The following is a 57,671-nucleotide window of genomic DNA, read 5'->3' as shown; positions in this document are numbered from 1 at the left end:
TTTCCGGAATTTGAGGCATTGGAACCGGAATGCCGATTCCAGGCAGACTGTGTTCATGTAGGAGAGCCGGTCTGTGGAGTAAAGGCTGCTCTGGAGCGGGGCGAGATTGCCCGGAGCCGGTATGATAATTATGTTTTGCTTTATCAGGAATTGAAAAACCGAAAAAAATATGAAAAACACAAAAAGGAGTAGGAAGATGGAATATATTTTGGCGCCGTCCATTCTGGCGGCTGATTTTGGAAATCTGAGACAGGATGTGGAGACAGTGGCAGAGGCAGGCGCTCAGTACATTCACATTGATGTGATGGACGGGATGTTTGTTCCCAGTATCTCCTTTGGAATGCCGGTAATCAAGAGCATCCGCTCCTGTACAGACAAGGTATTTGACGTTCACATGATGGTGGAAGAGCCAGGAAGATATGCAGAGGATATGAAAAAGGCAGGCGCAGATCTTTTGTGTGTTCATCAGGAGGCCTGCAGACATCTGGACAGAACCATTCATCAGATTCATGATCTGGGTATGAAGGTTGGTGTAGCTCTGAATCCGGCGACTCCTGTGGAAACACTGGAATGGATCCTGGAGGAAGTAGATATGGTTTTAATCATGTCTGTAAATCCGGGCTTTGGCGGGCAGAAATTTATTCCCTATGCTCTGGAAAAGGTGAAACGCCTTCGCGCTATGCTGGATGAGAAGGGACTGAAAACAGACATTCAGGTAGATGGAGGCATCGGGCTTGGCAATGTACGTCAGGTTCTGGAGGCAGGTGCCAATATTATCGTTGCCGGTTCTGCTGTTTATCAGGGAGATGCGGCAGTCAATACAGCGGCCTTCTGCGAGATTTTTAAGGAGATGAAAAAGTGAAATCATGTCTGATTCTGACGGGCGGGAAGCTGAATCTGGCTTTCGCCCGTTCTTTTTTGGAAAAAGAGCATTTTGACAAAGTGATTGCCGTAGACGGAGGGCTTGAATCAGCAGAGGCTCTAGGAATTACACCGGATTATATTGTGGGAGATTTTGATACCGTTTCCGGAGAGGTGGTGGAGCGGTTTAGAAACCTGCCGTTTATTGTGTGGGAACAGCATAAGCCGGAAAAGAATGAGACAGATACAGAGCTGGCCCGCAGCCGGGCTCTGACTCTGGGCTGTGAAAAGCTGGTGTTTTTAGGCGCCACAGGCGGACGGCTTGATCATATGCTGGGGAATCTTCATGCCCTGTATGCCTGCCTGGAGAAGGGGATTGATGCCAGTCTGGTGGATACACAAAACAGGATTTATCTTCTGGATCAGGGCAAGACCTTTTATCGGAAAACTCTGTGGGGAAAGTATGTCTCCTTTCTGCCGTATACGGAGGAAGTAACAGGGATTACCCTGACTGGATTTCGTTATCCTCTTCAGGATAAAACCATCCGGAGGGGGAAGGAGGTAGGACTTTGCATCAGCAATGAGCTGGCAGAGGACAGGGCCGTTCTGGAATTTCGGGAGGGAATTTTGATCTGCGTGGAGTCATCCGACTGAGATTTCAGGGTGGGAAAACAAACTGGACTGGTTAAAAAGTGAAAAACTGGATATTTGTGTCATTCCACATATGTGCTATCATAGGCCCATCGACAGGAAAACAAAAGGAGTGACGGAGTATGAAGAATATGACAGACAATAAGGTATACAGGATCGTATTGACAGCTTTGATGGCAGCCCTCTGCTATGTGGCATTTACGTTTCTGAAAATTCCGATTCCAACCTTTGGAGGCGACTATGTGGCGCTTCATATTGGCAACGCTTTCTGTGTTCTGGCAGCCCTGCTTCTGGGCGGCGTGTACGGCGGTCTGGCCGGTTCCCTGGGCATGACCATTGCAGACCTGCTGGATCCGGTTTATATTACCAGTGCGCCGAAAACCTTTCTTCTGAAGCTTTGCATTGGCCTGATTGCCGGATGGATTGCTCACAGGATTGCTCATATTACAGAAGAGCATGACAGACGTTACATTTTCAAATGGTCTCTGATTGCCTCGATTGTGTCCCTGGGCTTTAATGTGATTATGGATCCGATTGTAGGATATTTTTACAAAAATTATATTTTAGGAATTCAGTCTGACGCAGCGAAAATTATGGCGACCTGGGCTGCCGGTGTCACCCTTATTAATGCAGTTGCAGGAACCATTGTGGTGGTGGTGGTCTACATGGCAGTTCGCCCGGTTCTGAAAAAAGCAGGGCTGTTTCTGAAAATAGAATAGAAAGCGTTGTTGGAAAAGTCTTCTGGTCTGATTTTGCCGCATTTTTCTGTCTGAAATTTCGTATGGCAGAACTGGTGGCTGAAATTAGGCAAGGGGGCTTTTTTTTCTTGGAAAAGTGTAGTATGATAAGAAGGAATATATGGAAACCACAGGAAAAGCTCGGTTTTCATAAGTGAATACAGGAGGAAACCATGTTAGATTTAAAGTTTGTCCGTGAGAATCCGGACGTTGTGAAGAAGAATATTGAGAATAAATTTCAGTTCGATAAGCTGCCCCTGGTAGATGAGGTGATTGAGCTGGATGCGAAAAACCGCACGGCAAAGGCAGAAGGCGATGAGATTCGCGCACAGAGAAACAAGCTGTCTAAGCAGATTGGACAGCTGATGGGACAGGGCAAAAAAGAAGAGGCAGAGGCAGTAAAGGCGCAGGTTGCTGCCAATGCAAGCCGCCTGGCTGAACTGGAAGCTCTGGAAAGCCAGTATAATGAGCGGATCTTAAAGATTATGATGACCATTCCCAATATCATCGATCCCAGTGTACCCATTGGAAAAGATGACAGCGAGAACGTAGAGATCGAAAAGTTCGGCGAGCCGCTGGTTCCTGATTTTGAGATTCCTTATCACACCGATATTATGAAAACCTTTGACGGCATTGATCTGGATGCTGCAGGAAAGGTAGCCGGAAATGGCTTCTATTATCTCATGGGCGATATTGCAAGACTGCATTCCTCCGTAATCTCCTATGCCCGTGACTTTATGATTAACCGGGGCTTTACCTACTGTGTTCCGCCTTTTATGATTCGCAGCAATGTGGTAACCGGTGTTATGTCCTTTGCAGAGATGGATGCGATGATGTACAAAATCGAGGGAGAGGATCTGTATCTGATCGGAACCAGTGAGCACTCCATGATTGGTAAGTTTATTGATACCATTACTCCGGAGGAGCAGCTTCCCAAAACTCTGACCAGCTATTCTCCCTGCTTCCGTAAGGAAAAGGGCGCTCACGGTATTGAGGAGCGAGGCGTTTACCGAATCCATCAGTTTGAGAAGCAGGAAATGATCGTGGTATGCCGTCCGGAGGAATCTCCCATGTGGTATGATAAGCTGTGGCAGAATACAGTTGATCTGTTCCGTTCTTTGGATATTCCGGTTCGTACTCTGGAATGCTGCTCCGGCGATCTGGCAGATCTGAAGGTGAAATCCTGTGACGTTGAGGCATGGTCTCCCCGTCAGAAAAAGTACTTTGAGGTTGGTTCCTGCTCCAATCTGGGAGATGCACAGGCCCGCCGCTTAAAGATTCGTGTAGAGGATAAGGACAAAAACAAATATTTTGCCCATACTCTGAATAACACCGTTGTGGCTCCGCCTCGTATGCTGATTGCCTTCCTGGAGAATAACCTTCAGGCAGACGGCTCCGTAAAGATTCCGAAGGTGCTGCAGCCATATATGGGCGGCATGGAGGTTATGGTGCCAAAGCATAAATAAAATTAAAAGCTTCTAAAAAGGAGTACTGCTCAATCGTTCATGGATTGAGCGGTACTCCTTTACCAATTCGTAACAGTCCAGTCAGGAATTTACTTCCGGAAGCTCTAACTTCGGGGCTGCCATCAGAGAATAGTTGGTGTGGTAAATGACAAATCCAGGAGCGCCTCCGGCCGCCTTTTTCACATGTTTTCGCTGGATATAATCAATTTCTACCTTTTCATTGGAGCGTCCCTTAGAATACCAGGCAGCCAGGGAACCGGCTTCTTCAAATACCCGGTCCGGAAGCTCCTTTCCTTCCGTGCGGACAACAACATGGGAGCCGGGAATTCCTTTGGCGTGGAACCACCAGTCATTGCCGTTGGCAATTTTAAATGTGACTTCCTCATTTTGGTAGTTGTTTTTTCCAACATAGATATCAAATCCGTCAGTAGAGCGGTAGTGATAGGGGCGGCTGGTGATTTTTGGTTTTTTGGAACCAAAAGGACGTTTTTTTATAAATCCGAATTCCATCAATTCTTCTTTGATCTGAACCAGATCTTCTTCACGAACAGCAATATCCAGAGCGGCGCTGATGGATTCCAGATGATCGATTTCCTGTTTTGTTTCTGCAGTCAGAGTTTCCAGAGCTTCGCAGGTACGCTTCAGCTTGTTATACCGGGCGTAATATTTCTGGGAATTTTCCTGGGCGGACAGCTGCGGATCCAGAGGAATTTTTACTTCTTTCCCGCTGTAGTAGTCCAGACACAAAAGCTCCTTTTCTCCGCCGGAAAGCTCGTAGCCGTAGGCATTTAACAGTTCTCCATATACCCGGTACCGATCCCGCTTTTCTGTGTCCTTCAGCTGCTTTAGCTGCAGATCGTACTTTTTATAATTTCGTTCCAGGGCTGTCTGAACAATCCGGCGCAGATCCACAGATTTTTGGCGAATTCTTGTAATAACGTTTTTTTCTGCATAGTAGGTTTCCAGAAGACTGCTGATAGAGGAAGAGGGCCTTGATTCATATCCAGCTCCCTCGAAACAGGTTAAGGGTACAGATGCAAACTCTGCCGGAGCGCCGTTTTCATAAATAATATTCGGAAAAAACCGTCCTTCCTTCACATCCTCCATCATAAGGGAGAACATGCGGTACAGGTGAGTCAGCTCGTTTTCTGACAGCTCACTGGCTGGTTTTTCGCTTTCTAAAGAGGCCAGGTGGCAAAGCTCTGTGCCAATCAGGGGACTGATGCCGGTCAGCTTCTGATAAAGGGCCTTCTGAACCGGCATAGGAACGGAACGCAAAAGCGTCTGGAATTCCTCCTCGGTAACGGTCAGAGGATCTGCCTTATCTACCGTGTGGGGGATAAAATACATCCGCCCTGGAAGGACCTCACGGACAGAGCTGACCTGGGCGGAGATGTGCTTGATACTGTCTAAAATTGTGCCGTCTTCCTTACAGAAAATAATATTGCTGTGCTTGCCCATAAGCTCGACAATCAGCCGCTTTTTCTGCAGATCTCCCAGTTCGTCCAGGTGTTCAATTTCAAATTCCAGAATTCGTTCCAGACCCGGCTGGCTGACCTTGACAATCCTTCCGGTGCCGATGTGCTTGCGCAGGAGCATACAGAAATTGGGGGCAGTCAGGGGGCTGGGCTTATTGGTATCTGTAAAATAAATGAGGGGCAGACTGGCGCTGGCTGAGATAGACAGACGGTAAGTCTCCCGGTTGTTTTTTATGGTAAATAACAGCTCGTCCTTTTCCGGCTGGGCAATTTTATTGATTTTTCCGCCCTCCAGCCGTGATTTTATATCATGAGCCAGGTTTGCGATTACAATTCCATCAAATGCCATATAATAACTCCTTTTTTCAAGTCTCTCCGATGATACAAAACGGTTCAGCCATGCGAAGATTGAGCCAGGAAAACACATTGAAAACCTGTTTTCATAAGCGCTTTCCTGCCTGAAGCTTCATCGAGCAGACGTCAGGCGCTCCTGTCCGCTGTAAGGGAAAGAAGCTGCATGGCTCAACTGATACGATTATACAGGATTAGGAGCGGATTTTCAAGTTGACTTGTTTTTCTATTTGACTTATAATAATACCAACTATGGCAAAGGAGCGGAATGTCAGATGATAAAGAGTATGACAGGGTTTGGTCGATGCGAGATCGTCACCACCGAATATAAAATTACTGTGGAGATGAAAGCCGTAAACCACCGGTATCTTGATTTAAGTATCAGAATGCCTAAAAAATTCAACTATTTTGAGGCGGCCATTCGAAACCTGCTGAAAACCTATATTCAGAGGGGCAAGGTAGATGTCTTTATCAATTATGAGGATTATACAGAGGAGAAGCTTTGCCTGAAATATAACGGAGCCCTTGCGGCGGAATATGTCAGGTACTGCCGGCAGTTGAGCGAGCAGTTTGGAATACCGGATGATTTGACAGCCACCAGGCTGGCAAGGATGCCGGAGGTTCTGACTATGGAGGAGGAGCCGGAGGACGAGGATCAGATGTGGAAGATTCTGTCCCAGGCTATGGAAGAAGCAGCAAAGCAGTTTGTGGAATCGAGAAAGCAGGAGGGAGAAAGACTGAAGGAGGATCTGCTGGGCAAGCTGGATTATATGGCTGAGCTGGTAGATTTTATCGTAGAGCGGGCTCCCTCGATTGTAGCAGAGTACCGTCAGCGTCTGGAGGATCGGGTTCAGGAATTTTTAAAGAACGCCTCTATTGACGAGAACAGAATTGCGGCAGAGGTAACAATATTTGCAGATAAAATCTGTGTAGACGAGGAGATGGTTCGTCTGCGCAGTCATATTGACGCCACCAGGAAAGAGCTGGAGCAGGGAGGCAGCGTGGGAAGAAAGCTGGATTTCATTGCTCAGGAGATGAACCGTGAGGCCAATACAACTCTTTCCAAGTCCACTAACCTGGAGATTTCTGACCGGGCGATTGCGCTGAAGACGGAGATTGAAAAGGTAAGAGAACAGATTCAGAATATTGAATAAGGCAGTGGTACTGCCGGACAGGAGTGGAGATACCATGAGTAAAAAAGGAATTTTGGCAGTGGTTTCCGGCTTTTCCGGAGCGGGAAAGGGTACGCTGATGAAGGCTCTTCTAAAGCAGTATCAGGAACAGTACGCTCTTTCTATTTCAGCCACTACAAGGAAGCCCCGGGAAGGGGAGGAGCACGGCAGAGAGTACTTTTTTCTGACTGTGGAGGAATTTCAGAACATGATTGCAGAGGATTCTCTGATTGAGCATGCCTGTTATGTAGGCAATTATTACGGCACCCCCAGATCCTATGTGGAGGAGCAGATGGCTGCAGGCCGTGATGTGATTCTGGAAATCGAGATCCAGGGAGCGCTGGAGGTGAAAAAGAAATTCCCGGACACACTGCTTTTATTTGTAACGCCGCCTTCAGCAACAGTTCTGGAGGAACGTCTGCGGGGCCGGGGAACGGAAACCGAAGAGGTGATTCAGGATCGTTTGAAGCGAGCTTCAGAGGAGGCCATGTATATGGAACAGTATGATTATATTCTGGTCAATGACACTCTGGAAACCTGTGTGGAGCAGATGCATCAGCTGATTCAGTCTCAGCATGAGAAGGTCAGCGAGAACCTGGAATTTATTGAAAAGATGAAAACAGAGCTGAAACAGCTTTGAGAATAAAATTAACCCTGAAAGGAGATTCATATGTTACGTCCATCCTATACGGATTTAATTAATGTAGTAAACAGCGAGGTAGAACCGGGAGAGCAGCCGGTAGTACAGAGCCGGTATTCTATCGTTCTGGCAACTGCTAAGAGAGCAAGACAGATTATTGCCGGTGAGGATCCCATGGTTCCGGCAGGCCCGGGCAAAAAGCCGCTTTCTGTTGCAGTTCAGGAGCTTTATATGGGCAAGGTGAAAATTGTAGGCGATGACGGCGAAGAGGATGAGGAGGAAAACAAAAACGCTGCTGAGGCGGCAGAGCTTTCTTCTGAAACCGCAGAAGCAGAGGAAAACGCATAGGAGCATATATTACAGCAAGAAGAGAACAGAGCCGGCAGTGAACGGCTCTTTTCCATAACAGCGGGAGATTTCTATGAAAATATTGTGTGTGTCACTGGGATGTGACAAGAATCTGGTAGATACAGAGATGATGCTGGGGCTTTTGAACCGGGACGGATATACCTTTACAGATGATGAGCAGGAAGCAGATATTATTGTGATCAATACCTGCTGCTTCATTAATGATGCAAAGGAAGAGAGTGTCAATACCATTCTGGAGATGGCGGAGCTGAAAAAGACAGGAACCTGTAAGGCTTTGATTGTGACCGGCTGTATGGCTCAGCGGTATCAGCAGGAGATTCTGGAGGAGATTCCGGAGGTAGATGGGATTTTAGGAACCTCCACCTATGATGAGATCTCCAATGTTTTAAAGCGGGTGCTGGGAGGAGAGGAAAGAGTTTCCTGCTTCCATGATCTGAATTGTCTTCCTCAGACAGAGACAGGGCGAATGATTACGACAGGAGGCCATTTTGCATTCCTGAAGATTGCGGAGGGCTGTGATAAGCATTGTACCTACTGTATTATTCCCAGTCTGCGGGGCAGCTACCGGAGTGTACCCATGGAAAGACTGGTAAAGGAAGCAGAGCAGCTGGCAGAGCAGGGGGTTCGGGAGCTGATTTTAGTTGCCCAGGAAACAACCCTTTACGGAGTGGATCTTTACGGGAAAAAGATGCTTCCGGAGCTGCTGCACCGTCTGGCCCAGATCCCGGGCATTTACTGGATCCGGATTCAGTACTGCTATCCGGAGGAGATTACGGACGAGCTGATTGAGGCAATCCGGTCAGAAGAAAAGGTTTGCCATTATCTGGATATTCCGATTCAGCATGCCAGTGATCGGATTTTAAAGCGGATGGGGCGCAGAACCAGCCAGGCACAGCTTCGCGAGATGATTGGACGGCTACGCAGGGAAATTCCAGACATTGCGCTGCGTACAACCATGATTGCCGGTTTCCCGGGCGAGACCGAGGAGGATCACCAGGAGGTGCTGGCTTTTGTGGATGAGATGGAATTTGAACGGCTGGGCGTATTTGCCTACTCGGCAGAGGAAGACACTCCGGCAGCCGGATTTGCGGATCAGATTCCGGAGGAGATAAAGGAAGAACGCCGGGATGAGATTATGGAGCTGCAGCAGGAGATTGCCTTTGAAAAATCAGAGTCCATGGTGGGACGTGTTCTGGATGTGATGATTGAAGGCAAGGTAGCTGATGAGGCAGCCTATGTGGGACGTACTTATATGGATGCGCCCAATGTGGACGGATATATTTTTGTAAACAGCGGTGAACTCTTTATGTCAGGAGATTTTGTCCGGGTAAAAGTAACCGGTGCTTCTGAATACGACCTGATTGGGGAGGTGTACGATGAATTTACCAAATAAGCTGACGGTTCTCCGTGTAATTCTGATTCCGTTTTTTGTAGTAAGCATGATGATAGAAAACGGAGCAAACCAGACCTTTCGCTATGTGGCTGCAGCGATTTTTATTATTGCCAGCCTGACAGACATGCTGGACGGCAAGATTGCCCGCAAATATAATCTGGTAACAAACTTTGGAAAATTTATGGATCCTCTGGCAGACAAGCTTTTAGTCTGTTCTGCACTGATCTGCCTGATTCAGCTGGGACAGCTTCCGGCCTGGATGGTGATTATCATTGTAAGCCGCGAGTTTATTATCAGTGGTTTCCGTCTGGTAGCGGCAGAGCAGGGGATTGTGATTGCAGCCAGTTACTGGGGCAAATTTAAAACCACTTTCCAGATGATTGCGGTTGTTTTAATGATTCTGAATTTCGAGGCCCTGTCTGCGGTTACTCTGATTTGTACCTGGGCAGCCCTCATTCTCACCATTATTTCACTGGTGGATTATATTGCAAAAAATCACAAAGTTCTTACAGAAGGGAAGATGTAACATGGTCGTAGAGCTGGTATCCGTAGGCACAGAGCTGCTTCTGGGAAACATTGTCAATACCAATACACAATATCTGGCGGAGCAGTGCGCCCTTCTGGGGCTTTCCCTGTACCATCAGTCTGTAGTGGGAGATAACCATGACCGTCTGGCTGAGGTTGTAAAGACAGCTCTTGGCAGATCCGATGTGGTGATTCTGACCGGGGGACTGGGCCCCACAGAGGATGATCTGACAAAGGAAGTCTGCGCAGAGGTTATGGGATATAAACTGGTGGAGGATCCTCATACAAGAGAGCATCTGGAGCAGTTTTTCAAGAACAATATCTATAAAGAAATTCCGGACAACAACTGGAAGCAGGCCATGGTGCCGGAGGGAGCTTTGATTCTGGATAATCACAATGGCATGGCGCCGGGATTGATTCTGGAAAAAGACGGGAAGACAGCTATCCTCCTTCCGGGACCGCCGGCAGAGCTGTATCCTATGTTTAAGGAGCAGGTATATCCCTATCTGCAGAAACAGCAGCCGGAGATGATTCGTTCCGCGGTGGTTAAGATTTGCGGTATGGGTGAGAGTCAGGTGGAGGATAAGCTTCTGGATCTCATCAGCAGTCAGACCAATCCCACCATTGCTACCTATGCGAAAACAGGCGAGGTTTCTGTGCGTGTGACTGCTCGTGCAAAGACAGAAGAAGAGGCAAAGACACTGGTAAAGCCTGTGGTGAAGGAAATCAAGAACCGGCTGGGAGACTGTGTTTATTCTGTAAAGGAAAGAGAAACTCTGGAGGAGGCAGTGGTAAAGCTTCTGCATAAATATGAGCTGACTGTCACAACTGCAGAGTCCTGCACCGGCGGACTTCTTGCGGGACGTCTGGTGAATGTGCCGGGAGCCTCAGAGGTATTCCGGGAGGGATTTATTACCTACTCAAACAAGTCAAAACGAAAATATCTGGAGGTCAGCAAAAGTACTTTGAAAAAGTATGGGGCTGTAAGTCCCCAGACAGCCAGGGAAATGGCAACCGGCGGCGTATTTGCCACAGACAGCGATGCCTGCGTGGCAGTGACGGGAATTGCCGGACCGGATGGAGGCACAGAGGATAAGCCGGTAGGCCTTGTCTATATTGCTGCCTATATGAAGGATAAGGTGAAGGTAGAAGAATACCGGTTTAAAGGAAACCGGGCGAAAATCAGAGAGCAGGCAGTGGTGAAGGCGCTGGATCTTCTCCGCCGCTCGATTCTGGAGAATTACCGATAAAACGGGAGGAACAGGGTATTATGGCATATACATGGAAAAAACAGGCATCTTCGGCCTATGGTCTTTCTCTGACACAGCTGGTGCTGAATGCAGTTATGTTTGCAGAGGAGCTTCCGGAGCAGTATGAGGACTGGATGGATTATCAGAAGCAGACGGACAGGCGGGTGATTCTGCTCATAAAAGAGTTTCTGGACGGACAGGATATTTTGGACGAGGTAAAGGCTCTGCGCCGTCAGGCGGAAAAGGAAATGAATACAGTAATCTCCTATACAGATGCTTTTCTGGTGTATGAATATGCATTAAACCGGCTGGAACGCCGCTTTTGCCCGGATATGCCGGATGTCACCGTAAAAGAGCAGGAGTTGGTTTCGCAGCTGACTGCCTATATTTTTGGCGGAGAGGACAGCAATGCTGTCAATATGCGGATTCAGGAGGTGGTATCACAGCTTCCTGTGCGTTTCACACGGCAGAAATATTACAGCATGGTCAAGGATTCCCTTCAGGCTTACGCAGGCGCGTACAGGGATACCCTGGATCATATGATGTATATGCTTTCCACTGGCAGTATGACGGAAAGGGATTGTGAGGACGACAGTTTTCAGTTCCTGAATCAGCTGCTGAAGAATTTGCAGGAGATTTCTTTTAAAACCATGGATGCCGACACCTATCACATGGCGTGCGGCAAAACACAGGAAGCAGGCGTCATGCTGCGCGCTTTGGCAGATTACTGTCAGAGTGAAGCGGAAATTTTGAACAGCCTTTATGTGCTTTGCCTGACTCGAGAGGATGCCATGCGCAACGTAGGAGAGGAGAAGCAGGCGTTCCGGATCCTGGCAGAATTCTGCAGAATCTGTGAAGGCCGGGAACAGAGGGAACCTGAGGAATGGGAGGATCAGCTTTCCGGTCTGGAGGAAATGCTGGAGTCGGTAGAAGGACTTCAGGAAGAATATTATGACCGCTATCTCCGGCTGGAGCAGCCGCCTTTTTCTGAGACAGATGAAAGCGATGAGGCAAAACGAAGCAGATGGGTCGATATGCTTTTGGCAGGAAGTACTTTTGTTATGCCAGAGAAGCAGGCAGATCAGAGTATTGTAAAGGAAGAGGATATCGAGGAGGCCATGAAGGCATACATAGCTGTTATGGATCCGGTTTTGACCTCTGTTCAGAAGCCGGTAGCCCGGGCGATTATGGCAACCAGCCTTTCCATCCTTCCTGTATTTTTCAACTCTGCGGAGGAAATTCACAATTATATTGAAAACAGCCTTGGCAGCTGTACAGATCCTTTTGAAAAGGCAACCTGTATGGAACTGCTTCAGCAAATTATGGAGAATTAATCTATGCGCTGGTATAGCCATCTGTATGTTGGTGAGAAAGCCGGAAAAAGGCGGTTTTCCATTATCCAGGGAATCCGGGAGGGAAAACTGCAGCCGGAGGTTTATGTGATTACACCGCCGCAGAACGGGAATAATATTCTTGATATTTATCCTGCTCCCATGCTTCTTCTCCCGCCCTACCGGGACGAGGATATGGAGATTCTGGGAATTGCAGTTACTTACTGGGAAGCCCTGGAGGTAGTGCGGCAGATGGTTGAGGACATGTACCGCTGCTGTGGGGAAAGGCTGAATCTGCAGGAATTCCTGCATTGCAGTGCGGACGGAGACGAAAATAGAAACAGTTGGGAATGATTGCATGTTAGGGATTTTTTTAGGAATCTTAAAATGGCTGGGGATTTTGCTCCTGGTGCTCCTGGGACTGGTTCTGACTGTCCTTCTGGCAGTTCTCTTCGTTCCTGTCCGCTACGAAGCAGAGGGAAGCTTCAGAGGAGAGCTGCTGGCAAAGGGACAGATCAGCTGGCTGTGGCGTTTATTTTCTATCCAGGCAGTTTATGATGGAGATACAGAGGTGTCTCTGCGGATTTTCGGAGTAAAGCCGGGCAGAAAAAAAGAGACAGCAGAGAGAACGGAAAAAACGGAGACTCCAGATCCTGTGGTGACAGGAAGCGGGAAGCGCCCGGAGGAAGAAGTGCCGGTATACGAAAGTCGCCCCAAGGCAGAGGCACCGGCGAGTGAGAAACACCAAGGGACAGAGGAAGGGATAAAGGAGAAAGTACCGGCGGCAGGAACAAAAAATGCGAAGAACGGACAGAAGAAAAAACGCGTCCGTCAGAGTCTGTTTCAAAAAATAAAAGTTACATTTCAGAGGAACTGTGGTAAACTGAAGACAGCAGAAGAGAGATGGCAGAAGCTTATGGAGTTTCTGGAAAAAGAAGAAAATAAAAATACCTTCCGTCTTCTGAAAAGACAGGTGATCCGCTTTTTTAAGCACGTTCTTCCAGGAAAGGTTTCCGGAACCGTTCGGTTTGGATTTGAGGATCCCTATACTACAGGAAGAATTCTGACTTATATCAGTCCATTTTACGGATGGTACGGGAGAACGATTCAGGTGATTCCTGTATTTGACGAACAGGTTCTGGACGGAGAGCTTTCTCTGAAAGGCCGTATTCGGATTGCCACCCTGCTTTTTATTGGATTTCAGGTGTGGCGGGACAAAAATTTCAGAACACTGCTGAAGCGATGGCAGGCAGCATATTAAGGAGGCAGTACTATGGCAGACAATCATTTTGCGTCAACGGTAGAATCCCTGTTTCGGGGAATGGATCAGTTTGTTACAACGAAAACCGTAGTGGGAGAGGCGGTAAAGATTGATGATGCAATTATTCTTCCGCTGGTAGATGTAACCTGCGGTATGGCAGCGGGTTCTTTTGCAGACAATGCCAAGCAGAACGGCGGCGGCGGTATGAGCGCCAAAATGAGCCCCAGCGCTGTGCTTGTGATTCAGAACGGCGTTACCAGACTGGTTAATATTAAGCAGCAGGACGCAGTGACAAAGGTACTGGATATGGTTCCTGATCTTGTGAATAAGTTTACGGGAAAGAAAAGAGAAGAGATTTCTCCGGAAGTAATGGAAGCGGCAGAGGAAATGGCAGCCGGCGACGGAGAAAAATAATCCTTTCCAAAAAGGAAGATTTTTGGAAAGGTGCAGAAGAGCACATACAGAGAAGAAGCGCATCTATCTGGGACAGCGGCATAGAATGAAATATAGCTGGTTTTGAGGAGTGAGCCTGTGAAACGAGTATTCGGACTTATGCTGTTTTGTTTCGGAATGGGGATGACGCTTCTTTTATTTATTCCTGAGACCCTGACTACTCTGATTTTTATTATCGGATGCCTGGCTCTGGGATATCATCTGTTTTGCTGTTAGCATAAAAAACCCATAAACGCAAAGAAACGCGTCGAAAAGACGCGTTTTCTGCAATGTTCATTATTATGCTCTCTCAACTAAGCCGGAACGTAAGCAAGAAGTACATACATACATCTTTTTAGCGCCGCCGTTAACCTTAACCTTAACAGATTTAACGTTTGCTTTCCAGATCGCATTGGATCTTCTATGAGAGTGGCTCACATTATTACCGAAGTGAGCAGCCTTTTCACAGATTGCACATTTAGCCATGATTGCACCTCCTTAACCGGTACTTGATTTCCCAGCGGGAAACCACAACAAATGTATGATACCAGATACTTATGGATTTTGCAAGCAGAATTTGTGAATTTCTTAAAAATAAACCTATTGAGATGGAAAAAGGCAGGAAGGAGCCGTGCTGATGGAAAGTCAGAATAGACACAGGTGCAGTCATGTGATATACTAAAGACGGTTCGCAGAAAATTTATTATTATTTTCCTATGGATTTTGGAAATGTTTTCATGAATAAAAATGGAGGGGTTCATATGAAAGGACGCATCAACAATAAGCTTGGTGAAATCCAGATCAGTTCTGATGTGATTGCCATGTATGCAGGTATGACGGCAGTAGAATGCTTTGGTATCGTAGGTATGGCGGCAGTCAGCATGAAGGATGGTCTGGTGAAGCTGCTGAAAAGAGAGAGTCTCGCCCATGGAATCAATGTAGAGGTAGAGGATAACCGGCTTACGATAGATTTTCATGTTATTGTGGCCTATGGCGTCAGTATCTGTGCTGTTTCAGACAACCTGATGGCTACTGTAAAATACAAAGTTGAAGAATTCACCGGCATGAGCGTTGAGAAGATCAATGTTTTTGTAGAAGGTGTACGAGTGATTGATTAAGGAGGACCTACCGGTGAGTTTACAGGTGATTGATGCCGGATTGATGCAGCGGGCATTTCTGGCAGGAGCCAAGGGATTAGAGGCAAAAAAAGAGTGGATTAATGAACTGAACGTATTTCCTGTTCCGGACGGAGATACAGGAACCAATATGACAATGACCATTATGGCGGCAGCCAAGGAGGTTGCTTCCATGGAGGAACCGACCATTGACGGTCTGGCAAAGGCGATTTCTTCCGGTTCTCTGCGTGGAGCGAGAGGAAACTCAGGTGTAATTCTTTCCCAGCTTTTCCGCGGATTTGCCAAGGAGATCAAGGGTCATGAGACCATTGATGTGGATGTTTTGGCTGCTTCATTTAACCGGGCTGCAGAGACAGCTTACAAGGCAGTGATGAAGCCTAAGGAGGGCACAATTCTGACAGTTGCCAGAGGAATGGCGGACAAGGCTCTTGAGGTGGCAGAGCAGACCGAGGATATTCTGGTGTTTGCAGAAAAGGTGATTGAGCATGGAGATTACGTGCTCAGCCAGACCCCGGAGATGCTTCCGGTGCTGAAGCAGGCAGGTGTGGTGGATTCTGGCGGCCAGGGGCTGATGCAGGTCTTAAAAGGCGTTTTAGACGGCTTAAAGGGCAAAGAAGTGGATATGACAGTTCCGGGCGCAGGGGCAGCAGCTTCCTCTGGGGCAGCAGCCGGAGCTTCTGAGATTGACACAGCTGACATTAAATTCGGATACTGCACAGAGTTTATTATTAATGTGGAAAAAAACTATGACGAGGCGGAGGAGCAGCATCTTAAGGCCTATCTGGAATCCATCGGTGATTCTATTGTAGTAGTGTCCGACGATGATGTAGTGAAGGTTCATGTTCACACCAACGATCCAGGTCTTGCCATTCAGAAGGCTCTGACTTACGGTTCCCTTTCCCGGATGAAGATTGACAACATGCGGGAGGAGCACCAGGAACGCCTGATTCAGAATGCGGAGCAGGAGGCTCTTCGTCAGAAGGAAAAAGAGCAGGAGGAAAAGCAGGAACCCCGCAAGGCCAACGGCTTTATTGCTGTATCAGTCGGAGAGGGGCTTGGCGAGATTTTCCGCGGAATCGGTGTAGACTATCTGATTGAAGGCGGTCAGACCATGAATCCCAGCACAGAGGATATGCTCAATGCCATTGATCATGTGAATGCAGATACGGTTTACATTCTGCCAAATAATAAAAACATTATTCTGGCAGCAGAACAGGCTAAGTATCTGGTAGAGGACAAAGAAATTGTAGTTGTTCCGTCTAAAACGGTTCCCCAGGGAATTGCAGCTATGATTAATTTTATTCCGGATCATTCCAAAGAGGAAAATTTGGAGTCCATGACAGAGGAGATGAGCCGAATTAAAACCGGACAGGTAACCTATGCAGTCCGCAATACAGTGATTGACGATAAGGAGATCCATGAAGGCGATATTATGGGTATCGGCGATCATGGCATTCTTGCAGTCAGCCAGAGTATTGAGGAAACAGTGATCGAGACTCTTGCGGCAATGATTGACGAGGACTGCGAGCTGGTAAGCATCTACTACGGAAGCGATGTTGAGGAAGCTGACGCTGAGGCTGTTCTGGAAAAGGCTCAGGAAACATGGCCCCAGCTGGAGTTCGAACTGCAAAGCGGAGGACAGCCCATTTACTATTATCTGCTGTCTGCAGAGTAGGCGGCCTATGAACCAGGAACCAGTTACAAGTTTAAAGGGAATCGGAGAAAAGACAGCAGGACTTTTTGCGCGGCTTGGGGTTTGTACAGTGGAGGATCTGCTTCACGATTATCCCAGAGCCTATGATGCCTATGAAGAGCCGGTGCCTGTGGGAAAGCTTCAGGAAAACACCACGGCGGCGGTTGCGGGCCAGCTGTTAAAGACGCCTTCTGTCCGCCGGTTCAAAAATATACAGGTAATTGTTGCTACAGTAAAAGATATGACGGGCAGCCTGCAGCTGACCTGGTATAACATGCCCTATCTGCGGAATACTCTGCAGATGGGGCAGTTTCTGGTATTCCGGGGAAGAGCAGTGAAAAAAGGCGGACGTCTGACCATGGAGCAGCCGGAGATTTTTACGCCGGAAGCCTATGAGGCAGTCAGGGATTCCATGCAGCCCATATACGGACAGACGAAGGGACTGGGAAATAAGGCCATTGTCCGGGCTGTGGCTCAGGCGCTGGAGCAAAGGCAGCTGGAGCGGGAATATCTGCCTCCCTCTCTCCGGGAAAAATATGAGCTGGCGGAATATAATTATGCAATAGAGCATATCCACTTTCCTTCCAGCCGTCAGGAGCTCCTTTTTGCAAGAAAACGTCTTGTATTTGACGAATTTTTCTTTTTTCTTCTGGCAGTGCGGAGGCTGAAGGAAAAACGCCAGGACTGCAGGAGTTCTTTTGTTATGAGCCACGCTTCCCAGGTGGATCAGCTGATAGAAGCTCTGCCCTACAGCCTGACAGAAGCCCAGAATAAGGTTTTGAAGGAGGTCAGCCGGGATCTGGAAAGCGGTCTGGTGATGAACCGTCTGATTCAGGGAGATGTGGGCTCCGGAAAAACCATTATCGCAGTGCTGGCCCTGCTCCAGACGGCCTGTAATGGTTTTCAGGGCGCTTTGATGGCTCCTACGGAGGTTTTGGCAAGACAGCATTTTGAATCCATTACCGGGCTTTTTAAAACCTATAACATTGAAAAAACAGCAGTCCTTGTGACTGGCTCCATGACAGCAAAGGAAAAACGGACTGCCTATGAAAAAATTGCTTCTCACGAGGCAGATATTATTGTGGGAACCCATGCGCTGATTCAGGAAAAGGTTCATTATCACCGACTGGGGCTGGTGATTACAGATGAGCAGCACCGTTTCGGAGTCGGACAGAGGGAGGCTTTGGGCAGCAAGGGCCAGGAAAATGGCTCGCTTCCCCATGTGCTGGTTATGAGCGCCACACCGATTCCGCGGACTCTGGCAATTATCCTTTATGGAGATCTGGATATTTCTGTAATTGATCAGATGCCGGCCAACCGTCTGCCCATTAAAAACTGCGTGGTGAATACCGGATATCGGGAGAGGGCCTATCAGTTTATTGCAAGAGAGGTGGCGGCAGGACGGCAGGCGTATGTGATCTGTCCCATGGTGGAGGCAAGCGAAATGATTGAGGCGGAGAATGTGCTGGATTACACCAAGCTTTTACGTCAGAAGCTGCCGGAAACCATTACTGTGGAATATCTTCACGGAAAGATGAAGGGAAAAGAGAAAAATCAGATTATGGAGCGTTTTGCTGCCGGGGAAATCCAGGTGCTGGTTTCTACAACTGTAGTGGAAGTCGGCGTCAACGTGCCCAATGCCACAGTAATGATGATTGAAAATGCCGAGCGCTTCGGCCTGGCCCAGCTTCATCAGCTGCGGGGGCGGGTTGGCCGGGGAAGCCATCAGTCCTACTGCATTATGGTCAACTGCTCGGATCAGGAGGGAACTCAGGAGCGGCTGGATATATTAAACCGATCCAACGACGGCTTTTATATTGCCTCTGAGGATTTGAAGCTGCGGGGACCGGGAGACTTTTTCGGTATTCGCCAGAGCGGAGACATGGAATTCAAGCTGGCAGATATTTACACAGATGCCGGTCTGTTAAAGACTGTTTCAGAGGAAGTAAACCGGATTCTGGACGAGGATCCTACCCTGGAGGGAGAGGAATATGCGGCTTTGAAGGAGCGGCTGGAAGCCAGTCTTTCCCAGAGCTATGAGCGGCTGAATCTATAGCCAGGGAGAATTGACCGGAAGCGGGGAGACAAAAATAAAAATGTCAGACAAATTTTTTTCAAAAAAACAGTTGACAAACAGCAGACAGCGGCGTATGATAAGACCAATACAAAAAACCGATGAGAAAGAGGAGTAGGCTTAATACCGAAAATCACAGAGAGCTGCAGGCGGTGGGATTGCAGTATGGACGGATTTGCTGAATGGACTTTCGAGGGCAGCTTTGAAGCCGGAAGCGGGGCGGGATTTCCAGATAGAATTTACAGTCAGTATGGAAGCCTTTTCGTGAACGGACAGTAGGAGCTGACGGAGACCACAACCGTTATCTGGTGGCGTATATGTTTGTATACGGAGTAAGTGGGCAAAGGCCAATTTGAGTGGTACCGCGGATTTGTTAATTCGTCTCAGATACAGGAAACTGTATCTGGGACTTTTTTTATGTTCTATGATATAAAAACGCTCCGCGAGGATCAATTCTTTGTTCCCTCCCTATACCTGCATGAATCTGTTTCATTTCCCTTCGCTGACGGCAAAGCCGCAGCGGAGAAAAAACAAGAAGCGTTCAGGAGGAAAAAATGATGAGAAAACATGTTATGGCAGTAATGATGGCAGCAGCGGCAATGGTAATGGCAGGATGTTCCGGAAATAACTCAGAAGCATCAAAAGGCGCTGAGACAGCAAAAACAGAGGCAGCCGGTACACAAGAGGCTGGAACAGCCCCGGAGGCAGAGGCTTATACCATTGGCATTGGACAGTTTGCAGAGCACGGCTCTTTAGACAACTGCCGCACCGGTTTTTTACAGGGACTGGAAAAAGAGGGCTTTAAAGAAGGGGAAAATCTGACGGTGCTTTATGAAAATGCCCAGACAGACGGAGGAACCTCCAGCCAGATTATGGATAATTTCCTGGCCAAGAAGGTGGATCTCATTTGCGCCATCGCAACTCCGATTGCCCAGAGTGCATACAGCGCGGCAAAGGATACCGGCGTGCCGGTTATTTATACAGCAGTTACGGATCCGGTTCTTGCAGAGCTGGCAGCAGAAGATGGAACTCCGGTGGGAAATATTACCGGTACCAGCGATAAGCTTCCTGTAGAGAATCAGCTGGAAATGATTCGCACCATGCTTCCTGATGCAAAAACCATTGGAATCATGTACAGCACCAGTGAGGTAAACTCAATTTCCGCGATTGAAGAATACAAGGAGGCAGCTTCGGAATATGGATTTGAGATTGTGGAAAGCGGCGTATCCTCTCCGGCAGATATTCCGCTGGCAGCAGATTCTCTTCTGGAAAAGGTAGACTGCATGACGAACCTGACAGATAATACGGTGGTAAGTTCTCTGCCGCTGATTCTTGATAAGGCAGGAAAGAAGGGAATTCCTGTATTTGGAAGTGAGGTAGAACAGGTAAAAATCGGATGTCTGGCAGCTATGGGACTGGATTACATCAGCCTGGGTGAGCAGACGGGACGGATGGCAGCTCAGGTGCTTCGGGGAGAGAAAAAGGCGGAGGAAATGAAGTTTGAGGTAATCGAACAGGCAGCCTTCTATGGAAACAGCGCCGTTGCAGAAAACCTGGGAATTACGATTCCAGAAGAGTTATCCGGCTCTGCAGCAGAGATGTTTGATCAGATTGCAGCAGAATAACTGGAGACGGTCTGGTTATCAAAAAGCAGCGGTGGAAAATAAAATGTTAGGGAGAAATGCTTCATGTCTATTGTAATCGGCGTTATTGAGGAAGGTCTGATTTATGCCATTATGGCTCTGGGCCTGTATATTACCTACAAAATTCTTGATTTTCCGGATCTGTCCGTAGACGGAACCTTTCCCATGGGAGCGGCAGTGACGGCCATGGTGATTTTAAAGGGAGTGCATCCGGCAGCTGCGCTGTTTATAAGCTTTTTTGCGGGAATGGCGGCAGGGTGCATTACCGGTCTGATTCATGTAAAGCTGAAGGTGCGGGATCTGCTGTCCGGAATTATTGTAATGACGGCTCTCTACTCAGTCAATCTGAGGATTGCAGGCAAATCCAATCTGCCGATTTTCAGCAAGGAGACGATTTTTGGCAACAGCTTTTTGAACACGGCGGTACCGGAAGCCTTAAAGCCCTGGACTGTAAGTATCCTTCTTCTGGTGATTGTGGGAATTTGCAAGGTGCTTTTGGATCTGTTTTTAAAGACCAGAGCCGGATATCTTCTGCGGGCTGCAGGAGATAATGAGGTTTTGGTAACCTCTCTGGCAAAAAACAAGGGAACAGTTAAAATTATTGGTCTGGCTCTGGCCAATGGCTTTGTGGCTTTGTCCGGCAGTGTTTACTGTCAGCAGAAGGGATTTTTTGAAATCAGCACTGGAACGGGAACCATGGTCATCGGTCTTGCCAGCGTGATTATCGGAACGAAGCTTCTGAAACGGTTTGGCGCAGTGAAGACCACCACCGCTGTTGTTTTCGGTTCCATCGTTTATAAGGGCTGCGTATCTGCGGCTATTGCTCTGGGCATGGCTGCTTCGGATTTAAAACTGATTACAGCAGTACTGTTTCTGGTTATCCTGGTTGCCAGCAATCAGAAGGAGAGGAGAAAAGCCCATGCTTGAGTTAAATCATATTCAAAAATATTATAATACCGGTACAGTCAATGAAATGCGTCTGTTTGATGATTTTTCCCTGACAATCGGTGACGGAGAATTTGTGTCTGTAGTAGGATCCAATGGTTCTGGTAAAACCTCTCTCCTGAATCTGATTTGCGGAAGCATTCCTCTGGATGCCGGCTCTATCCGTATCGGAGAAAAGGATATTACCCATATGCCGGAATATAAGCGGCAGAGGCGGATTGGCCGGGTTTATCAGAATCCGGCTATGGGAACCTGTCCGTCCATGACCATTCTGGAGAATATGGCACTGGCAGACAACAAGGGAAAGCCCTTTAATCTGCTGCCAGGAACCAACCGGCAGAGGATTGACTTTTATCGCGAACAGCTAAAAAGCCTGGGACTGGGCCTGGAGGATAAGCTTCATGTGAAGGTCGGTGTGCTCTCCGGCGGACAGCGGCAGGCCATGGCGCTTTTGATGTCCACCATGACGCCGATTGAGTTTTTGATTCTGGATGAGCACACGGCAGCACTGGATCCGAAGACGGCTGAAATTATTATGGAATTGACGGATCAGGTGGTAAAAGAAAAGCATTTGACAACCATCATGGTAACTCATAACCTCCGCTATGCGGTAGAATACGGCAGCCGTCTCATTATGATGCATCAGGGAGAAGCAATTATGGATAAGGGCGGAGAAGAGAAAAAAGTTCTGCGGATTGAAGAGATCCTGGATAAATTCAATGAAATCAGCGTAGAATGCGGCAATTAGCGAAAATTTAGAATAGTTTTATACTCTTTATGCACTTCTTATGGTATACTTATTAAGTGAGGCAGTTTTCTCACTGAGGAGTCTGCCTGAAAGGGGTGCATTTTTTATGAAATTAAAAACACGCCTCGCCATTGCATTTCTCACCTTCAGCCTGCTCCCCATTGTGTTTGTAGGCATGGTGATTTCCATGGGACAGCTGTTTGTGCTTCACCAGTTTAACCGGTTTGGTCCGGAGGTCCGGGCCGTGATGATACAGATGTTGGTAACTGGTGTGATGATTCTGATTTTTGTATGCGCAGCGCTGACGCTCTGGGTGTACCGTTCTGTTTTGCGGCCCTTAAGCAAGCTGCAGGAGGCTACGAGAAAGATTCGGGACGGCAATCTGGACTTTACCCTGGAAGTGGAGGAGGATGACGAGATTGGAGAGCTTTGTCAGGATTTTGAGGAGATGCGTATTCGCCTGAAGGAGAATGCGGAGGAAAAAATTCAGTATGATATCGAAAATAAGGAACTGATCAGCAACATCTCCCACGATTTAAAAACGCCGATTACAGCAATCAAGGGTTATGTGGAGGGCATCATGGATGGCGTGGCCTCTTCCCCGGAAAAGCTGGACAAGTATATCCGAACGATCTACAACAAGGCCAATGACATGGATCGGCTGATTGATGAGCTGACCTTTTACTCCAAGATTGATACCAACAAGATTCCCTATGAGTTCAATAAGATCAATGTAAACAGCTATTTCGGAGACTGTGTGGAGGAAGTAGGACTGGACATGGACTCCAGGAACATTGAGCTGGGGTATTTTAACTATGTCAGTGATGATGTAGTTGTGATTGCCGATGCGGAACAGATGAAGCGGGTGATCAACAATATTATCAGCAATTCTGTAAAATATATGGACAAGCCCAAGGGGATTATCAATATTCGGATCAAGGATGTAGGAGATTTTATCCAGATCGAGATTGAGGATAACGGGCGAGGCATTGCAGCTAAGGATCTGCCGTGTATTTTTGACCGGTTTTACCGCACAGATTCTTCCCGGAATTCGTCACAGGGAGGAAGCGGAATCGGACTTTCCATTGTCCGCAAAATTGTGGAGGATCATGGAGGCCGGATATGGGCCACCAGCAAGGAAGGCATGGGCACAGAGATGCACATTGTGCTGAGAAAATATCAGGAGGTATTACAAAGTGAGTAGGATCTTGATCATTGAGGATGAGAGCAGCATTGCAGAGCTGGAAAAAGATTATCTGGAGCTGAGCGGTTTTGAGGTGGCTTTGGAGGAGGAAGGAAACCAGGGGCTGAAGCGGGCTCTGGAAGAGGATTTCGATCTTCTGATTCTGGATCTGATGCTTCCGGGATTGGATGGATTTGAGATCTGTCGGAGATTTCGGGAGGTAAAGAATACCCCTATTATTATGATTTCTGCCAAAAAAGAAGACATTGACAAAATCCGCGGCCTGGGTCTGGGCGCAGATGATTATATGACAAAGCCCTTCAGTCCCAGTGAGATGGTGGCCCGTGTAAAGGCTCATCTGGCCCGGTATGAGAGATTGATTGGCAGTGGAAGTCCGGAAAATGAGATTATTGAAATCCGTGGCCTGAAGATTGACAAGACGGCCAGAAGGGTGTGGATCAACGGGGAAGAGAAGAATTTTACCACCAAGGAGTTTGACCTTTTAACCTTCCTGGCCCAGAATCCCAACCATGTTTTTACCAAGGAGGAGCTGTTTTCGAAAATCTGGGATATGGAATCCATTGGTGATATTGCAACCGTGACAGTGCATATTAAGAAAATTCGGGAAAAGATCGAGTTCAACACAGCAAAGCCCCAGTATATTGAAACTATCTGGGGAGTGGGGTATCGGTTTAAGGTATAAAAGCGCCGGAGCTTTCTATTTCAAACAGAATAAAGAATACAAAAGCCGCATCACCAGAGGAATAGCTGATGATGCGGCTTTTTGACTGCCTGCAGGCAGAACTTTGCGAATTGGGGATTATCTTAAAATTACGCAGTAATCCTCGCCAGCGGTTCCATCCAGCACATAATAGGCAGCCGCTTCCTCCATATTCACATAAATCTGGATTTCTCTGGCTGTATAGCCCTTCTGTTCCATATCTTTTTTAACAGCATCCTCCACATCCTTTGGACTTAGCTGAAAACCATTGCACTGAAAGCACAGAGACAGAGCCGCCGGCTTTTTTTGAGCTTCCATCGCCTTCTCTGCCTTTTCTTCCTGTTTTAATCCTTCTCTTGCCAGAGCCTCTGCTGTCTTTACAGAAGCCTTGTTTCCTGTATATTTTCTTACCATGATGTCTGTTTCTCCTTTTTGTCAGTATTTAAACGCGCAGGTATAAATATATCTCATTACAGAGAAAAGATCAACCGGCTTCTGGCGGTTTTGTTTAATTCTGGAAGTTTATCATCTGTTCTTTTGTAAGAGGATAGGAATACAGTGTATTTCCATCCAGATTACAGCGGTGCATATCCACGGCGCTGATGCACTGATTTTCATAGGTTGTATAATAATAAATTCCCCGGTCGGTGTTGATACAGGAGGTATAACCAGTAATTTCGTAGGAGCCGTCATCTAGGCGGACACAGCCCCTCTGCTGCTCTACAGAGCCAAGAATATGGAAAAACTGGCTGATGCTTTCTAATTCACTGTCTCCGGATACGGAATTAAGCTTTACATAGGCGGCCCGGACAAATCTAGAGGCAGAGGATAAATCGCCGGGAAGTCCGATGGCCCCCATGCCTTTGCAGTAAGGGCGCAGTTCTACCTGGCCAAATCGGTTTTCCGGAGAATAACAGGTCAGATTGATAAATTCTGTCAAGTGAATCATGTGGTAGTCAAAGCAGGGGTTATTGGTAAGAACTCCTACCGGGTTTTCGTAGATTTTTAACCCGCTTTTTACACACTCTACTGTAATAGAAGCGTCTTTGTCAGAAATCATCCAGTGCAGAGGAGAGAGAGGAAGCTGGTCTGCAAAGTTTTCCTTCCATAGATTTATCTCCGACAGGCAGCGGCGAACCTCAGACAGAGTCTTGCACTGACCAAGAAGCCAGGGAATCAGTTCAAAGGGAGCAATGTTGATTTTTTCCGGATCTGCCGGGAAGTAATGTGCATTTCCCGGGAAATTTAATCCGGCTACAGCCAGTCCCCATTCATTGGCTGCCTCGTAATACAGAGGGTAACCATCCATAACAGTAGCCATTCCGATGATTGCTCCGTGGCTGGACAGAGTTTTCCCGTTTCGGAAGTGGAAGGGGAAATTCCTTGGGGTAACGGTAACGGTTTCCTGATAGGAGTATTCTAAATCCAGAGTTCTTCCAAAATAATGATCTTTTGTTTGATAAGTGACTGCTGTACACATAAGCATTTCCTCCATTCATCCTTGTTAGAATAGAACATGATAGAATTATATCATAAATGGCTTATAAAAAAACAGAAAAATCCATACAGTCTGTTTGACATTCCCATTTATTTATGATAGTATTATTCTTCGTATACTATGAGAGGATTCAGGGGATTCACTTGAACCCTCTCAATTTAGTTTTGAGATTGGAAACCTCTGCCTGGGGCAGAGATCGTTAAAGGAGAAAATATAGAATGGAATCAGTGAGATTTGAAGATTTACAGTTAGACGACCGGATTTTGCGGGCAGTTGCAGATATGGGTTTTGAAGAGGCATCCCCGATTCAGGCAAAGTCTATTCCTGTACAGCTGGAGGGCGTGGATATGATTGGTCAGGCGCAGACTGGTACAGGAAAAACAGCAGCCTTTGGAATTCCCCTTCTGCAGAAAATTGATCCGAAAAACAAAAAGCTGCAGGCGGTAGCTCTGTGTCCCACCAGAGAGCTGGCCATCCAGGTGGCAGAGGAGATCCGCAGTCTGGCAAAGTATATGCATGGCATCAAGGTCCTTCCGATTTACGGAGGACAGGATATTGTACGTCAGATTAAGGGTTTGAAGGACGGCACCCAGATTATTATCGGAACTCCGGGCCGGGTGATGGATCATATGCGCCGGAAAACGGTAAAGTTTGATCAGGTACATACAGTGATTATGGATGAGGCAGATGAGATGCTGAACATGGGCTTTCTGGAAGACATGGAAACTATTTTAAGTCAGCTGCCGACAGAGCGTCAGACGATTATGTTTTCTGCAACCATGCCGCCGGAAATCCAGAAAATTGCAGAAAGCTTCCAGAAGGATCCTCAGGTGATCCGGGTGGTAAAAAAAGAGCTGACGGTACCGAAGGTGACGCAGTATTATTATGAAGTAAAGCCCAGAACCAAGGTGGAGGTTATGTGCCGTCTGCTGGATCTGTATGCGCCCAAGCTGTCTGTGGCATTCTGCAACACAAAAAAGCAGGTAGATGAGCTGGTAGACGAGCTTCAGGGACGGGGCTATTTTGCAGAAGGACTCCACGGAGATCTGAAGCAGATCCAGAGAGACCGGGTTATGAACAGCTTCCGGAACGGACGCACGGAGATTCTGGTGGCTACGGATGTGGCAGCCCGTGGAATTGATGTAGATGATGTTGAGGCAGTGTTTAACTACGATATTCCTCAGGATGATGAGTATTATGTACACCGGATTGGACGAACCGGCCGGGCCGGACGAACCGGAATTGCGTTCAGCTTTGTTGTAGGGCGGGAGGTCTATAAACTGCGGGACATTCAGCGGTACTGCAAGACAAAGATTATTCCTCAGGCAGTGCCGTCTCTGGATGATATTACAGAGATTAAGGCAGAGAAGATTCTGGAACAGGCAGGCTGTGTGATGAATGAGATGGATTTAAGCCCGATCGTTCACATTCTGGAAAAGAAGCTGCTGGAGGAGGATTATACCTCGTTAGAGCTGGCGGCAGCGCTTTTACGGATGCATATGGGCGAAAGTAATGAGGATATTATCATTGACAGCCGGCCGGCACGCTCCCTGGATGATCTGGATTCCTGGGGCGGAAAAGATCAAAGAGGACGCCGGGACGGACGTTATGGCCGTGGACGGGACGCAAGAGGCCAGCGGAGCGGCCGTGGCGGACGGGGACGGAGCCAGGACAATGGAATGGCAAGGCTTTTCCTGAATGTAGGACGGGATCAGAACATTAAGCCGGGAGACGTGCTGGGAGCCATTGCCGGAGAATCCGGTATTTCCGGACGGATGATTGGAAGCATTGATATGTACGATAAATACACTTTTGTAGAGGTTCCGGAGGACTGTGCCGGAGAAGTGCTGGAGTGTATGAAGCGAGTGAAAATCCGCGGAAAAAATGTGCGGATGGAGCTGGCAAACGAGAAATAAAATACCTGTTGTGGATTTTTTTATGAACCTGCGTTATAATAACGGCAGGTTCATTTTTTATGCCATAGGAAAGTGTGTCCTATGACATAAAAACGCTCCGCGAGGATCGCCATGCGGTGGAAGAGAATTTTGTTGCAGAAGCGACCCGCCGCAGGCGGAGAAGCTCGCGAGCTTCTTTTTAATATAAACGCAGGAGGTATTTCTATGATTATTCAAAGCACCAGAGTCTGGATCTGCGGGCAGTTTATGCCTGCGCAGCTGGAGGTACAGGGGGAAAAAATTGCGGGAGTTCATGCTTATCAGTCACATCCGGCGGATGTAGATTATGGCAGTAAACGGATTCTGCCGGGATTTATTGATGTTCATACACATGGGGCTTATGGATTTGATACGAATGATGCTGAGCCGGAGGGACTTCGGGACTGGATGGCTCGGATTCCAGAGGAGGGAGTTACCTCTATTCTTCCTACGACAGTAACTCAGATGCCGGAGGTTCTGACAAAGGCAGTTGCCAATGTAGCAAAGGTTGCAGAAGAGGGCTATGAGGGGGCCGAGATCCTTGGCATCCATTTTGAGGGACCATATCTTGACATGGATTACAAGGGCGCTCAGCCGCCGGAAGCAATTGCTGTTCCTACGGTAGAGCAGTTTTCCATGTATCAGGAAGCAGCGAAGGGTATGATTCGGTATATTACCATGGCTCCAGAGCATGATCCGGACTTTGCTCTGACCAAATACTGTCATGATACAGGCGTTGTTGTCAGCATGGGCCATTCTTCTGCAACCTATGAGGAGGCTTTGCTGGGGATCGCCAACGGCGCTACTTCCATGACTCATGTATACAACGGAATGACACCCTATCATCACAGAAAGCCGGGACTTGTGGGAACGGCTATGCGGGTGCGTGACATTTACGGTGAGATTATCGGAGACGGACAGCACAGCCATCTGGCTGCTTTGAATAATTACATGACAGCTAAGGGACGCGATTACGGAATTCTCGTTACAGACTCTCTTCGGGCAAAACACTGTCCTCCGGGAGGCGATTACGAGCTGGGCGGCCATTCCATAGAGATTCGTGAGAACGGACTGGCTTATCTGAAAGGAACAGAAACCATTGCCGGAAGCACCCTTTATATGAACCGCGGACTGCGGATTATGGTTGAGGACGCTCTGATTCCTGTAGATGCGGCAATCAATGCCTGCACCATTAACCCGGCCAGATGCCTGGGCGTAGATGACAGAAAGGGCAAGCTGGTAGCCGGTTACGATGCGGATATTGTGGTTCTGGAGGATGATTATCAGGTGCTTCAGACATACTGCCGCGGAAAGGCAATGCTGTAAGGCAGGGGGAAAAGAGAATGGCAGACAGAATGTATCAATTTGGTTTCATCGGCATGGGCAATATGGGCTATGCCATTTTAAAGGGACTTCTGGGGGTATACAGTCCAGAGAAGATCACCTTTTCTGCAAGAAATCAGGAAAAGATTCAGGATATTGCAGCCAGGACAGATGTAAAGCCTTCTGAGAATAACCGGGCCTGCGCTTCCTCCTGTAAATATCTGGTGCTGGCAGTGAAGCCGCAGCAGCTGGATGCAGTGATGGAAGAAATTCGTGATGCGGTGGATGAAAGTCAGATTGTGATTTCCATTGCGCCTGGGATTACGATGGAAAATCTCCGCAAGAGATTTGGAAAGCCTTGCCGGATTGTTCGGGCTATGCCCAATACTCCTGCGCTGGTAGGTGAGGGAATGACCGGGGTTTCTTATGATTCCGAAGAGCTTTCTCAGGAGGAAATTCAGGTAATTCATCAATTTTTCCAGTCCTTCGGCCGGATAACTGTGGTGGAGGAAAAACTGATGGATGCTGTGGTCTGTGCCAGCGGAAGCTCTCCTGCTTATGTATACATGTTTATGGAAGCGCTGGCAGACAGTGTGGTAAAATACGGAATTCCCAGAGCTGCAGCCTATGAGCTGGTTGCTCAGACCGTGCTTGGTAGTGCCAAAATGGTGCTGGAGACAGGAGAACATCCAGGACTTTTGAAGGATAAGGTCTGCTCACCGGGAGGAACTACCATTGCCGGGGTGGCTGCTTTAGAAGAGAACGGACTGCGGGGAGCGGTATTCCATGCTACAGATGCCTGCTACGAGAAGTGTACGAAGATCAAATAAACAAAAGTAGAGTAGATGTTTCAGAAAAGAGGATGGGATGATGGAAGAAAAAAACAAAGAAGGGCAAAACCAGATTCCGGCGGTGATTCGTCTGGATCGTCAGTTAAAATATACAGGAACGATTTTAAAGATTTATGAAGATACGGTAATGGCCAATGGTCACGAGGCTCACTGGGATTTTATACATCATGACGGAGCTGCTGCTGTAGTTGCTGTGGATGATGAGGGATACCTTCTGATGGTTCGCCAGTACCGCAATGCTCTGGATCGGGAGACTCTGGAGATTCCGGCAGGAAAGCTGGATGCGCCTGGAGAACCGAAAATTGAGTGTGCTTACCGGGAACTGGAGGAGGAGACTGGTTATCGCTGCGAGCATCTGGAATACCTGATGAGCATGAATACAACTGTGGCCTTCTGTGACGAATTTATTGATATTTTTGTTGCAAGAAATTTGATTCCTTCCAAACAGAATCTGGACGAGGACGAGGTGATTCACGTAGAGCGCTGGAAACTGGAGGATTTGCTGGAACTGATTTATTCAGGAAAAATGACAGATGCAAAAACAACGGCGGCGATTCTCGCTTATGCCAGAAAATACGGAAAATAAGTCTTCCTCTGTCATAGACCGGCGTTTTTCTGCGTACATATAGAAAAAAACGGCGGTGAGAGAGACGAAACGCAGATATGCTCTGTTTTTCTGGCTGGCAGCCGGCTGGCTCCTGGGAGCAGTGGGAGTCAACCGGCTGTTTGCTTCTGGGCTGATTAACGGTCAGGCTCTTTATGGTTTTGTGACAGACGGATGGATTGGAGCCATAGAAGGACAGAAGGCGGCAGTCTATCGGATTGCGGCAGTCCGAGTGGCGCAGACAGTGGCAGCTGCAGGAATCTGCAGGAGCAGAATGCAGAATTTTGGAATACCATTTCTTCTTGTCTTAACAGGCTTTGCAGGCAGTACTGCGCTGGTAGTTTTTACCTGGTGCAGAGGACTGGAGGGAATGTGGTGCTTTCTGGTATCCGGCTTTCCCCATCAGCTGTTTTATCTGGCAGCCTGGGGACTGTTGGCTTATCGATACGGGTATGGTCTTTCCGCACGCAGAGGAAGGTTCTGGAGTGCGGTAATCAGTCTTACTGCCGGGGGTATACTGGCAGAAATCCGCCTGAATCCTCTGTTTTTGAAACTGCTGTAATAATCCAAATACTCCTATGAAAAAACTTTTTTTGTTTTTTTACAACATATTGAAGCCGGAAACAACGGCGCTCCATATGTTGTATTTTTTTATGTTAAGCATCAAAAAAGCAGAGGAAAAGTGGGAAAAATGTGTTTGATTTTATGATAAAATGCGGATATAATGGTACACACATGAGAAAAATACGGTAATTTTGGACGAAAGAGAGTTTGAGGAAGATTGGAATGACAGAAGAAATAGATGCTTTTATTGACTATTTGCAGCAGGTGAAAAAATCATCGGTCAATACGACCATGTCTTATCGAAGGGATTTGACTCAGTTATGGGAGTATCTGAAACAGCAGGGGATTGACGAACCTTCCCGGGTGACAAAGACCAGTCTGAATTCTTATATTTTATATCTGGAGGGGCAGGGGAAAGCTTCTACAACGATTTCCCGTGTCGTTGCATCGATGAAATCTTTTTTTCATTATGAGATGATTCAGGGAAACATCAGAAAGGATCCGGCCGAGTTTTTAAAAACCCCGAAGATCGAAAAGAAAGCGCCGGTTTTTTTGACCGTAGAGGAGGTAGACCGCTTTTTACAGCAGCCCAGCGGAGATTCTCCCAAGGAGGTTCGGGACAAAGCTATGCTGGAGCTTTTATATGCTACCGGTATTCGGGTTTCTGAGCTGATTGGGCTGACTATGGAGGATGTGAATCTGGGAGTAGGCTTTATTATCTGCCGGGACGGACAGAGAGAGCGGATGATTCCCTTTGGCAAAGCGGCAGGAGAATCCTTGAAGCATTACCTGGATACAGCTCGGGTACGGCTGCTGAAGGGAAAGGGATCTCCCTGGCTGTTTACCAACTGTAGCGGCAGTCCCATGTCACGTCAGGGCTTTTGGAAGATTGTAAAGTACTACGGCGAGAAGGCCGGGATTGAGACAGATATTACTCCCCACACTCTGCGCCATTCCTTTGCAGCCCATCTAATCAGCGGAGGCGCGGATCTCCAGGCAGTGCAGACTATGCTGGGCCATGCGGATCTTGCTACCACCCAGGCTTATATTACTTATTTGCAAAAAGATCCTCTGAGAAAAGCCTACACAGGCGCTCATCCGAGAAAATAGCAGTTTTGGTGAATATAATATACGGAAACAGAAAATGCCTGCAGAAGGAAGGAATGAAACTATAATGGGAGAAGAACGGGAAAACAGAAAACGAAGCAGAAGACAGCGAAAGAATAAAAACCGCCGGATGACGCTCAGACAGAAGACCCTTGCGCTTCTGACCCTGGATACCATCCTTTTGATTGCCGTTTTGATTACCGGAGGTATGCTGATGGCCCGCTGGTATCGGGAAAAAAATCGCCCCCGCCTGTCAGAGCTGACTGCACCGGAGTGGTATACCCAGGACTTTCTCCAAATCAATCCCTATTCCAGACCGGGAACCAAGCGCAGGGAGATCAATCACATTGTGGTTCATTACGTTGCCAATCCGGGAACTACGGCGGCGCAGAACCGTTCTTATTTCAACAATCTGGCCAATCAGACCGGAGAAAAGGCAACCTCAGCCAGCAGCCATTATATTATCGGAATTGACGGAGAGATCCTTCAGTGCATTCCTTTAGATGAGGTGGCCTATGCCAATTATCCCCGGAATGAGGATACGGTTTCCATTGAGTGCTGCCATCCAGATGCATCGGGAGAATTTTCTTCTGAAACAATAGAAGCCTTAAAAAGGCTGACGGGATGGCTCTGCGCGGAGCTGAATCTGACAGAGAGGGATATTATCCGCCATTATGATGTGGTGGGAAAAAACTGTCCCAAGTATTATGTAGAGCATGAGGATGCCTGGAAGTCCCTGAAAAAAGAAATGGGAGAAGCAGTGAAGCAGGCAAAGCAGGAGAAACGGGACAGAGAATAGAAAGGAATCCTGAATTTATGGGAAAAGCATTATACATAGCCGAGAAGCCCAGCGTGGCTCAGGAGTTTGCCAATGCGCTGAAAATTTCGGCACGGAGATCGGACGGCTATCTGGAGTCAGATACGGCTGTTGTAACCTGGTGTGTGGGACATCTTGTTACAATGAGCTATCCGGAAGCCTATGATCCCAAATATAAACGGTGGAGTCTGCAGACCCTGCCGTTTTTGCCTAAGGAATTTAAGTATCAGGTGATTGACGGAGTGTCAAAGCAATTTCAGATTGTCAGCCGCCTGTTAAACCGAAGCGATATTGATATGATTTACATCTGCACAGACTCCGGGCGGGAGGGAGAGTACATTTACCGCCTGGTGGACCAGATGGCAGGAGTTCATGGAAAAGAGCGAAGACGGGTTTGGATTGATTCCCAGACAGAGGAGGAGATTCTTAGAGGAATCAGAGAGGCCAGAGACTGGAAAGAATATGACAATCTGGCGGCATCTGCGTACCTGCGGGCAAAAGAGGATTATCTGATGGGAATTAATTTTTCCCGTCTTCTTACATTAAAATACGGCCCTGCGATTTCTTCCTATATGAAGACAGACTGGACAGTTCTCTCGGTTGGAAGGGTGATGACCTGTGTTCTTGGCATGGTGGTTCGGAGAGAGCGGGAGATTCGTGATTTTGTAAAGACGCCCTTTTACCGGGTGATCGGAAACTTTGATATGCAGGGCATGAGCTTTGACGGAGAGTGGCGAAGTGTGGAGGGATCCCGCTATTTCCAGTCTCCCCTGCTTTATAAGGAAAATGGATTTCAAAAGCGGGAGGACGCAGAGGCGCTGATTTGTGCTCTGCAGCAGGAGACGCAGCTTCTTGCCCGCCTGATTAAGGCGGAAAAGAAGAAGGAAACAAAGAATCCGCCCCTGCTGTATAACCTGGCAGAGCTGCAGAATGACTGTTCAAAGATGTTTAAGATCAGTCCCGATGAAACGCTGAAGGTGGTGCAGGAGCTGTACGAGAAAAAGCTGGTCACTTACCCTCGTACAGATGCCAGAGTGCTTTCTACGGCTGTTGCGAAGGAGATTCACAGGAATATTGAGGGCCTTCAGCGGTTTGAGCCGGTAGGCGGCTTTGCCAGTGAGGTTCTGGCAGGGAAGGCTTTCCAGGGCATTGAAAAAACAAGGTATGTTAATGACAAACAGATCACGGATCATTATGCCATTGTTCCTACGGGACAGGGCTTCGGGGCTTTGCGCAGCTTAAATTCTCTGGGAATGAAGGTATATGAGGTGATTGCCAGAAGGTTTTTAAGTATTTTCTATCCGGCAGCAGTGTATCAGAAATATTCCCTGGAGCTGGAGGCGGATCGGGAGCATTTCTTTGCCAGCTTTAAGGTACTGACAGAACCAGGATATCTGAAGGTTGCCGCTGTTCCCAAAAGCGGAAGAAAAACGGAAGAAAATGAAAAAAAAGGCAGCAGAACCGGAGAAAATGGAAAAGAAGGCCTGGAGAGAGAGGATAAGGAGGATTCAGAGATCAATCAGAAGGATCTGGAGAATCCGGAGTTTATAGCCCGCCTGGCAGGACTGAAAAAGGGAATGGAATTCCCAGTAAACAGTCTTTCTGTTAAGGAGGGAGAAACCTCTCCGCCGAAGCGTTATTCTTCCGGTTCCATGATTCTTGCTATGGAAAATGCCGGACAGCTGATTGAGGACGAGGATCTTCGGGCTCAGATTAAGGGAAGCGGAATCGGAACCAGTGCGACCAGGGCGGAGATTCTGAAAAAGCTGGTAAATATCAAATACCTGGCCCTGAATGGAAAGACGCAGATAATTACGCCAACCCTTCTGGGGGAACTGATTTTTGATGTGGTAAACGCATCCATCCGCCAGCTTCTGAATCCGGAGCTTACTGCAAGCTGGGAAAAGGGACTGACCTATGTGGCTGAGGGAACCATTACGCCGGAGGAATATATGGAAAAGCTGGAGCGGTTTGTGGCGGGTCGGACCTATAATGTGCTGAAGCTGAACAACCAGTATCAGCTGCGGGAATTTTTTGAGGCAGCAGGGAAAAACTATCCCTAAATGCGCTCTGGAAAAAGCAGGAGCGCAGATAGTAAATGAATATAAAATATCAGGAGGAGTAGAATCACATGAAGAAATCAGAAATGAAAATCAAGGATCTTTACAGTCTGGATCACACCATGGCCAAATCTTTGTTGGAGCAGTTTGAGTATCCCTGGGAAGCTCTGGCCCATATTGGGGAGTATGTGGAAAAGCTGGGAGAATCCCTGTCGAAAAATGAGTATATGAATCCGGCAAAGGGAATCTGGATTCACAAAAGCGCTAAGGTTGCGCCGACAGCAGGAATTATCGGACCAGTAATCATCGGACCGGAGGCGGAAGTTCGCCACTGCGCATTTATTCGCGGAAAGGTAATCATTGGAGCCAATGCAGTAGTAGGCAATTCTTCTGAGCTGAAGAACGTGATTCTTTTTGATAATGTTCAGGTTCCTCATTACAATTATGTGGGAGATTCCATTCTTGGTTACAAGGCGCACATGGGAGCTGGTTCCATTACTTCTAATGTAAAGTCTGACAAGGCGTTGGTAAAGGTACATGCAGAAGACGGAGATATTGAAACAGGCTTAAAGAAATTCGGCGCTATGATTGGCGACGAGGTAGAGGTGGGCTGCGGCTCTGTGCTGAATCCTGGAACTGTCATTGGAAAGAACAGCAATATTTACCCGCTGTCCAGTGTGAGAACTTGTGTGGATGCAGGATCTATTTACAAAAAGCAGGGTGAGGTTGCAAAAAAACAGTAATAAAAAACAGTAATAAAAAACAGCCAGCGGGAACATTCTCACTGGCTGTTTGCGTTTTCTTATTTGGTACCGAAAATACGGTCGCCTGCATCGCCCAGTCCGGGGCAGATATAAGCTTCGTCATTGAGACAGCGATCCAGGTGTCCTACATAAATCTGGATATCGGGATGAGCCTTTCTCAGGCGCTCCAGGCCTTCCGGAGCGGCAATAATAGCCATAAACTTGATATGCTTGCCGCCATGCTGCTTAATAAAATCAACAGCTTCTACAGCAGAACCGCCAGTAGCAAGCATGGGATCCGTCACTACGATAGTGCGCTGGTCAATGGGGGTAGGAAGCTTGCAGTAATATTCATGAGGTTCATGAGTTACCTCATCCCGGTAGAGACCAATATGTCCAACCTTAGCGCTGGGAACCAGGGCAAGGATTCCGTTTACCATGCCAAGACCGGCGCGGAGAATCGGAACAATCGCCAGCTTCTTTCCGGCAATCATGGGAGTCATACAGGTTTCAAGTGGGGTTTCTACCTCCTGATCCTCCAGAGGAAGATCCCGGAGAGCTTCATAGCCCATTAACATGGCAATCTCTTCTACCAGAGAGCGGAACTCATTGGTACCGGTCCGCTTGTCACGAAGAATCGAAATTTTGTGCTGAATTAAAGGATGATTAAAAATTACTACATTTTCCATAAATAAAATGTCCTTTCCGTTTTGTAGGTAAACTCTGTTTATCATTTTACCAGATGAAATAACAAATAGCAAATTATTTATTCTCCGGAGTGAAAATGGCAATCACATAGTCTCCCGCTGCGTGAGAAACGGGAATGGAAACATAAATATCTCCCTCATACTCATAGCTGAAGGACTCAGGGAAGCTGCCGTCATAGGGGAAGTCCGCTTTGCTGAAGAGATCCGTATAGTAAGCCTTGCTCCGACCGGCATTGATCTGGGCCATGGCAGATTTCAGCTCGGGAGAAGTGTTCTGGTAAATACAATCTGCAGAAAGCACATAGTCTGCCAGAACTGCCGGATCTGTCAAATAGGGAAGATCCAGACTGGATGCACTGCGGACATCAATGGTATTGGTGTAAAACAGATTTGAGGGATGGGCGCCCCCGGATACGGTAAGGGAACCAGTATAGGTCAGGATAATGCGGCTTCTGTCTGCAGATATCACCTTACACTGGATATTCAGAGTGTCCTTTGCCTCATCAATATCATAGGCATCTACAATGGACAGGGCATTCTTTTTGATCAGAGCATTGATATCAGAAGCATTGTCCAGATTCTCTACAACCGGATATTGAATGGAAACTTTGCCGGAGGTGTAGGTGGTCAGGCTTGTCTTTACCTGGTTTTTCGTAACAGCAGCTCCAGAGCCGTTTCCGGAAGCGGAGGTTCCAGAATTGGAGTTTACTGCATTGTCAATGCCTGGTTCCAAGGTGATTCCGGCAGAAGATTCCGTTTCCTTTGGAGAAAAAGATGGGGCCATGGTTTCTGCGGCAGTTGTATGGGTGCTGGATAAATCAATCTTTTCATTTTTCTTGCCGCAGCCGGAAATCAGGCAGACAGCAGTCAGAGCCATCAGGCAGGCGGCAGCAGGACGGAGCAGTCTGCGGCGGCTGCGGTTACTTTTACGGGACTCCGGGTTCTTTCGCTTTATCATAAAAGGTCCTCCTTTGTGATACGTGACACAATCGTATTTGTACTTATTATAACGGATATTTCCAGAAAAATCAGCAGAAAAAGTCTTACGGTAGTTTTAATTTTTCACAAATACAAGCAAAAGAAAGCGACCCTGTCGTGTCGGATACTAGGAAATATCCGCGGGAGAAACCTTCATAAAAGAGCCTGAAAAATTCGAGTTGTCAAAATTTTTTAAATTGCTTGCAAAAATCTTTTATTTGTGATACAATGACTTTGTTGCAAAAGTGTGCCGGCGTGGCGGAATGGCAGACGCATCAGACTCAAAATCTGACGGGGGCGACCTCGTGCCGGTTCGAGTCCGGCTGCCGGCATTCCTTGGCAGGGGCAAAACCCAAAACACTGTCAAGTTTTCTAGTAAATAGAAGGATTGACGGTGTTTTTTTTATTTCATAGGATTTTGCATTTTCGAAGAGAAAAGGTGATTTCTGCACAAAATCATGAAGTCAGTATGATAAAATCTATTCTACAGGGCAGAAACTATCATTAATATCGAGAATATCTGGAATTCTGATGTTCCGGAAGTATATAATGTAGATACAGAAAAAAGAATGATACTAGAAAAAGGATCTTGCAGAAATGCGGATCCTTTTTTTTGCTTCTGATAATGTTAATTATAGGCAGTTCAAATTAAATTCCAGCGGAAAGATTGTGAAAAACAAGACCGTAAAGGACGGCAATGACGATGAGTGGAAGACAGCGGCAAACGGCGAGATTGTCCAGTTCGGAAACAGCCATGTAGCAGAGGTGGTGGAGCCGGATGCGGAGACCGAGTAAATAGAAACTGCTTTTATATATGCTGGGGGGACTTAAAAACACAGTCGGAGGAAGTGACTTTATATGAAAGATTTAGAGCGGAAAAAATATCTGGGCTGGCTGAGAAAACAGAAAAATCAGCCGTTGGTTAAGGTGATAACCGGCGTTCGCGGATGCGGAAAGACGGCTCTGCTTCGCCGGTTTCAGGAAGAGCTGGCCGAGGAAAATGCCGGAAAAGCCAGAGTGCTTGCGGTTGACTTGGAAAGCCCGGAGTTTGAGGATTTAACAGACTGTGAAGCCCTGAACCGGTATCTGGAAACGCAGATAGAGGAGGGACAGAGCTGCTTTGTATTTCTGGATGAGATTCAGCATGTAGAAAACTGGGAGGCAACAGCGGCCTGGCTTCTGTCCCCGGGAACCTGTGATCTTTATGTCAGCAGCTCCTGCTTCTGGGAACCCGGGAAAAAAGCTTTCGGCCTTCTGGAAGAAAAGTGGGCAGTTCTGGAAATGCAGCCCCTTTCTTTTCGTGAGTATCAGGATGCCCGGGGAAAAGCGGAAAAAGAGGAAGCGAAGAAAGCTCTGCAGCAGTATACAGAGTCTGGTTCCTTTCCGTATCTGTCAGGACGCAGCCTTGACAGGGAAGAAACGCGGGAGTATCTGCGGGGACTTTACCATACGATTCTGTTAAATGATGTGGTGAAACGCCAGAAAATAGCAGATGCTGTTGTTTTGGAAGCAATTTCCCGGTTTCTCATGTATGAGATCGGAATACGGACTTCACCTGCAGCGATTGCCAATGCGATGGCTGCCTCAGGAAGAAAAGTGGATCAGAAAACCGTAGACCGGTACCTTCAGGGATTGACAGAGAGCCAGCTGTTTTATGAAGTGCGCCGGTATCATATTAAAACGCGAAAGCTTTTGACTACGATGAATAAATTTTATCTGTGTGACCCGGTTTTTGGAAGGATGATGGTAAGACAGGAAGAAAAAGATCAGGAACGCGTACTGGAAAATCTGGTATTTCTTGAACTGAAACGCAGATATTCGGAGGTTTACAATGGCCAGCTGGGAGCCAGTACCGAAATTGATTTTGTGGCAATTCGGGATGGCAGACCTGTCTATTTTCAGGTGGCGGAAAGCACAAAGGATCCGGCGGCGCTTTCAGAAAAGCTGACCCCTCTTCAGCAGATTCGTGACAATTATCCAAAATACCTTTTGACAATGGATGAGCAGGAAGCGGATTATGAGGGAATTTTACAATTGAATCTTGTGCAGTGGATGAAAGAAACAGTCTGAAGCTGCAGGATGGAAACAGGTACAACAATGAGCCGGTTTTTTCTAATCTGCGATTGACGCAGGCTGGGGAAAGCCGGCTTTTTGCGTCTTATGAAATAAAAACGCTCCGCAAGGATCGCCATGTGATGGGGCGCTTCTGCGTATTTTGGAGCGCTGTCTTGCTATTCATTCTTGGAAATGGTAGAATCGGAGTAAGAAAAAGGGAATGATGAACCGGAAAAGTACGGAGGAAAATACATTGGAGAAAAAGCAATGGTATTTTTTCAGGCAGAGGCTGACACAGTTTCGTGTGGTATGCATTCTGGCAGCAGTGGCTGTGCTTTGTGGTCTTGCTGTTTTGGGGCAGGGAGTGGGAAAGAAAGCGGAACGTTTGGAGGAAGAAATTCCGGAGGAGAAAAAGCTGGTTCTTTTTACCTCACACAAGCCGGAGGTATATGATCCCATTGTCCGGGAATTTGAATCAAGAACGGGAATCTGGGTAGATGTGAGGGCCGGAGGAACGACGGAGCTTTTGGAGAAGATTGAAGAAAGCAGAAAAAAGGGAGATTTTTCCTGTGATCTGATGTTTGGCGGCGGAATTGAGAGCTACGAGGCAGCAAAGGAAAATTTTGAAGGATATCGGACTAAGAGGAAGGAGCAGATCATCCGTCGATACCAGTCTCAGGAGGATCTGTGGACCCCATTTACAAGGCTTCCCATTGTCTTTATTTATAACAACAAGCTGGTAGGAAAGGAGGATGCGCCTTGCAGCTGGAAAGAACTTTTTACAGAGACGTGGAGAGGGAGGATTGCATTTGCGGATCCTGCTAATTCAGGAAGCAGCTGTACCATGCTGGAAACGATGCTTCAGGTCCTGGACGGAGATGAGGATCAGATTCTGGAGGCATTTGCCAGGGCTCTGGATGGCAGCATTCTGGAAAGCTCTGGCGCAGTGTTGGAGGATGTGGCGGCTGGAAGAAAGATGGTGGGAGTCACTCTGGAGGAGACAGCCAGAAAATGGATTGACAGGGGCGCTGACCTGACGATTGTTTATCCGGAGGAGGGAACCAGTGCTCTGCCGGATGGATGCGCGGTGGTGAAGGGAGCCCGTCATCGAAAAAATGCAGAGCTTTTCCTGGAATTTATTGTCAGTGATGATACCCAGCGGTTTGCAGAGGAATATCTCTGCCGCAGAACGATTCGGGAGGACTTAGAATTGGAGGCCCGGGAACCGGAAAGAAAGCTGGTGCGGTTTGATCTGGAGCTGGCGGTGGGCCGTCAGAAACGGATTTTAGAGAAATGGGCGGTGCTGACAGATGAAGGAAAAAATTAAAATATCATTTAAGCGGGAGCTTCTTGCGGGATTTCTTACGGTTGCCGTTCTGCCTCTGGTGGTTTCCTGTCTGTTTCTGATTCAGATGTTCCAGGTTAAGGCAGACAGGGATTACAGGAAAGTAAATATGGAGCAGGTTCACATCGTGAATTCTGCGTTTTTGGAGTTTTGGAAGAAGATTGAGGACGCGGAAAACAGTCTTGCTTCCTCCTGGATGGTACAGATGGCTATGGCAGGAAAGGCAGAAGGAAGAAAAAGTGAGGTTTATCATATTTTATATGAGAAAACCTCTGAGTTAAGAGAACTGGCTCGTTTTGATCTGTATTCGAGGGATGGAGCTTGCCTGTATTCTACCGGGACTGGCATGTATCAGAAAAAACTTCCTGTGTACTGGGGAATTCTGAAGGTTTCCGGAGCTCATGGGGATGATTTGATTGTTCAGAAGGATCATGAGGATATGAGCCTGATGGCGGCCAGGGGGATTCCAGGGGAGGACGGAGTACCGATTGGCTTTGTTGTGGCAAGTCTGACAGAGGAAAACCTGAATCAGGTGTTCCAGGGGCTTTTGGGAAGCCAGGACGGGCTTTGTATTCTGAATGAATTTTATGAGCCGGTATACAGTGCAGGAACATCTTCCGGAGGAGAAATCGCACAGACTTTGAGGGCTGGAAGAATGGAGGGAAAAGAAGCGCTTTCCTCCTGGAAGGACAGTGAGGTTTTTGTGGCGTCGCTGGGAGATACAGGGCTGACCAGTGTTCTTCTCCGCCCGGAGATATTTACGGGAGGGCTGACAGGCTCCATGTATTCGGTTCTCTTTCTTATGACGGCATTCAGCTTTCTCCTTTGTCTGTTTGTGGCTTCCCGGCTGAGCAGTCACCTGTCCCAGCCGATCCTTTTGCTGAACAGAGCCATGGAAAAGGTGAAAAAAGGAAATCTGGATACCCGTGTGCAAATGGAACGGGCCGATGAATTCGGACAGCTGGCAGCCAGCTTTGATGCTATGACTGCACAGCTGGATCAGTATATGAAGGAACAGGTGGCTCAGCAGAAAAAGCTGAATGAGGTGCAGATTGCCATGATGCAGGCTCAGCTGAATCCTCATTTTCTATATAATACTTTAGATACTATGAAGTGGGTGGCCAAGGCAAACCATATTCCGGAAATAGCCACGCTGTCGGCAAAGCTGGCAAAAATTCTCAGAACCAGTATTTCCAGTCCTCAGATGATTACTTTAAAGGAGGAAATGGAACTGGTGGACAGCTACGCAGAGATTCAGAAAATTCGCTTTGGAGGCCGATTTACCTTTATCTCTGAACTTCCGCAGGAGCTTTCCGGGACTTTCGTTCCCAAGCTGATGATTCAACCTATTGTAGAAAATGCCATGATTCATGGGCTGGCAGACTGTGATAACGGAACCATTCATGTGAAGGTCCATCAGCTGGAGACGCATGGATTTTTGTGCATTGAGGTGACAGACAACGGCTGCGGCATCAGCGATGAGGTGTTAAAATGCCTGAACAGCCGGGAACGGGAAAAGCTGTCCGGCCATATTGGATTTTACAATGTAGACATGGTGATACGGCTTCATTATGGAGACGGATATGGCCTTCAGGCAGAACGGAGGCAGGAGGGCGGCACCTGTGTGCGGATTCTTCTGCCGGACGGGGAGCAGAACCGTGAGGGTTTGGAAAATAACAAAGAAACGAAAAAGGAATCAGGAACAGGCAGCGGAGAAGAAGTGGAGGGAGTGAACAGGAATGTATAAGCTTTTGGTGGCAGATGATGAGATGTTTGTGCGAAAAGGCATTGTTTGTGAGACAGACTGGAAGTCCCTGGGTTTCGGGGAAATTCTGGAGGCTTCAAATGGCAGGGAGGCTCTGGAAATGATTCGGTCAGAGAAGCCGGATCTGATTATCAGCGATATTCGAATGCCGAAAATGAGCGGAATCGAGATGCTGAAGGCGATGCGGGAGGAAAAAAACGATACGCCTGTTATTTTTCTTACGGCCTACAGTGAATTTGAATATGCCAGGGAAGCGCTGAAGCTGTACGCCTCTGACTATATTTTAAAGCCCTTTGAAGATGGCGAGCTGGAGGCGGCAGTTCTTCGGGCCAGGGAAAAAATTCTTCGGTCCCATGACAAAAATGAAGAGAGAGAGCATCCTGCTTCCCTTTGACGAAAACTCTCCCGGCTTGTCCGGTTATGTAAGAGCGGCTGTCCGGTATATGGCAGTTCACTACGGAGAAAGTGAGATTACGGTAGCTCAGATAGCAGATGCTGTCGGAATCAGCGAGGGCCATTTAAGCCACTGTTTTAAAAAAGAAACCGGATATACGGTTATGGCCTGGCTGACCAGATATCGGATTCAGTCGGCTATGAAGCTGCTTTCTGACTGCCGGAACAGGGTATATGAGGCAGCGGAGCAGGTTGGATATCGGGATATTGCCTATTTTTCCAGCACCTTTAAAAAGGTGACAGGAATCACTCCGTCAGAATACCAGAACCGGTGACGGGAACGGTTAATCCTCCTTAATATCATCAGTAAAAATGCAAGATAACAGAAAAACGAAAAGAATCGCAGTCCTGTCATCTGGCTGAGGCTGTCCCTCCACAGTATAATAGAACTATAGTTAAGGACGGCAATTCAAAAAAGGAGGAGATTCATATGAAAAAACGTTTCTTATCAGTAGTTCTTGCGTGTTCTCTGACGGCAGTGTCACTGGCAGGCTGCGGCGGAGGCGGCAATAAGGAAACCCAGCCGGCAGCAGCTCCCACAACAGCAGCAGAAGCTGGAGAAAAGGAAACAGCGGCGCCGGAAGCAAAGCCAGAGGCATCTGGAGATCTTTCTGAGGTAGAGAAGATTATCCAGGAGGCAGAGGGAATGTCCATGGAGGAGCTGGCTAAAAAAGCCATTGAAGAGTCCAATGGAAAGACCTTTTATGGCGTAGGAAATTCCAGCCGCGGAAAGAGCGCCCTGCCCTTATTTATTGAATATCTCCAGACTATTGATCCTTCCTATACAATGGAGTATGAGTGGCAGCAGCCAAAGAACAATAAGATTTTTGAGCAGCTGTCAGCGGATTCCCTGAAATCTACAGGAACCTTTGCCATGACGCTGATTCAGGACGGCAACCAGATTGAGTCGAAAATGGTACAGACCGGTATTCTGAAAACCTATATTCCCAAGGAGTGGGCAGAGGCCAATAACACAACACCGGATGCTTATGAAGGTTTCCTTCCTCTTCAGACACTGAATAAGGTCTTTATGTACAATTCCACAGGAGATGCAGTGTATGACAACTGCTGGGACTTTGTAGCAGAGGGAAGCCATCCGCTGTTTATGGATATTGACTCTGAAATTGTAGGAAAGAACTTTCTGTATATGCTGACAGAGGATCAGTACGCAGGCTGGTTAAAGGATGCCTTTGATGCTCTTGATGACAGCGATAAGGCCTATTTCCAGTCGGTGATTGATGAGGTTTCTGCAGATGCAGAGGATTTGGGACTGGGTGAAAACGGTGCTTATGCACTGGCATGGATTAAGCTTTGGGTAGAAAATTATAACGCGCAGACCGATGACGGTCCTATCTGTAATACTCTGGTAACAGATTCTGCTACGGATCAGAGTGGCCTTCTGGTTTATTCCAAGCTGCGTTCTGTTGAGGAATCTGCTGGTGTATCCTTAAACAACATTAAGGTTGCAGCTTATGAGGACGGCTATCAGGGAATCGGCGGATATGGATACTGCCATTATCTGTTTTTGACCAACAACAGTCCTCTTCCCTGGACAGCCTGTGCATTTATCCAGTATATGACCTGTACAGAGGACGGCTTCTCAGCATGGGGCAAGGATATGGGCGGTTATTCTGCTAACCCGCAGGTTGCAGAGGCCATTGAGACAACCTATCAGCACAGCAAGGGCGGCTACAATGAGGCCGGTGAAAATGTGTATGAATGTAAGAATGATCGCGGCTATGACTGGTGGACAACAGACGGAGAACTGGTTCTTGAGGATCCGGAATACTGTGCTTCTGTTTCCTTTACTGTAGGAAGCTGGATCGAGATGCTGAGCAAGTATGCGGACAGCGCCCAGTAGGGTGTGAAACCATCCGTCTCTTGCAGCAGGCAGAGAGGTTTCATCACTGATTGATAGAATCGAAGGTGCTGTAAGTGATTCGCATATCTGTTTGCGGACCATCTGCGGCACCTTTTCCGATTACAGGAAAGGAGCGGACACAGTTGAAAGAGAATCAGAATACAGCAATTTACAAAAACCGGGTCCGGACGTACTTTTCCAAGCCGCAGAATGTGATCCTGCTGTTGTTTGGTATTATTTTGACCTTTACAACCATTGCGCCGATTGTTGCCATTGTAAAGGATACGCTGACCATTCATCCAGGCACCATTGATGCTCATTTGACGGGAAAGGCATCCGGCTATACGCTGATAAACTATGTGGATCTTTTCACAAGCAGACTGGCTAAGACGAATTTGTGGAAGCCGTTATGGAATACGCTTCTTCTGGCAGTCTTTACCTGTGTGATTTCCATTGTTTACGGCGGTACGTTCGCATTTTTGGTTACCAGAACCAATTTAAAATTCAGAAAATATTTAAGCTCGATTTTTATTTTTCCCTATATCATGCCTCAGTGGACACTGGCTGTGGTGTGGCAGAATGTGTTTAACAGCAATGCGGTTATGGGAACTGCCAATGGCCTTCTGGCTTCTCTGACCGGGTTTGAGGCAGCGAAATGGTGGTGTCAGGGGCTGGTTCCCAGCTCCATTGTTCTGGGACTCCATTACGCGCCTTTTGCCTATATCCTGATTGGAGGAATTTTCCGGAACATGGATGCAAATCTGGAGGAGGCAGCGACAATTCTTGATACACCCAGATGGAAGATTATGTGCCGGATTACCCTGCCAATAATTAAACCGGCGATTTTGTCTACCGTTCTTCTTGTATTTGGAAGTGCAATGGGAAGCTATCCGGTTCCTCATTATCTGGGGCTGACAACGCTTTCCACCAAGTATATTTCCCTGAACTCCAAATATACAGGTGAGGCCAGTATTCTGGCTATTATTATGATGATTTTTGGCGTTCTGATTCTGACGATGAATCAGGTAAGCTTAAAGAGCCGGAAGAATTATACCACAGTAACAGGAAAATCAGGACAGCTGTCCAAAATTAATCTGGGCAGAATCGGAAAATATGGAATTGCCATTGTCATGATTATCTTGACCTTTTTTACCAGTATTTTCCCGATTTTTTCCTTTGCACTGGAAACCTTCCTGCCGAACCCCGGAGATTACAGCTTCCTGTATACAGGCGATTTTTCCAATCTGACTACCAAGTGGTGGCTGACCAGTGAGAATGTGACGGAAAATGGCCTGTACGGTCAGCACGGCATTCTTTACAACAGCACCATCTGGCATGCCTTTGCAGGAACCCTTTTCGTAGCTGTCAGCTGTGCGCTGATAGCAGGAACCATAGGAACTCTGATTGGGTATGCGGTTGCGAAAAACAGGAGAAGCAAGTGGGCCAGCTATGTGAATGCTATGGCATTTCTTCCTTATTTAATGCCGTCCATTGCAGTAGGAGCAGCATTTTTTATCCTGTTTTCCAATGAAAAGATTAATCTTTTTAATACATATACCCTGTTGATTATTACAGGAACCATAAAATATATCCCCTTTGCCAGCAGAAGTGCTCTAAACTCCATGCTGCAGCTGAGCAATGAGATAGAGGAAGCGGCCATGATTCAGAATATTCCCTGGCACAAGCGGATGTTCCGGATTATTATTCCGATTCAGAAATCAGCGATTATCAGCGGATATATGCTTCCGTTTATGACGTGCCTGCGTGAGCTGTCACTGTTTTTGCTGCTTTGCACCCAGGGCTTTATTCTTTCCACAACCCTGGATTACTTTGATGAAATGGGACTGTATGCATTTTCCAGTGCCATTAACCTGATTCTGATTGTAACGATTCTGATTTTCAACACTCTGGTCAACAAGCTGACCGGAGCCAGCTTAGATGAGGGAATCGGCGGCTGATCAAAACAGAAAGGAAGGGAACTCTTATGCCGGAAATTGTTTTAAAAAACGTTACAAAGCGGTGGGGAAAATTTTATGCGGTGGATCACCTGAATCTTCATATTGATGATAATTCCTTTATCACCCTTCTGGGCCCCTCCGGCTGTGGAAAGACTACAATTCTGCGAATGATTGCAGGTCTGGAAACGCCGACAGAAGGGCAGATAACCATTGGTGATCGAGTTGTATTTGACAGTGCAGCAGGAATTAATGTGCCGGCTAATAAAAGAAAGGTAGGTTTTCTGTTCCAGAACTATGCTCTTTGGCCCAATATGACGGTTTATCAGAATATTGCATTTGGACTGAGCAATATTAAGGAGCAGCTGCCCAAATATGACTTTGAAGCCATGAAGGCCGGGGAACTGAAGAAGGCGCTTCAAAGCGGAAAGCGGATTCGTGACCTGGTGGAGGAGTGCCGGGACAAACGGGGAAAGCTGGATGAAGACAAAATCTATTTGAAATTTATGGATTCCTTTACCCTGTCCATTTATACAGCAAAGGAGCTTTACGGATTGAAGATTCATGAGGCGGCGGATCCGGATGCAGCGGCATCAAAAAAGTCTGAAGAATATTCGAAAAAGCTGGAGGAAATCCGGGCGTCTTATGAGGCAAAGGGACAGAGCCTCAGTGAACAATATGCAGTAACGGCAGACGGAAAGACATTGATAGAAGAGCGCAAGCTGACAAAGGAAGAGATTGATAAGGCAGTGCGCCGTGTGTCCCGGATTGTTAAAATCGGAATGTTTATGAATCGTTATCCGGCAGAGCTTTCTGGAGGACAGCAGCAGCGTGTGGCGATTGCCAGAACTCTGGCTCCGGAGCCAGATGTGCTTTTCATGGATGAGCCTCTTTCCAATCTGGATGCCAAGCTGAGGCTGGAAATGCGCTATGAGCTTCAGCGGCTTCACGTAGAGACAGGCAGCACCTTTGTATACGTTACCCACGATCAGATGGAGGCCATGACTCTGGCAACAAAAATCTGTCTGGTCAATAATGGAGTTCTCCAGCAGTACGATGCGCCGCTTGATGTTTACAGACGTCCGGCCAACCTGTTTGCTGCAGATTTTGTTGGAAATCCATCGATCAACTTCATTGAGGCTCATGGATGCCAGAAGGCGGACGGCAGCCTGGAACTGTCTCTGCTGGAAAACCAGAAAGCAGTTTTTCAGCCGGATGAGCCCCTCAATCTGGACGGCTGGTTCCAGGAGCGCGATCGGCTGGAGCAGGAAAAGGAAGCAGCCCGGGCAGAGCTTTTAAAAGATAAGCGGGCAGTAGAAAAAAGCAACAAGGACGAGGCATTCCGGTATCACATTGCAAAGGTAGATGAGTCTGACTATGCCATAGAGGATGAGCCGGTAATTACCAACGAAGATTTTGTCCTGGGCGTTCGTCCGGAGTGTATCCGGCTGGAGGAAACCGGGGCGGTTCCGGCTGTCATTTACGGCGCCATGCCTACAGGCATGGAATCTACCCTGAAGCTGCGGATTGGAAAATTCTTGCTGACCGGGGTAGTATTTGGAAGTGTAACCTTCCGCCTGGGAGAAGAAACGGGGATTTCCATTACAGGCTCAGATATCCTTCTCTTTGACCGGAAATCAGGAAAGCTGATTTCATCGGGAAGACTGAGTTTTTGTTAGAATTTCGTCGGATGTAGTCTGGTATTTGAAGAAGCCTGAAAAATCAGGAGACAGCTGATTTTCCGGGCTTTTTCTTGTCCGATTTTTTAAAACATGATAAACTGATGTGGAACGATTTTATACGGCTACAAAAAGGAAAGGACAAAATACTGCATGGCTGTTGAAGAAAAAAGAATTTTGAAAATGATTTATCTGCTTTCTCGAACAGACAGTTATTTGAAAGCAGGAGAATTGGCGAGAGAATTGAATATATCGGAAAGAACGGTTAAAAATGATATTGATCATTTGCGGGAAGCCTGCAGAAACTGCGGATGTAACTTGAAATCAGTACGCGGAAAAGGATATATTCTGGAAATCAGAGATACAGAACGTTTTGCACAGACAAGGGAATGGATTAACATTCTCTTTAATAATGTGGAAAAAGATGTGAAACAAAATCAGTCCTATCAGTTAGCTAGGGCAATAATGTGCGGTCAGACAGCAGATGATGACGGCTTTTTTCAGCTGGAGGAGTTGGCAGTATCTTTATATGCTTCTTTAAGCACCATTAAAAAGAAAATGCCCTGGGTTCGGAATTTTCTTGAATCCTATGGGGTAGAATTGATTTCCCGTCCGGGTAGAGGGCTGCGGCTGCAGGGGGACGAATTAAGTCAGAGACTGTGCATGTTGGAATTGTACGAAAATCATTTTCGCACCCGTGTTGTCTCATTTGATAATTATACCTATGAAAGAGCGTTTGCAGATCTGAATGATAAGGATCAGATTAGAAAACTCGTTTTAAATGTGATCAGAAAGTCTGAAAACGAACTTTTTGATACGTACACAAACCGGTTTGTAGATTATATACTTCTGCAAAGAAATCGAGTAAAAGCCGGTTTGGTCATTGATGAAAAAGCGGAATGCTGGAGTCGATGGATTCCGGAGATAAAGCGGTTTCCTGAATGGAACACTGCATCAGAGATGCTGGAACAGCTTCAGTTTATGACAGGATTTTTCCCGTCAACAGAAGGAGAAATTGCTGCTGTTGTAGTACTTTTATTAATCTGGGGAGATTGGGAGCAATATCCAGGTTTGGAACAGCGTTTTCCTGAAATATATAAAAAAGCACAAGTTCTATCAGATAGAATTGCAAAAAAGACAGAGCATCTGTGGATGCTGCCTTCTTATTTCGAAGAAAATAATCTTGCCGGTATATTGATTCCTGAACTTGTCCGGTTAATGATTCAGCATAGTTTTGGATATGAATGTTGTCAGATGCTGGGAAATATGATATCGGAAAATCCAATAAAAAAGTCACCGCTCACTATGGCGCTGGCAGATACCATGACGGTTCTGTTAAAGGAAGAGGGGATGCATGTCAGTGAGTTTAATAGACAGTTTCTTGCCCTTACCATTTTTGGCATTATTGATGGAATTCCTTATTCTTATAAGAAGAGGCGTCTGCTTATCTGCGCAAGAAATGGAAAGAGGAGCGGGCAAATCATTGCCGAAAATATAAAAAGGCAACTGGGCACATGGTGGATAGAAACGATCGACATCAAACCGCTTTATGAAGCAAGAAAATATGAGCAGAGTCAGTTCGATTGCGTTATTGGAAGTTATGACTGCTATGCTTACCGTTATATATGGCCATACATAGTGGTACAGCCTCTCATGGAAAAAGCGGATTTTGAACGGGTCCGTACAGAAGTATTAACGGCCGGATATGATTTAGATGATCTGATGTCATCTCTTCGGTGGGATGTTATAGAAATTCATCGAAACTTTCCGGCATCAGGGCTGGACGGTTATGTTCAGCTTTTGGCATATCAGTGGGGGAAGGATACTCACGCAAAAGAACGTCTGGCGCTGTTTTATGCAGATTCAAAGCATTTTCATATTTTAAATCAGCTGATGGTTGTAACGGCTCCTTTTGCGGAAACAGGAAGGAATATTTTTGAGGTATATTATTTTGCAAAGCCGCTGATTATGGGAGAGGAAACGGTTCGGGCTGTATTGTTTTTCTCTGCAGATTTCAGTGGAAATCCAGCGCTTATTCGCTTTTGGGAACATGCAGTACGTATTTATTATGAAGAATTCGAATCGATAGATTGCGAAATGAAATTGGAAGAGCAGTTTCACTGGCTGTCGGAAAAAGTGCGAAAAGAATTATAATAAGAAGAAATTGCACGACAGCAAAGGCAATATGCGGTGTTTCCGCAGATATCATGAAAACATAGACGTGGAAGTTTCTTCTTTGTATATTATAATGTAATTATCATAAATACGGGATATTTAACAAAAGGAGGAATTTGTATGTTGCAAAGTGCTTTGTTGTGTGCAGCCGTTTGGGTTTTCACACAAGGTGTAGATCGACTGATGGGGTGGCAGACACTTCAGCGCCCGATTATTACAGCTACCCTGACTGGATTACTTTTGGGGGATCTTCAAACGGGCTTGCTGATGGCTGCATCACTGGAGGCAATTTTCATGGGAATTTCTGCTATTGGCGGTTCCGTTCCAGCAGATGCCTGTGCAAGCAGTATTATTGCTGTCGCTTATGCAATCCTGACAGGTGCTGATGTGGAGACCGGGTTGGCGCTTGCAATGCCGATTGGTACATTAATGGGAGCAGTGAATGAGATGTGGAAACCGGTTCTGGCAGCTCTTGCTCCTTATTGGGAACGTTTGGCTACCAGCGGAAAAGAGAAGTCCTTCCGGGCTCAGGTAATCGGATGTGGAATGTTTGTAGATCGGCTTCCTCAGACAATTATTTTGTTTGCGGCTATTGCTTTTGGTGTAACAGGTTTGGAGCAGGTGATGAGTGCTATGCCTCCATTTATTATGTCAGGTCTTTCTGCTGCAAGCTCAATGATGACAGGAATCGGATTTGCTATTCTTATTTCCATGATATGGAATCGTGAGATTGGATGTTTTTTCTTTGTCGGCTATGTATTTTCCAAATATATGGCACTTCCTACTATGGCAATTGCAATTCTTGCAGCTGCTATGGCACTGGTTTACTTCTTTGTGGAAAAGAAAATTAATGATGTAAAAAAACTGGTTGAGAATGGCGGTGCTGGCTCCGCAGAAGAGGAGGATTTATTTTAATGGCTAAGACAACATATACTCCGGAAGAAAAGAAAACTTTGAGAAGAATGTTTTGGAATTCAGGGCTGACCTTTTCAAGCTTCAACATGGTAAAAATGGAGGGAAATGCATTTGCTCTGACTATGGAACCGGCTCTAGATGAGTTATATAAAGATAAAGCAGAAAAAGCGGAAGCAATGCGCCGTCACAATGGATTTTTCAATACTCATGCAGTTTTTCTTGCATTGATTGCAGGTATTACCTATGCTTTGGAACGTCAGAAAAAGGAAACAGGCGGTGTAGATGAGAATGTAATCGAAAATATCAAAGTGGCGTTAATGGGACCTACAGCAGGTATTGGCGATGCATTTTTCTTTAACTGTCTGCGGGTTATTGCAGCAGGTATTGCAATGGGACTTTGTAGTCAGGGAAACATTTTGGGAGTTTTCCTGTTCCTGCTGATTTATGGAGGTTCTCAAGTGGCTGCCCGTTGGTATTTGCTCCATGCCGGTTACAAATATGGAACAACTTTCATTGATACGGTATTCAGTTCTGGTTTGATGGAGTCAGTCACAAAGGCTGCTGGTGTGATGGGTATTACGATGGTTGGAGCAATGGTTGCTTCTTCTGTTAATGTGAAGTTGGCCTGGACATTGAATATCGGAGAGACTTCCGTGGTTCTTCTTGATATTTTCAATTCTATTATGCCAGGAATCCTGTCGGTTGCTTTAGTGTTTGGAATGGTTCGGCTTATCAAAAAAGGATATAAGCCAATTACACTTGTGTTCGGAATTTTGATTATTTCTATTGTGCTTGCATTTTTCGGAATTTTCTAGTGAGGATAGGAATATGAATAGAAGAACGTGGAAATCAGAAAAAATTTTAACAGAAGCGGGCTTTATCAATGGATATATTACTGTAAAAGATGGACTAATAGAAGATATTGCGGAGGATTTTGATGGACCATATGAGGATGCAGGCAGCCTGATGATTGTTCCCGGAATCATTGATGTACATAATCATGGGTTTGGCGGATGGTCCATGACAGATCCCTGCACAGAACAGGATATTCTCGGATATGCAAAAGCATTAACATCTATCGGGGTAACAGGTGTTCTTCCTACAGCAAAGGAAGATGCGTTTGAAGCAATTGCATCGGTAATGGATCAAGATTATGAAGGTGCAGTAATCTATGGGATTCACAGTGAGGGACCTTTTTGGGCAAGAGGCGGTGAAAATACGGTAGGTGCATCCTGGCCATCTCCCAATGTGGAGGAAACAGAACGCCTGATTGAAAAAGCAGGGGGCAAAATGAAGGTCATGGCTATTGCACCGGAGCTGCCAAATGCTTACGATGTGATTCGTTGCCTGCACAGACATGGAATTAAAGTTGCCTGCTGTCATACAGCAGGACACGCACAGGATATCTATGATGCAGCAAAAAAGGTTGGATTTGATATTGCTACACATCTTGGAAACGGAATGCGGGGAATTCATCACAGAGACGTAGGCGTTTTGGGTGCACTGCTTCTTTTGGATAATATATATTATGAGATTATAACGGATCTGAATCATTTATGCCCGGATATGATTCGTTTGATATTCCGTATTCAGCCATATAGTAAGTTTTGCCTGATTTCAGATTCCAACTATATTTCCGGACTTCCGGCAGGTACTTATCTACGATATGGAAGAGAAAATTACGCGGATGAAAAAGGATTGATTTTAAATTCAGATGGCAGAATCTGCGGCAGCGGCAGCTGGGTATTGCGAAATATCCGTCAGCTAGTTCAGGTTGTAGGCATTCCGGTGGAGCAGGCTTTTTACATGGCCTCACTGTATCCAGCAAGGTATCTGGGGATTGATCAGGAAACCGGTTCTCTTCGAAATGGAAAAAGGGCAGATATGATTTTTGTAGATGAAGACTTTATCTGTCAGAGAACATTTGTGGGTGGGAAGCAGGTGTTTGACAGAAAAGAAGATATGACGGAAAAAATATTGAATGCAGAAGCAATGAAATTGAAAGTGAAATAACAGATAAGATTAAGGGAGAAAAAATTTATGATTAAATTGTTCCGTATTGATGAACGGTTAATTCATGGACAGATTGCGATTAAGTGGTCTCGTCATACAGGAGTGGACAGTATTGTAGTAGCAAACAACAATGCGGCTGCCAATGTGATGATTCAGAAGTCACTGAAAATGGCAGCACCACCAGGAATTAAGACTGTGATTAAGTCAATTGACGATGCAGTAAAGACGCTCAATGATCCTCGCTGTGAACCTTTAAAGGTATTGGTTCTGGTTAATAATCCAGATGATGCCATTGAGATGGCAAAACGCGTAAAGGGGATTCCCTTTGTAAATGTGGGTAACTATGGTCGTGTTGCGCCGAAAAAGCCGGGAAAAGAGAGAATGCGTCTGGATAACAATCTGTATTGCGATGAGGATGAGGTTGTATCATTTAAGAATTTAATGGCAGAGGGATTGGAGTGTATTTACCAGACAACACCGGAGGAATCAGCAATTCCATTAAAAAAATTGATTCCATAAAAAATGGGAGGAATAAGGCGATGAAGCTTATCATCCAGTCAGACGATTTGGGAATCACGGAGGCGGTCAGCTGTGGAATTGCCCGGGCTGCCCGGGAAGGCGCCATTACTTGTACAGGCCTTTTTTCTAATATGCCTGCTGCGCCATTTGCAGTAGAACTGATGCAGCAGTATCCGGAAATCTGCCTGGGCCAGGATATTAATCTGGTTGCAGGACGTCCCTGTGCAGATCCTGAAAAGATTCCGACACTGGTTCAGGAGGACGGTTCCTTTTTGACCTCAGGAATGCATCGAGCCATTGATCAAAAAGACGGCAATCAGGATCATATGCACTTGGAAGACTGTATAACAGAAATGGAGGCACAGGTTATTCGATTTTGTGAATTAACTGGGAAGCTTCCCGAATATCTTCACGGACATTCCTACAGCTCACCTGCATTCCGGGAAGCAATGGCACAGATTGGGAACAAATACGGGATTCCGTTGGTGCAGGATATGCTGAAAGAATTTGGAGCAGTTAAACTGAGAAAAAACTGGAATAAAAAGCCATTTTCTTTGGAAGAACAGATGTGTTCGGATCCGGCTTCCTATATTACAGAAGATCTGGAATTTTTAACGCATTCTCTTGGATTTATCGGAACCCACTGCGGATATGTCGATCGTGAATTATTTGAAGTATCTTCCTACACGTTAATCAGAAATCAGGATTTGGCTGCCGTTACAGGAGAGCGGATAAAAACCTGGATCAGAAAAAATAAAATTGAATTAATAAGTTATCGTGATTTATTGAACAGAAAATAACAAAGGAAAGACGGGGAATAGTTGAATGACAAAATTTTTTCTGTCCTCACATGGACGTTTGGCAAGTGGAATTGGAAGTTCACTGGATATTTTGCTGGGAGGACACGACCGGTTGACTTGCTTTGATTCTTATATAGATGAGCATTCATTAAATGATGCGCTGGATCAGTTCTTTCAATCAGTAGAGCCGGAGGAACAGGTGATTTTGCTGTCTGATATGTATGGCGGAAGTGTAAACAGCACCATGTATACATATCTGAATCATCCAAATACAACATTGGTTACAGGTGTTAATCTGGCGCTTGTTATCGGACTGATTATTCTGGAAACGCCTATTACTCGTGATGTTCTGGACCAGATAGTGACTCAGTCCCGTGAGGCAATCCGTATTGTGGAGTTAGAGGAAACGGATATACTCGAAGAAAATGAAGAATTGTTTTAAATTCAGCTGTTCAGCAGATTGGCAGCTTCACAGAATTCTATCCTTTGAAGGCGGATTTCTTGGCGCTTATGCTGTTGCTCCGCGCGCAGGGATTTTTGCATCGGCACAGACGGGGAATCTGATGAGTGCAATGGAGTGTCTTTATAAAGGAGAGGGAGAGGCGCTGCTTTTCCGGATTGGATTTGCAGTAGTATTTTCCGGGGCACTTGTTTTGTCATATATTTTAAAAGTATATGCAGGAAAAGATTTAAAAAGCTACTGTATGTTCATAGATGCAGCAGCTCTTTTTATCATGTCTTTGCTCCCTGAGACGTTAAATACCATTGTGGCTGTTTATCCTCTGGCTTTTGCAGCCAGCTTTCAATGGGGAACATTTTCTGGTTCTGATGGATACAACAGCTCTACTATTTTTATAACGAACAACTTGAAGCAGTGTGTTTGGGGCTTCACTGAATATATTCATTCAGGTAATGGGGCTGCCAGAGAAAAGGGGGTTTATTATGGAATAACACTTATTCTATTTTTAGCAGGCGCATGTCTGGGATATGTATCTGTTGGATTGGCCGGGATAAAAGGAGGTCTGATTGGATTAATACCATTAGGAGCAGCAGGGTATATATTGAAACGATAGAAAAAAGAATATGGATCTGCTCTATAATTTATTTAAAATTAAATGTCTGCAGATTTGAAGTATATAACGCTGTATAGGGGAAATCTTGTACAGCGTTTTTGCTGTTCTGCCATAAAACAAAGTCAAAGATTGCTCTGTGTTTCTTCTCCTCCGGATATAGACTTTGCATCTGGAATATGATACAATTTTTTCTTGATAGATAGAATCGCAGTATAATACCGGACGGCAGGGGGGAGAGTGATAACATGCGGATGCTTACCTGTAAGCAAGCAGAAAAAATGGTAATGCCCTATATAGACGGAAGATTGGATGAAGAGGAGCTGGAGGATTTTCTTTCCCATGTCAATGAATGTCCGGCATGCCGGGAAGAACTGGAAATTTACTTTACTGTGTATGTAGGTCTGAGACAGCTGGATACAGGGACAGGGGTTTATGACATTACCGGAGCCCTGGGGGAAAGCATGGATCTTTCCTGGATGAAGGTGCGGGCAGTCCGTCTCCGGAAGGTAGTCTGTTATGCAGTCAATACTCTGGTGACAGTTAGTATTCTGGTGATGCTGGCCATGCAGCTTCGAATCTGGATAGGATAGGAGAAAATATGGAAAAACTGGTGTTAATAGACGGTCACAGCATTTTGAACCGGGCCTTTTACGGGGTTCCGGAGCTGACAAATTCTGAGGGACTTCATACCAATGCAGTGTATGGGTTCCTCAATATTATGTTTAAGATTCTGGAAGAAGAAAAGGCAGATTATCTTGCAGTTGCCTTTGATTTGAAAGAGCCAACCTTCCGCCACAAAATGTTTGCGGATTATAAAGGAACGAGAAAGCCTATGCCGGAGGAGCTTAGGGAACAGGTTCCTCTTATGAAGGAGGTTCTGACCTCTATGGGGATTCCTATTCTGACAATGGCAGGTTATGAGGCAGACGATATTCTTGGAACGGTGGCAAAGCGCAGTCAGGCTAAGGGGCTGGAGGTTTCTGTTGTGTCCGGCGACAGAGATTTGCTGCAGCTGGCAGATGTGCATATTAAAATCAGAATTCCCAAGACAAACCGGAAAGGAACCGAGATTTACGATTATTATCCGGAGGATGTAAAGCGGGAATACCAGGTGACCCCTCAGGAATTTATCGATGTGAAGGCTCTGATGGGAGACTCCTCAGACAATATTCCAGGAGTGCCTTCCATTGGGGAAAAGACGGCAACCAGCCTGATCACAGCCTATGGTTCCATTGAAAATGTAAAGGCTCATCTGGAGGAGGTTAAGCCACCCAGAGCGAAAAAGGCCCTGGAGGAGCATTATGATATGGCAGTGATGAGCAAGGAGCTGGCAGCTATCTGTCTGGAATGCCCGATTGATTTTTCCTGGGATAAGGCAAGGCTTGATAATCTTTACACACCGGAGGCTTACCAGTATATGAAGCGTCTGGAGTTTAAATCCATCCTGACACGTTTTGATGTACAGAGCATGGGCGGAGCTTCTATTGAGGAAAAGTTCTGGACGGTTGAAGAACTGGCTGGGGCGGAAGAGGTGTTTGAACGGGCAGAAGCGGCGGAGAATGTTGGGTTTCAGCTGATTAAAGGAAAGGATGGAGCAGCAGGTCTGGCGATTTGCTTCGGAGAAGAAGAAATTTACGGGATTCCGGTATCTGGCTTTATGACAGCAGCCTATTTGTGTGATAAAATCCGCAGTCTGGCTGAAAAACGAAAAGGCACGGATTCTATGAATACCCTGAATTTAAAGGCGCAGCTTTCCGAGCTGGAGCTGGATTACGGCAGCCCGGTTATGGACGGGGCAGTTGCCGGATATCTGCTGA

General features: G+C 46.6%; 58 protein-coding genes, 1 tRNA gene and 1 other annotated feature (2 of these 60 only partly in view). Of the genes, 53 read left to right on the top strand and 6 right to left on the bottom strand.

Annotated elements, in window-relative coordinates:
- From rsgA to serS, 5 genes are all read left to right on the top strand, one after another.
- Positions 1–192 carry the end of a ribosome small subunit-dependent GTPase A gene (gene rsgA, locus ACESON_RS03175; RefSeq protein WP_177958392.1) on the top strand. The gene continues 708 nt to the left of window position 1, outside the view, so only the last 192 of its 900 coding nucleotides appear in the window; the start codon falls outside the window, past its left edge; its stop codon occupies positions 190–192.
- A gap of 4 nt (positions 193–196) precedes the next feature.
- Positions 197–862 (top strand): ribulose-phosphate 3-epimerase, encoded by a 666-nt coding sequence (rpe, locus tag ACESON_RS03170; protein WP_373108462.1) that lies wholly within the window; start codon positions 197–199, stop codon positions 860–862.
- Entirely contained in the window at positions 859–1,515 is a 657-nt protein-coding gene (locus ACESON_RS03165; protein ID WP_373108461.1) for a thiamine diphosphokinase, read from the top strand. The genes rpe and ACESON_RS03165 overlap by 4 nt, the downstream gene beginning before the upstream one ends.
- 119 nt (positions 1,516–1,634) lie before the next feature.
- Entirely contained in the window at positions 1,635–2,231 is a 597-nt protein-coding gene (locus ACESON_RS03160) for an ECF transporter S component (RefSeq protein ID WP_373108460.1), read from the top strand.
- A 191-nt stretch (positions 2,232–2,422) separates the two neighbouring features.
- Entirely contained in the window at positions 2,423–3,715 is a 1,293-nt protein-coding gene (serS, locus tag ACESON_RS03155; RefSeq protein ID WP_373108459.1) for a serine--tRNA ligase, read from the top strand.
- Positions 3,716–3,796: 81 nt separating this feature from the next.
- On the opposite strand, the gene ACESON_RS03150 is transcribed toward serS, so the two are convergent.
- Positions 3,797–5,542, bottom strand: coding sequence for an NFACT family protein (locus tag ACESON_RS03150; protein WP_373108458.1), 1,746 nt, complete (start codon positions 5,540–5,542; stop codon positions 3,797–3,799).
- A gap of 277 nt (positions 5,543–5,819) precedes the next feature.
- On the opposite strand from ACESON_RS03150, the gene ACESON_RS03145 reads away from it, so the two are divergent.
- The 11 genes from ACESON_RS03145 to ACESON_RS03095 all read left to right on the top strand — a co-directional run bounded on the left by ACESON_RS03145 (position 5,820) and on the right by ACESON_RS03095 (position 14,154).
- Complete coding sequence (locus ACESON_RS03145) at positions 5,820–6,698, top strand: YicC/YloC family endoribonuclease (protein WP_177958398.1); 879 nt, start codon at positions 5,820–5,822, stop codon at positions 6,696–6,698.
- Between the two features lie 34 nt (positions 6,699–6,732).
- On the top strand, positions 6,733–7,356 hold the full coding sequence (gene gmk, locus ACESON_RS03140; RefSeq protein WP_373108457.1) for a guanylate kinase: 624 nt from the start codon (positions 6,733–6,735) through the stop codon (positions 7,354–7,356).
- 30 nt (positions 7,357–7,386) lie between these two features.
- Positions 7,387–7,704, top strand: coding sequence for a DNA-directed RNA polymerase subunit omega (rpoZ, locus tag ACESON_RS03135; protein ID WP_373108456.1), 318 nt, complete (start codon positions 7,387–7,389; stop codon positions 7,702–7,704).
- Positions 7,705–7,777: 73 nt separating this feature from the next.
- Positions 7,778–9,118 (top strand): 30S ribosomal protein S12 methylthiotransferase RimO, encoded by a 1,341-nt coding sequence (rimO, locus tag ACESON_RS03130; protein ID WP_177958401.1) that lies wholly within the window; start codon positions 7,778–7,780, stop codon positions 9,116–9,118.
- Positions 9,102–9,644, top strand: a complete 543-nt coding sequence (pgsA, locus tag ACESON_RS03125) for a CDP-diacylglycerol--glycerol-3-phosphate 3-phosphatidyltransferase (protein WP_177958402.1) — start codon at positions 9,102–9,104, stop codon at positions 9,642–9,644. The genes rimO and pgsA overlap by 17 nt, the downstream gene beginning before the upstream one ends.
- A 1-nt stretch (position 9,645) precedes the next feature.
- Positions 9,646–10,893: a competence/damage-inducible protein A gene (locus tag ACESON_RS03120; RefSeq protein WP_177958403.1), complete on the top strand. Its 1,248-nt coding sequence runs from the start codon at positions 9,646–9,648 to the stop codon at positions 10,891–10,893.
- 20 nt (positions 10,894–10,913) lie between these two features.
- On the top strand, positions 10,914–12,227 hold the full coding sequence (locus ACESON_RS03115; RefSeq protein ID WP_373108454.1) for a hypothetical protein: 1,314 nt from the start codon (positions 10,914–10,916) through the stop codon (positions 12,225–12,227).
- 3 nt (positions 12,228–12,230) lie between these two features.
- Positions 12,231–12,578, top strand: coding sequence for a hypothetical protein (locus ACESON_RS03110; RefSeq protein ID WP_177958405.1), 348 nt, complete (start codon positions 12,231–12,233; stop codon positions 12,576–12,578).
- Between the two features lie 4 nt (positions 12,579–12,582).
- On the top strand, positions 12,583–13,485 hold the full coding sequence (locus tag ACESON_RS03105) for a DUF2953 domain-containing protein (protein WP_373108452.1): 903 nt from the start codon (positions 12,583–12,585) through the stop codon (positions 13,483–13,485).
- 12 nt (positions 13,486–13,497) lie between these two features.
- Positions 13,498–13,899 carry a GerW family sporulation protein gene (locus ACESON_RS03100; protein ID WP_373108450.1) on the top strand — a complete coding sequence of 134 codons (402 nt, stop codon included), beginning with the start codon at positions 13,498–13,500 and terminating at the stop codon, positions 13,897–13,899.
- Positions 13,900–14,016: 117 nt separating this feature from the next.
- On the top strand, positions 14,017–14,154 hold the full coding sequence (locus ACESON_RS03095) for a hypothetical protein (protein WP_177960259.1): 138 nt from the start codon (positions 14,017–14,019) through the stop codon (positions 14,152–14,154).
- Positions 14,155–14,217: 63 nt separating this feature from the next.
- Here ACESON_RS03095 and rpmB read toward each other — a convergent pair whose 3' ends face one another.
- Positions 14,218–14,403 (bottom strand): 50S ribosomal protein L28, encoded by a 186-nt coding sequence (gene rpmB / locus ACESON_RS03090; RefSeq protein ID WP_118533668.1) that lies wholly within the window; start codon positions 14,401–14,403, stop codon positions 14,218–14,220.
- A gap of 275 nt (positions 14,404–14,678) precedes the next feature.
- On the opposite strand from rpmB, the gene ACESON_RS03085 reads away from it, so the two are divergent.
- From ACESON_RS03085 to ACESON_RS03050, 8 genes are all read left to right on the top strand, one after another.
- Complete coding sequence (locus tag ACESON_RS03085; protein ID WP_177960258.1) at positions 14,679–15,035, top strand: Asp23/Gls24 family envelope stress response protein; 357 nt, start codon at positions 14,679–14,681, stop codon at positions 15,033–15,035.
- A gap of 13 nt (positions 15,036–15,048) precedes the next feature.
- Positions 15,049–16,728 (top strand): DAK2 domain-containing protein, encoded by a 1,680-nt coding sequence (locus ACESON_RS03080; protein WP_177960257.1) that lies wholly within the window; start codon positions 15,049–15,051, stop codon positions 16,726–16,728.
- 7 nt (positions 16,729–16,735) lie between these two features.
- A complete protein-coding gene (gene recG / locus ACESON_RS03075) occupies positions 16,736–18,802 on the top strand; it encodes an ATP-dependent DNA helicase RecG (protein WP_373108448.1) in 2,067 nt (688 codons plus the stop codon).
- A gap of 110 nt (positions 18,803–18,912) precedes the next feature.
- Positions 18,913–19,209 (top strand) — a binding site (T-box leader).
- Between the two features lie 168 nt (positions 19,210–19,377).
- A complete protein-coding gene (locus ACESON_RS03070) occupies positions 19,378–20,445 on the top strand; it encodes an ABC transporter substrate-binding protein (protein ID WP_373108615.1) in 1,068 nt (355 codons plus the stop codon).
- A gap of 63 nt (positions 20,446–20,508) precedes the next feature.
- Positions 20,509–21,390 (top strand): ABC transporter permease, encoded by an 882-nt coding sequence (locus ACESON_RS03065; protein ID WP_177960255.1) that lies wholly within the window; start codon positions 20,509–20,511, stop codon positions 21,388–21,390.
- Positions 21,383–22,156, top strand: coding sequence for an ATP-binding cassette domain-containing protein (locus ACESON_RS03060; RefSeq protein ID WP_177960254.1), 774 nt, complete (start codon positions 21,383–21,385; stop codon positions 22,154–22,156). The genes ACESON_RS03065 and ACESON_RS03060 overlap by 8 nt, the downstream gene beginning before the upstream one ends.
- Positions 22,157–22,331: 175 nt before the next feature.
- Entirely contained in the window at positions 22,332–23,360 is a 1,029-nt protein-coding gene (locus tag ACESON_RS03055) for a sensor histidine kinase (RefSeq protein ID WP_373108614.1), read from the top strand.
- Positions 23,353–24,042, top strand: a complete 690-nt coding sequence (locus ACESON_RS03050; protein ID WP_177960252.1) for a response regulator — start codon at positions 23,353–23,355, stop codon at positions 24,040–24,042. The genes ACESON_RS03055 and ACESON_RS03050 overlap by 8 nt, the downstream gene beginning before the upstream one ends.
- A gap of 117 nt (positions 24,043–24,159) precedes the next feature.
- On the opposite strand, the gene ACESON_RS03045 is transcribed toward ACESON_RS03050, so the two are convergent.
- Positions 24,160–24,474, bottom strand: a complete 315-nt coding sequence (locus ACESON_RS03045) for a DUF6465 family protein (RefSeq protein ID WP_373108446.1) — start codon at positions 24,472–24,474, stop codon at positions 24,160–24,162.
- A gap of 94 nt (positions 24,475–24,568) precedes the next feature.
- Complete coding sequence (gene bsh, locus ACESON_RS03040) at positions 24,569–25,540, bottom strand: choloylglycine hydrolase (protein ID WP_373108444.1); 972 nt, start codon at positions 25,538–25,540, stop codon at positions 24,569–24,571.
- Between the two features lie 236 nt (positions 25,541–25,776).
- On the opposite strand from bsh, the gene ACESON_RS03035 reads away from it, so the two are divergent.
- The 9 genes from ACESON_RS03035 (at position 25,777) to ACESON_RS02995 (ending at position 35,561) form a co-directional block, all read left to right on the top strand.
- Positions 25,777–27,474 carry a DEAD/DEAH box helicase gene (locus ACESON_RS03035; protein WP_177960249.1) on the top strand — a complete coding sequence of 566 codons (1,698 nt, stop codon included), beginning with the start codon at positions 25,777–25,779 and terminating at the stop codon, positions 27,472–27,474.
- 204 nt (positions 27,475–27,678) lie between these two features.
- On the top strand, positions 27,679–28,818 hold the full coding sequence (gene nagA / locus ACESON_RS03030) for an N-acetylglucosamine-6-phosphate deacetylase (protein ID WP_177960248.1): 1,140 nt from the start codon (positions 27,679–27,681) through the stop codon (positions 28,816–28,818).
- Between the two features lie 29 nt (positions 28,819–28,847).
- Positions 28,848–29,645: a pyrroline-5-carboxylate reductase gene (gene proC / locus ACESON_RS03025; RefSeq protein ID WP_177960261.1), complete on the top strand. Its 798-nt coding sequence runs from the start codon at positions 28,848–28,850 to the stop codon at positions 29,643–29,645.
- A gap of 37 nt (positions 29,646–29,682) precedes the next feature.
- The gene (locus tag ACESON_RS03020) at positions 29,683–30,252 is read left to right on the top strand and encodes an NUDIX hydrolase (RefSeq protein ID WP_373108441.1); all 570 of its coding nucleotides are present in this window, start codon (positions 29,683–29,685) and stop codon (positions 30,250–30,252) included.
- 55 nt (positions 30,253–30,307) lie between these two features.
- On the top strand, positions 30,308–30,832 hold the full coding sequence (locus tag ACESON_RS03015) for a hypothetical protein (RefSeq protein ID WP_177960247.1): 525 nt from the start codon (positions 30,308–30,310) through the stop codon (positions 30,830–30,832).
- Between the two features lie 224 nt (positions 30,833–31,056).
- The gene (locus ACESON_RS03010) at positions 31,057–31,944 is read left to right on the top strand and encodes a tyrosine recombinase (protein ID WP_177960246.1); all 888 of its coding nucleotides are present in this window, start codon (positions 31,057–31,059) and stop codon (positions 31,942–31,944) included.
- Between the two features lie 64 nt (positions 31,945–32,008).
- On the top strand, positions 32,009–32,740 hold the full coding sequence (locus ACESON_RS03005; RefSeq protein WP_177960245.1) for an N-acetylmuramoyl-L-alanine amidase: 732 nt from the start codon (positions 32,009–32,011) through the stop codon (positions 32,738–32,740).
- 17 nt (positions 32,741–32,757) lie between these two features.
- A complete protein-coding gene (locus ACESON_RS03000; protein WP_373108438.1) occupies positions 32,758–34,821 on the top strand; it encodes a DNA topoisomerase in 2,064 nt (687 codons plus the stop codon).
- A 68-nt stretch (positions 34,822–34,889) separates the two neighbouring features.
- The gene (locus ACESON_RS02995; protein WP_373108436.1) at positions 34,890–35,561 is read left to right on the top strand and encodes a UDP-N-acetylglucosamine pyrophosphorylase; all 672 of its coding nucleotides are present in this window, start codon (positions 34,890–34,892) and stop codon (positions 35,559–35,561) included.
- Between the two features lie 59 nt (positions 35,562–35,620).
- Here the strand turns inward: ACESON_RS02995 and upp are convergent, their stop codons facing one another.
- A complete protein-coding gene (gene upp, locus ACESON_RS02990; protein ID WP_373108434.1) occupies positions 35,621–36,250 on the bottom strand; it encodes a uracil phosphoribosyltransferase in 630 nt (209 codons plus the stop codon).
- A 73-nt stretch (positions 36,251–36,323) separates the two neighbouring features.
- Positions 36,324–37,226: a DUF4163 domain-containing protein gene (locus ACESON_RS02985; RefSeq protein WP_373108432.1), complete on the bottom strand. Its 903-nt coding sequence runs from the start codon at positions 37,224–37,226 to the stop codon at positions 36,324–36,326.
- 269 nt (positions 37,227–37,495) lie between these two features.
- Between ACESON_RS02985 and ACESON_RS02980 the strand changes: the two genes are divergently transcribed.
- The 20 genes from ACESON_RS02980 to polA form a co-directional block, all read left to right on the top strand.
- Positions 37,496–37,578, top strand: a tRNA-Leu gene (locus ACESON_RS02980).
- A gap of 337 nt (positions 37,579–37,915) precedes the next feature.
- Positions 37,916–38,041: a hypothetical protein gene (locus ACESON_RS02975; RefSeq protein WP_373108430.1), complete on the top strand. Its 126-nt coding sequence runs from the start codon at positions 37,916–37,918 to the stop codon at positions 38,039–38,041.
- Positions 38,042–38,104: 63 nt separating this feature from the next.
- Entirely contained in the window at positions 38,105–39,316 is a 1,212-nt protein-coding gene (locus ACESON_RS02970) for an ATP-binding protein (protein WP_373108428.1), read from the top strand.
- A 205-nt stretch (positions 39,317–39,521) separates the two neighbouring features.
- Positions 39,522–40,628 (top strand): extracellular solute-binding protein, encoded by a 1,107-nt coding sequence (locus ACESON_RS02965; protein WP_373108426.1) that lies wholly within the window; start codon positions 39,522–39,524, stop codon positions 40,626–40,628.
- On the top strand, positions 40,612–42,393 hold the full coding sequence (locus ACESON_RS02960; protein ID WP_373108424.1) for a sensor histidine kinase: 1,782 nt from the start codon (positions 40,612–40,614) through the stop codon (positions 42,391–42,393). Before ACESON_RS02965 ends, ACESON_RS02960 begins: the two co-directional genes overlap by 17 nt.
- Entirely contained in the window at positions 42,386–42,805 is a 420-nt protein-coding gene (locus ACESON_RS02955) for a response regulator (protein ID WP_373108422.1), read from the top strand. Before ACESON_RS02960 ends, ACESON_RS02955 begins: the two co-directional genes overlap by 8 nt.
- Positions 42,765–43,139, top strand: coding sequence for a helix-turn-helix domain-containing protein (locus ACESON_RS02950; protein WP_373108420.1), 375 nt, complete (start codon positions 42,765–42,767; stop codon positions 43,137–43,139). The genes ACESON_RS02955 and ACESON_RS02950 overlap by 41 nt, the downstream gene beginning before the upstream one ends.
- 155 nt (positions 43,140–43,294) lie before the next feature.
- The gene (locus ACESON_RS02945) at positions 43,295–44,725 is read left to right on the top strand and encodes a hypothetical protein (RefSeq protein WP_373108418.1); all 1,431 of its coding nucleotides are present in this window, start codon (positions 43,295–43,297) and stop codon (positions 44,723–44,725) included.
- 143 nt (positions 44,726–44,868) lie between these two features.
- The gene (locus ACESON_RS02940) at positions 44,869–46,683 is read left to right on the top strand and encodes an ABC transporter permease (RefSeq protein WP_373108416.1); all 1,815 of its coding nucleotides are present in this window, start codon (positions 44,869–44,871) and stop codon (positions 46,681–46,683) included.
- A 26-nt stretch (positions 46,684–46,709) separates the two neighbouring features.
- Positions 46,710–48,359 carry an ATP-binding cassette domain-containing protein gene (locus ACESON_RS02935; RefSeq protein ID WP_373108414.1) on the top strand — a complete coding sequence of 550 codons (1,650 nt, stop codon included), beginning with the start codon at positions 46,710–46,712 and terminating at the stop codon, positions 48,357–48,359.
- A gap of 153 nt (positions 48,360–48,512) precedes the next feature.
- Positions 48,513–50,513 (top strand): transcription antiterminator, encoded by a 2,001-nt coding sequence (locus ACESON_RS02930; RefSeq protein WP_373108412.1) that lies wholly within the window; start codon positions 48,513–48,515, stop codon positions 50,511–50,513.
- Between the two features lie 141 nt (positions 50,514–50,654).
- A complete protein-coding gene (locus ACESON_RS02925) occupies positions 50,655–51,449 on the top strand; it encodes a PTS sugar transporter subunit IIC (protein ID WP_373108409.1) in 795 nt (264 codons plus the stop codon).
- Complete coding sequence (locus ACESON_RS02920) at positions 51,449–52,264, top strand: PTS system mannose/fructose/sorbose family transporter subunit IID (RefSeq protein ID WP_373108408.1); 816 nt, start codon at positions 51,449–51,451, stop codon at positions 52,262–52,264. Before ACESON_RS02925 ends, ACESON_RS02920 begins: the two co-directional genes overlap by 1 nt.
- 13 nt (positions 52,265–52,277) lie before the next feature.
- The gene (locus ACESON_RS02915) at positions 52,278–53,462 is read left to right on the top strand and encodes an N-acetylglucosamine-6-phosphate deacetylase (protein WP_373108407.1); all 1,185 of its coding nucleotides are present in this window, start codon (positions 52,278–52,280) and stop codon (positions 53,460–53,462) included.
- Between the two features lie 27 nt (positions 53,463–53,489).
- Positions 53,490–53,981, top strand: coding sequence for a PTS system mannose/fructose/N-acetylgalactosamine-transporter subunit IIB (locus ACESON_RS02910; RefSeq protein ID WP_373108405.1), 492 nt, complete (start codon positions 53,490–53,492; stop codon positions 53,979–53,981).
- Between the two features lie 20 nt (positions 53,982–54,001).
- The gene (locus ACESON_RS02905; RefSeq protein ID WP_373108404.1) at positions 54,002–54,781 is read left to right on the top strand and encodes a ChbG/HpnK family deacetylase; all 780 of its coding nucleotides are present in this window, start codon (positions 54,002–54,004) and stop codon (positions 54,779–54,781) included.
- A gap of 25 nt (positions 54,782–54,806) precedes the next feature.
- Positions 54,807–55,223, top strand: coding sequence for a PTS sugar transporter subunit IIA (locus ACESON_RS02900; protein WP_373108402.1), 417 nt, complete (start codon positions 54,807–54,809; stop codon positions 55,221–55,223).
- Positions 55,207–55,854: a YoaK family protein gene (locus ACESON_RS02895; protein ID WP_373108401.1), complete on the top strand. Its 648-nt coding sequence runs from the start codon at positions 55,207–55,209 to the stop codon at positions 55,852–55,854. Before ACESON_RS02900 ends, ACESON_RS02895 begins: the two co-directional genes overlap by 17 nt.
- Positions 55,855–56,099: 245 nt before the next feature.
- Positions 56,100–56,444, top strand: coding sequence for a zf-HC2 domain-containing protein (locus ACESON_RS02890; RefSeq protein WP_177959009.1), 345 nt, complete (start codon positions 56,100–56,102; stop codon positions 56,442–56,444).
- 8 nt (positions 56,445–56,452) lie between these two features.
- Positions 56,453–57,671, top strand: partial view of a DNA polymerase I gene (gene polA, locus ACESON_RS02885; protein WP_373108400.1) — the beginning only. It continues 1,427 nt past the right edge of the window; 1,219 of the gene's 2,646 nt are visible here — the first part of the coding sequence; its start codon is at positions 56,453–56,455; its stop codon lies beyond the right edge, outside the window.

Origin of the sequence: Lachnoclostridium sp. Marseille-P6806 (assembly GCF_964238185.1) — a bacterium.
Lineage (GTDB): Bacteria > Bacillota > Clostridia > Lachnospirales > Lachnospiraceae > Brotaphodocola.
The sequence above is the reverse complement of the archived record's forward strand: the minus strand, read 5'-3'. Positions and strand labels throughout refer to the sequence as shown.

Excerpts from the sequence above, each read along its gene's own strand:
- rpe (WP_373108462.1), top strand. The coding sequence starts at position 197 with ATGGAATATATTTTGGCGCCGTCCATTCTGGCGGCTGATTTTGGAAAT.
- ACESON_RS03160 (WP_373108460.1), top strand. The coding sequence starts at position 1,635 with ATGAAGAATATGACAGACAATAAGGTATACAGGATCGTATTGACAGCT.
- serS (WP_373108459.1), top strand. The coding sequence starts at position 2,423 with ATGTTAGATTTAAAGTTTGTCCGTGAGAATCCGGACGTTGTGAAGAAG.
- ACESON_RS03150 (WP_373108458.1), bottom strand. The coding sequence starts at position 5,542 with ATGGCATTTGATGGAATTGTAATCGCAAACCTGGCTCATGATATAAAA.
- ACESON_RS03145 (WP_177958398.1), top strand. The coding sequence starts at position 5,820 with ATGATAAAGAGTATGACAGGGTTTGGTCGATGCGAGATCGTCACCACC.
- gmk (WP_373108457.1), top strand. The coding sequence starts at position 6,733 with ATGAGTAAAAAAGGAATTTTGGCAGTGGTTTCCGGCTTTTCCGGAGCG.
- rpoZ (WP_373108456.1), top strand. The coding sequence starts at position 7,387 with ATGTTACGTCCATCCTATACGGATTTAATTAATGTAGTAAACAGCGAG.
- rimO (WP_177958401.1), top strand. The coding sequence starts at position 7,778 with ATGAAAATATTGTGTGTGTCACTGGGATGTGACAAGAATCTGGTAGAT.
- pgsA (WP_177958402.1), top strand. The coding sequence starts at position 9,102 with ATGAATTTACCAAATAAGCTGACGGTTCTCCGTGTAATTCTGATTCCG.
- ACESON_RS03120 (WP_177958403.1), top strand. The coding sequence starts at position 9,646 with ATGGTCGTAGAGCTGGTATCCGTAGGCACAGAGCTGCTTCTGGGAAAC.
- ACESON_RS03115 (WP_373108454.1), top strand. The coding sequence starts at position 10,914 with ATGGCATATACATGGAAAAAACAGGCATCTTCGGCCTATGGTCTTTCT.
- ACESON_RS03110 (WP_177958405.1), top strand. The coding sequence starts at position 12,231 with ATGCGCTGGTATAGCCATCTGTATGTTGGTGAGAAAGCCGGAAAAAGG.
- ACESON_RS03105 (WP_373108452.1), top strand. The coding sequence starts at position 12,583 with ATGTTAGGGATTTTTTTAGGAATCTTAAAATGGCTGGGGATTTTGCTC.
- ACESON_RS03100 (WP_373108450.1), top strand. The coding sequence starts at position 13,498 with ATGGCAGACAATCATTTTGCGTCAACGGTAGAATCCCTGTTTCGGGGA.
- rpmB (WP_118533668.1), bottom strand. The coding sequence starts at position 14,403 with ATGGCTAAATGTGCAATCTGTGAAAAGGCTGCTCACTTCGGTAATAAT.
- ACESON_RS03085 (WP_177960258.1), top strand. The coding sequence starts at position 14,679 with ATGAAAGGACGCATCAACAATAAGCTTGGTGAAATCCAGATCAGTTCT.
- recG (WP_373108448.1), top strand. The coding sequence starts at position 16,736 with ATGAACCAGGAACCAGTTACAAGTTTAAAGGGAATCGGAGAAAAGACA.
- ACESON_RS03070 (WP_373108615.1), top strand. The coding sequence starts at position 19,378 with ATGAGAAAACATGTTATGGCAGTAATGATGGCAGCAGCGGCAATGGTA.
- ACESON_RS03065 (WP_177960255.1), top strand. The coding sequence starts at position 20,509 with ATGTCTATTGTAATCGGCGTTATTGAGGAAGGTCTGATTTATGCCATT.
- ACESON_RS03060 (WP_177960254.1), top strand. The coding sequence starts at position 21,383 with ATGCTTGAGTTAAATCATATTCAAAAATATTATAATACCGGTACAGTC.
- ACESON_RS03055 (WP_373108614.1), top strand. The coding sequence starts at position 22,332 with ATGGTGATTTCCATGGGACAGCTGTTTGTGCTTCACCAGTTTAACCGG.
- ACESON_RS03045 (WP_373108446.1), bottom strand. The coding sequence starts at position 24,474 with ATGGTAAGAAAATATACAGGAAACAAGGCTTCTGTAAAGACAGCAGAG.
- bsh (WP_373108444.1), bottom strand. The coding sequence starts at position 25,540 with ATGTGTACAGCAGTCACTTATCAAACAAAAGATCATTATTTTGGAAGA.
- ACESON_RS03035 (WP_177960249.1), top strand. The coding sequence starts at position 25,777 with ATGGAATCAGTGAGATTTGAAGATTTACAGTTAGACGACCGGATTTTG.
- nagA (WP_177960248.1), top strand. The coding sequence starts at position 27,679 with ATGATTATTCAAAGCACCAGAGTCTGGATCTGCGGGCAGTTTATGCCT.
- proC (WP_177960261.1), top strand. The coding sequence starts at position 28,848 with ATGTATCAATTTGGTTTCATCGGCATGGGCAATATGGGCTATGCCATT.
- ACESON_RS03020 (WP_373108441.1), top strand. The coding sequence starts at position 29,683 with ATGATGGAAGAAAAAAACAAAGAAGGGCAAAACCAGATTCCGGCGGTG.
- ACESON_RS03010 (WP_177960246.1), top strand. The coding sequence starts at position 31,057 with ATGACAGAAGAAATAGATGCTTTTATTGACTATTTGCAGCAGGTGAAA.
- ACESON_RS03005 (WP_177960245.1), top strand. The coding sequence starts at position 32,009 with ATGGGAGAAGAACGGGAAAACAGAAAACGAAGCAGAAGACAGCGAAAG.
- ACESON_RS03000 (WP_373108438.1), top strand. The coding sequence starts at position 32,758 with ATGGGAAAAGCATTATACATAGCCGAGAAGCCCAGCGTGGCTCAGGAG.
- ACESON_RS02995 (WP_373108436.1), top strand. The coding sequence starts at position 34,890 with ATGAAGAAATCAGAAATGAAAATCAAGGATCTTTACAGTCTGGATCAC.
- upp (WP_373108434.1), bottom strand. The coding sequence starts at position 36,250 with ATGGAAAATGTAGTAATTTTTAATCATCCTTTAATTCAGCACAAAATT.
- ACESON_RS02985 (WP_373108432.1), bottom strand. The coding sequence starts at position 37,226 with ATGATAAAGCGAAAGAACCCGGAGTCCCGTAAAAGTAACCGCAGCCGC.
- ACESON_RS02970 (WP_373108428.1), top strand. The coding sequence starts at position 38,105 with ATGAAAGATTTAGAGCGGAAAAAATATCTGGGCTGGCTGAGAAAACAG.
- ACESON_RS02965 (WP_373108426.1), top strand. The coding sequence starts at position 39,522 with ATGATGAACCGGAAAAGTACGGAGGAAAATACATTGGAGAAAAAGCAA.
- ACESON_RS02960 (WP_373108424.1), top strand. The coding sequence starts at position 40,612 with ATGAAGGAAAAAATTAAAATATCATTTAAGCGGGAGCTTCTTGCGGGA.
- ACESON_RS02955 (WP_373108422.1), top strand. The coding sequence starts at position 42,386 with ATGTATAAGCTTTTGGTGGCAGATGATGAGATGTTTGTGCGAAAAGGC.
- ACESON_RS02950 (WP_373108420.1), top strand. The coding sequence starts at position 42,765 with ATGACAAAAATGAAGAGAGAGAGCATCCTGCTTCCCTTTGACGAAAAC.
- ACESON_RS02945 (WP_373108418.1), top strand. The coding sequence starts at position 43,295 with ATGAAAAAACGTTTCTTATCAGTAGTTCTTGCGTGTTCTCTGACGGCA.
- ACESON_RS02935 (WP_373108414.1), top strand. The coding sequence starts at position 46,710 with ATGCCGGAAATTGTTTTAAAAAACGTTACAAAGCGGTGGGGAAAATTT.
- ACESON_RS02930 (WP_373108412.1), top strand. The coding sequence starts at position 48,513 with ATGGCTGTTGAAGAAAAAAGAATTTTGAAAATGATTTATCTGCTTTCT.
- ACESON_RS02925 (WP_373108409.1), top strand. The coding sequence starts at position 50,655 with ATGTTGCAAAGTGCTTTGTTGTGTGCAGCCGTTTGGGTTTTCACACAA.
- ACESON_RS02920 (WP_373108408.1), top strand. The coding sequence starts at position 51,449 with ATGGCTAAGACAACATATACTCCGGAAGAAAAGAAAACTTTGAGAAGA.
- ACESON_RS02915 (WP_373108407.1), top strand. The coding sequence starts at position 52,278 with ATGAATAGAAGAACGTGGAAATCAGAAAAAATTTTAACAGAAGCGGGC.
- ACESON_RS02910 (WP_373108405.1), top strand. The coding sequence starts at position 53,490 with ATGATTAAATTGTTCCGTATTGATGAACGGTTAATTCATGGACAGATT.
- ACESON_RS02905 (WP_373108404.1), top strand. The coding sequence starts at position 54,002 with ATGAAGCTTATCATCCAGTCAGACGATTTGGGAATCACGGAGGCGGTC.
- ACESON_RS02900 (WP_373108402.1), top strand. The coding sequence starts at position 54,807 with ATGACAAAATTTTTTCTGTCCTCACATGGACGTTTGGCAAGTGGAATT.
- ACESON_RS02895 (WP_373108401.1), top strand. The coding sequence starts at position 55,207 with ATGAAGAATTGTTTTAAATTCAGCTGTTCAGCAGATTGGCAGCTTCAC.
- ACESON_RS02890 (WP_177959009.1), top strand. The coding sequence starts at position 56,100 with ATGCGGATGCTTACCTGTAAGCAAGCAGAAAAAATGGTAATGCCCTAT.